The sequence below is a fragment of the Pseudomonas sp. Irchel 3E19 genome, assembly GCF_900187585.1.
Taxonomy (GTDB): domain Bacteria; phylum Pseudomonadota; class Gammaproteobacteria; order Pseudomonadales; family Pseudomonadaceae; genus Aquipseudomonas; species Aquipseudomonas baetica.
Window position 1 is genome coordinate 1 of sequence record NZ_FYDT01000006.1, and the last position, 43,475, is coordinate 43,475.

At 59.8% G+C, this 43,475-nt stretch carries 38 protein-coding genes; 18 read left to right on the forward strand and 20 right to left on the reverse strand.

Features of this window, described 5'->3' with window-relative positions; genetic code table 11:
- The 4 genes from CKW18_RS05515 to CKW18_RS05530 all read right to left on the reverse strand — a co-directional run.
- A partial coding sequence (locus CKW18_RS05515) for a transposase (protein WP_141233078.1) occupies window positions 1-153 on the reverse strand: 153 nt, incomplete at its 3' end.
- Between the two features lie 145 nt (window positions 154-298).
- Window positions 299-970 carry a GNAT family N-acetyltransferase gene (locus CKW18_RS05520; protein ID WP_095187843.1) on the reverse strand — a complete coding sequence of 224 codons (672 nt, stop codon included), beginning with the start codon at window positions 968-970 and terminating at the stop codon, window positions 299-301.
- Between the two features lie 12 nt (window positions 971-982).
- Window positions 983-1,429 (reverse strand): GNAT family N-acetyltransferase, encoded by a 447-nt coding sequence (locus CKW18_RS05525; protein ID WP_095187844.1) that lies wholly within the window; start codon window positions 1,427-1,429, stop codon window positions 983-985.
- A 10-nt stretch (window positions 1,430-1,439) separates the two neighbouring features.
- Window positions 1,440-2,063, reverse strand: a complete 624-nt coding sequence (locus CKW18_RS05530; RefSeq protein WP_095187845.1) for an FMN-binding negative transcriptional regulator — start codon at window positions 2,061-2,063, stop codon at window positions 1,440-1,442.
- 92 nt (window positions 2,064-2,155) lie between these two features.
- Here CKW18_RS05530 and CKW18_RS05535 point away from each other — a divergent pair, with 92 nt between their 5' ends.
- Entirely contained in the window at window positions 2,156-3,709 is a 1,554-nt protein-coding gene (locus tag CKW18_RS05535; RefSeq protein ID WP_095187846.1) for a PLP-dependent aminotransferase family protein, read from the forward strand.
- 18 nt (window positions 3,710-3,727) lie between these two features.
- On the opposite strand, the gene CKW18_RS05540 is transcribed toward CKW18_RS05535, so the two are convergent.
- The 6 genes from CKW18_RS05540 to aspA form a co-directional block, all read right to left on the reverse strand.
- The gene (locus CKW18_RS05540) at window positions 3,728-8,317 is read right to left on the reverse strand and encodes a dermonecrotic toxin domain-containing protein (protein WP_095187847.1); all 4,590 of its coding nucleotides are present in this window, start codon (window positions 8,315-8,317) and stop codon (window positions 3,728-3,730) included.
- 235 nt (window positions 8,318-8,552) lie between these two features.
- On the reverse strand, window positions 8,553-9,578 hold the full coding sequence (locus tag CKW18_RS05545) for a histone deacetylase family protein (RefSeq protein WP_095187848.1): 1,026 nt from the start codon (window positions 9,576-9,578) through the stop codon (window positions 8,553-8,555).
- A 257-nt stretch (window positions 9,579-9,835) separates the two neighbouring features.
- Window positions 9,836-10,831 (reverse strand): AraC family transcriptional regulator, encoded by a 996-nt coding sequence (locus CKW18_RS05550; protein WP_095187849.1) that lies wholly within the window; start codon window positions 10,829-10,831, stop codon window positions 9,836-9,838.
- 166 nt (window positions 10,832-10,997) lie between these two features.
- Window positions 10,998-12,002, reverse strand: a complete 1,005-nt coding sequence (locus CKW18_RS05555) for an asparaginase (protein ID WP_095187850.1) — start codon at window positions 12,000-12,002, stop codon at window positions 10,998-11,000.
- 168 nt (window positions 12,003-12,170) lie between these two features.
- Window positions 12,171-13,619, reverse strand: coding sequence for a sodium:alanine symporter family protein (locus CKW18_RS05560; protein ID WP_095187851.1), 1,449 nt, complete (start codon window positions 13,617-13,619; stop codon window positions 12,171-12,173).
- Window positions 13,620-14,152: 533 nt separating this feature from the next.
- Window positions 14,153-15,577 carry an aspartate ammonia-lyase gene (aspA, locus tag CKW18_RS05565; RefSeq protein WP_095187852.1) on the reverse strand — a complete coding sequence of 475 codons (1,425 nt, stop codon included), beginning with the start codon at window positions 15,575-15,577 and terminating at the stop codon, window positions 14,153-14,155.
- Window positions 15,578-15,757: 180 nt separating this feature from the next.
- Between aspA and CKW18_RS05570 the strand changes: the two genes are divergently transcribed.
- From CKW18_RS05570 to CKW18_RS05590, 5 genes are all read left to right on the forward strand, one after another.
- Window positions 15,758-16,666, forward strand: a complete 909-nt coding sequence (locus CKW18_RS05570) for a LysR substrate-binding domain-containing protein (protein WP_064589862.1) — start codon at window positions 15,758-15,760, stop codon at window positions 16,664-16,666.
- Window positions 16,667-16,996: 330 nt separating this feature from the next.
- Window positions 16,997-17,488 carry a 5-(carboxyamino)imidazole ribonucleotide mutase gene (gene purE / locus CKW18_RS05575; protein ID WP_095081226.1) on the forward strand — a complete coding sequence of 164 codons (492 nt, stop codon included), beginning with the start codon at window positions 16,997-16,999 and terminating at the stop codon, window positions 17,486-17,488.
- A 10-nt stretch (window positions 17,489-17,498) separates the two neighbouring features.
- Window positions 17,499-18,581, forward strand: a complete 1,083-nt coding sequence (locus CKW18_RS05580) for a 5-(carboxyamino)imidazole ribonucleotide synthase (protein WP_095187853.1) — start codon at window positions 17,499-17,501, stop codon at window positions 18,579-18,581.
- A gap of 111 nt (window positions 18,582-18,692) precedes the next feature.
- The gene (locus CKW18_RS05585; protein WP_095187854.1) at window positions 18,693-18,938 is read left to right on the forward strand and encodes a GlsB/YeaQ/YmgE family stress response membrane protein; all 246 of its coding nucleotides are present in this window, start codon (window positions 18,693-18,695) and stop codon (window positions 18,936-18,938) included.
- A 90-nt stretch (window positions 18,939-19,028) separates the two neighbouring features.
- Window positions 19,029-19,565, forward strand: a complete 537-nt coding sequence (locus CKW18_RS05590; protein WP_095187855.1) for a DUF3299 domain-containing protein — start codon at window positions 19,029-19,031, stop codon at window positions 19,563-19,565.
- 124 nt (window positions 19,566-19,689) lie between these two features.
- Here CKW18_RS05590 and CKW18_RS05595 read toward each other — a convergent pair whose 3' ends face one another.
- On the reverse strand, window positions 19,690-20,589 hold the full coding sequence (locus CKW18_RS05595) for a D-hexose-6-phosphate mutarotase (protein WP_095187856.1): 900 nt from the start codon (window positions 20,587-20,589) through the stop codon (window positions 19,690-19,692).
- A gap of 58 nt (window positions 20,590-20,647) precedes the next feature.
- On the reverse strand, window positions 20,648-21,052 hold the full coding sequence (locus tag CKW18_RS05600) for an acyl-CoA thioesterase (protein WP_003229628.1): 405 nt from the start codon (window positions 21,050-21,052) through the stop codon (window positions 20,648-20,650).
- 375 nt (window positions 21,053-21,427) lie between these two features.
- On the opposite strand from CKW18_RS05600, the gene CKW18_RS05605 reads away from it, so the two are divergent.
- The 8 genes from CKW18_RS05605 to CKW18_RS05640 all read left to right on the forward strand — a co-directional run bounded on the left by CKW18_RS05605 (window position 21,428) and on the right by CKW18_RS05640 (window position 32,218).
- Complete coding sequence (locus tag CKW18_RS05605; RefSeq protein ID WP_095187857.1) at window positions 21,428-22,726, forward strand: MFS transporter; 1,299 nt, start codon at window positions 21,428-21,430, stop codon at window positions 22,724-22,726.
- A 233-nt stretch (window positions 22,727-22,959) separates the two neighbouring features.
- Complete coding sequence (locus CKW18_RS05610) at window positions 22,960-23,958, forward strand: phosphate ABC transporter substrate-binding protein PstS (protein WP_095187858.1); 999 nt, start codon at window positions 22,960-22,962, stop codon at window positions 23,956-23,958.
- A 480-nt stretch (window positions 23,959-24,438) separates the two neighbouring features.
- Complete coding sequence (locus tag CKW18_RS05615; protein ID WP_170947223.1) at window positions 24,439-26,472, forward strand: ABC transporter permease subunit; 2,034 nt, start codon at window positions 24,439-24,441, stop codon at window positions 26,470-26,472.
- Window positions 26,473-26,488: 16 nt separating this feature from the next.
- Window positions 26,489-28,159: a phosphate ABC transporter permease PstA gene (gene pstA / locus CKW18_RS05620; protein ID WP_095187860.1), complete on the forward strand. Its 1,671-nt coding sequence runs from the start codon at window positions 26,489-26,491 to the stop codon at window positions 28,157-28,159.
- A 163-nt stretch (window positions 28,160-28,322) separates the two neighbouring features.
- Complete coding sequence (gene pstB / locus CKW18_RS05625; RefSeq protein ID WP_095187861.1) at window positions 28,323-29,156, forward strand: phosphate ABC transporter ATP-binding protein PstB; 834 nt, start codon at window positions 28,323-28,325, stop codon at window positions 29,154-29,156.
- A gap of 72 nt (window positions 29,157-29,228) precedes the next feature.
- On the forward strand, window positions 29,229-29,990 hold the full coding sequence (gene phoU / locus CKW18_RS05630; RefSeq protein ID WP_016985766.1) for a phosphate signaling complex protein PhoU: 762 nt from the start codon (window positions 29,229-29,231) through the stop codon (window positions 29,988-29,990).
- A 166-nt stretch (window positions 29,991-30,156) separates the two neighbouring features.
- Window positions 30,157-31,113, forward strand: a complete 957-nt coding sequence (locus tag CKW18_RS05635; RefSeq protein WP_095187862.1) for a response regulator — start codon at window positions 30,157-30,159, stop codon at window positions 31,111-31,113.
- 208 nt (window positions 31,114-31,321) lie between these two features.
- Window positions 31,322-32,218, forward strand: coding sequence for a M23 family metallopeptidase (locus CKW18_RS05640; RefSeq protein ID WP_095187863.1), 897 nt, complete (start codon window positions 31,322-31,324; stop codon window positions 32,216-32,218).
- 96 nt (window positions 32,219-32,314) lie between these two features.
- Here CKW18_RS05640 and CKW18_RS05645 read toward each other — a convergent pair whose 3' ends face one another.
- The 3 genes from CKW18_RS05645 to phoB all read right to left on the reverse strand — a co-directional run bounded on the left by CKW18_RS05645 (window position 32,315) and on the right by phoB (window position 35,829).
- The gene (locus CKW18_RS05645) at window positions 32,315-33,655 is read right to left on the reverse strand and encodes a hemolysin family protein (RefSeq protein ID WP_095187864.1); all 1,341 of its coding nucleotides are present in this window, start codon (window positions 33,653-33,655) and stop codon (window positions 32,315-32,317) included.
- Between the two features lie 123 nt (window positions 33,656-33,778).
- On the reverse strand, window positions 33,779-35,065 hold the full coding sequence (phoR, locus tag CKW18_RS05650; RefSeq protein WP_371857613.1) for a phosphate regulon sensor histidine kinase PhoR: 1,287 nt from the start codon (window positions 35,063-35,065) through the stop codon (window positions 33,779-33,781).
- A gap of 74 nt (window positions 35,066-35,139) precedes the next feature.
- Entirely contained in the window at window positions 35,140-35,829 is a 690-nt protein-coding gene (gene phoB / locus CKW18_RS05655; protein WP_007896474.1) for a phosphate regulon transcriptional regulator PhoB, read from the reverse strand.
- A gap of 151 nt (window positions 35,830-35,980) precedes the next feature.
- Between phoB and CKW18_RS05660 the strand changes: the two genes are divergently transcribed.
- The gene (locus tag CKW18_RS05660) at window positions 35,981-36,367 is read left to right on the forward strand and encodes a hypothetical protein (protein ID WP_095187866.1); all 387 of its coding nucleotides are present in this window, start codon (window positions 35,981-35,983) and stop codon (window positions 36,365-36,367) included.
- A 112-nt stretch (window positions 36,368-36,479) separates the two neighbouring features.
- Here the strand turns inward: CKW18_RS05660 and ubiA are convergent, their stop codons facing one another.
- The gene (ubiA, locus tag CKW18_RS05665; RefSeq protein ID WP_095187867.1) at window positions 36,480-37,370 is read right to left on the reverse strand and encodes a 4-hydroxybenzoate octaprenyltransferase; all 891 of its coding nucleotides are present in this window, start codon (window positions 37,368-37,370) and stop codon (window positions 36,480-36,482) included.
- Complete coding sequence (locus tag CKW18_RS05670) at window positions 37,370-37,930, reverse strand: chorismate lyase (protein WP_095187868.1); 561 nt, start codon at window positions 37,928-37,930, stop codon at window positions 37,370-37,372. Before CKW18_RS05670 ends, ubiA begins: the two co-directional genes overlap by 1 nt.
- Before the next feature lie 200 nt (window positions 37,931-38,130).
- Between CKW18_RS05670 and CKW18_RS05675 the strand changes: the two genes are divergently transcribed.
- The 3 genes from CKW18_RS05675 (at window position 38,131) to CKW18_RS05685 (ending at window position 39,933) form a co-directional block, all read left to right on the forward strand.
- On the forward strand, window positions 38,131-38,298 hold the full coding sequence (locus CKW18_RS05675; protein ID WP_003437744.1) for a rubredoxin: 168 nt from the start codon (window positions 38,131-38,133) through the stop codon (window positions 38,296-38,298).
- Window positions 38,299-38,318: 20 nt separating this feature from the next.
- Window positions 38,319-39,467: an NAD(P)/FAD-dependent oxidoreductase gene (locus CKW18_RS05680; RefSeq protein WP_095187869.1), complete on the forward strand. Its 1,149-nt coding sequence runs from the start codon at window positions 38,319-38,321 to the stop codon at window positions 39,465-39,467.
- A 190-nt stretch (window positions 39,468-39,657) separates the two neighbouring features.
- Complete coding sequence (locus CKW18_RS05685; protein ID WP_003213368.1) at window positions 39,658-39,933, forward strand: HU family DNA-binding protein; 276 nt, start codon at window positions 39,658-39,660, stop codon at window positions 39,931-39,933.
- Between the two features lie 95 nt (window positions 39,934-40,028).
- Here the strand turns inward: CKW18_RS05685 and CKW18_RS05690 are convergent, their stop codons facing one another.
- The 3 genes from CKW18_RS05690 to CKW18_RS05700 all read right to left on the reverse strand — a co-directional run.
- Window positions 40,029-40,385 (reverse strand): hypothetical protein, encoded by a 357-nt coding sequence (locus CKW18_RS05690; protein WP_095187870.1) that lies wholly within the window; start codon window positions 40,383-40,385, stop codon window positions 40,029-40,031.
- A 95-nt stretch (window positions 40,386-40,480) separates the two neighbouring features.
- On the reverse strand, window positions 40,481-42,817 hold the full coding sequence (locus CKW18_RS05695; protein ID WP_095187871.1) for a lipase: 2,337 nt from the start codon (window positions 42,815-42,817) through the stop codon (window positions 40,481-40,483).
- Window positions 42,814-43,475: hypothetical protein (locus CKW18_RS05700; protein WP_095187872.1), on the reverse strand; the 662-nt coding region annotated here is incomplete at its 5' end. The genes CKW18_RS05695 and CKW18_RS05700, both read right to left, overlap by 4 nt.

Genomic DNA, 43,475 nt, shown 5'->3' on the forward strand with positions numbered 1-43,475 from the left:
GTTGGCATTGATGCCGTTGCGCCGAGCCACGACCGAAACGCTTTGTCCTGGTTCAAGGCTCTCTCGAACCATGGCCAGCTTTTGCTCTGGGCTCCAGCGACGACGCCGCTCCTGGCCCAAAAGCTCACCACTCTTATCGTTGCTATTAGTCATAAACATAACCGTTTGCCTATCCCTTATCGTAAGGGGGAAACGGTGTCCTGTCTTTCATGGGGCTCGTTCATCGCAGCCTTCGGCAGCTCCTACACAAGGCGAATGTAGGAGCTGCCGAAGGCTGCGATCTTTTGCTTTTAAGGGGTTAGCTACGGCACTCAACCAAGCCTTTCACCTGCCCGGTCGAAGTTTGGTTTTCATCACTCAACCAGCGCTCGAACCCCGCCGCAATCGTCGGCCACTCACCATCCAAAATCGAATACCACGCCGTGTCGCGGTTCTGGCCCTTGACCACCATGTGTTGGCGGAACACGCCTTCGAAGCTGAAGCCCAGGCGTTCAGCGGCGTATTTGGAGCGGGCGTTACCGTTGTTGCACTTCCATTCCAGGCGGCGGTAGCCCAGATCAAAGGAGTGCTTGGCCAACAGGTAAACAGCCTCGGTGCTTTTTGGCGAACGCTGCATTGGCGCGCCGAAGCTAACGTGGCCGATTTCGATACGGCCATGGGCCGGGACAATCGACATCAAGCTGAGCATGCCTTGCACCTGGCCGCTGGCGCGGTCGATGACGCTGAAGAAATACGGATCGCTGCTGGCCGCGTGATTGTTCAGCCAGTCATTGAATACGCTGCGCTCGGGAAACGGGCCGTAGGGCAAGTAATCCCAGAGTTTCGGGTCGGCGCCGGGGCCTTCGAGGGCGTTGAACAGGTCGTCGCCATGGCGCGCCGGGTCGAGCCTTTCCAGACGGATGAAGCGGCCTTCGAGCAACGTGATAGTTGGCGCGGGCACGCCTTTCCAGTCGGCAGGTGAGGTGATCATGAGCGCGTCTCCTTAAAGGGCTTTGCGAAACTGGATGAAGCCTGGGCGTTCGGCGATGCGCTCGTAGAGCTGGATCGCCGTGGCGTTGGATTCGTGGGTCAGCCAATGGACTTTGCAGCAGCCGTCAGCCTTGGCGGTCGCGTAGACGTGCTCGATCAACTGGCGACCGACACCGGTGCCGCGGGTTTCTGGCGCCACCAGCAAGTCTTGCAGGTAGCAGGAGCTTTCGATGCTCCAGTTCGAGCGATGGTAGATGTAATGCACCATGCCCAGCGCTTTACCGTCAGCCCAGGCGAGGGCGGCGTGCGTCGGTTCGCTCGGGTCGAGGAAGCGCTGCCAGGTACTGTTCGTCACCGCCTCCGGCAGTTCGGTGTTGTAGAAGCGCAGGTACGCTTGCCACAGCGGCAGCCAGGCGGCGTGGTCGTCGGCGTTGACCTGACGGATCTCGATCTGACTCATGGTGATTTCCTTAGCGCATTAATTGGGCGAGGGTTTGATCATTGATCTCGGGACTGGCGGCCAGCCCCTCGCGCACGCCGGAGATATCTTCGGCGCTGCGGTTCTGGCTGAGCTTGCGCTTGCCTTCCAGGCGGTCGATGGGAATGGCGAAACCGACAATGGCCTTGAGCATGCTGTCGATGTAATCGGCGGGCGCGTCGGCGACCGACCAAGGCTGTGCGCGGCCAGCCTCATGGCGGTCGGTGAGGGTGCTGACGATATCGAGCAGCCGCCCGCCGTCGCTGAAGGTCTCGGCATGGCCATAGGCGTGCACTGCGACGTAGTTCCAGGTCGGTACGACTTTGCCGTGCTCGGCTTTACTCGGGTAGAAACCAGGGCTGACGTAGGCGTCCGGACCGGCAAAAATCAGCAGGGCTTCGGCGCCGTTGCGCAGGTCTTTCCACTGTGGATTGGCCTTGGCCAGATGCCCGTAGAGCGTGCCGTACTCACCTTGCTCGCAATGCAGCAGCACCGGCACATGGCTGGCTTGCAGACCGTTTTCGCCATGGGTTACCAGAATGGCAAGGCGGGTGGCGAGGATCAGTTCGTGCAGTTGCGACAACTCTTCGATGGCAAAGGCTTTGGGCGTGTACATGGAGAGATTTTCCTTGGCGAATGCCTGCATCCTAGGCAGGCTATTGGTCTGTTGTAAGAGCCATTGATGACCAATTTCACAGGTCCATTGCCATGTCTGAGTCACCTGCGATGTCCATGCCCTTCAATCCGGCCGGAATCGAGCTTGATCGCCGCCTGGGCCTGAGTCGCCAGCTCTATCAGGCCTTGCGTCTGCGCGTGCTTGATGGCCGATTGGCCAGCGGCACACGCTTGCCGGCCAGTCGTGATTTGGCGGCGGCGCTGGGGATTTCCCGCAACAGTGTGGTACGCGCCTACGATCAACTCTATGCCGAGGGATTTATCGAGGGGCGGGTAGGTGATGGCACGTATGTCGTGCAATTGCCACAAACGCTCACTTCTACGAAAAAATTATCCACAAAAGTATCCACAGGGTTTTCAACAGGCCTATCCACAGCCTTATCCACAAATTGGCTGGATTTACCTGTGGCTCCATCCAGTAAAGTTATCCACAACACAAACCTTTCGCGCATTGAAAGCAACCATTTAGCCTTGCCTCCGAGTGGTCCGCCGCGAGCGTTTCGGGTCGGCGTGCCGGCATTTGATCTGTTCCCGTTTGAGGTCTGGGCCAAGCTGAATGCGGCTTTCTGGCGCAAGCCGGATCTGCAGCAACTGTGTTACGGCGATCCGGCAGGCGATGCGCGCTTGCGTGGGATGATCGCCGCTTATTTGCGCAGCTCGCGCGGCATGCAATGCACGCCTGAGCAAATTGTGATCACCAGCGGTGCACAGCAAGGCATCAGTCTTTGTGCACAGCTGCTGGTGGCGCCCGGCGACGGCGTGGCGATCGAGAATCCGGGCTATCGCGCAGCCGGTCATGCGTTTGCCGTGGCAGGTGCGCGCTTGCATGGCGTGGCGGTGGACAGTGAGGGTATCGACTGCGCAGCAATGGCCAGTCTCAGTGATTGCCGCGTGGCCTATGTCACGCCCTCGCATCAATACCCGACGGGTGTGGTGATGAGTCTTGCGCGACGCCTGGAGTTACTGGCCTGGGCCGAGCGTACGCAGGGCTGGATCGTCGAGGACGACTACGACGGCGAGTACCGTTACAGCGGTGCGCCGCTGGCACCCTTGGCGGCACTCGACCGACAGGGCCGGGTTTTGTACGTCGGGACGTTCGGCAAAATAGCCTTCCCGGCGTTGCGCCTCGGCTATCTGGTATTGCCGCCAGGGCTGGTGAATGCTTTTGCGCAACGGCGTGCGGTGGATGTTCGCCATTCGGAGGTGAGCACTCAGGCGGTGATGGCCGAGTTCATGGCCGCCGGGCATTTTCAGCGTCATATCCGCCGAATGCGCCGTGCTGCGCTCAGTCGCCGCAATGTGCTGTTGCAAGGTTGGCCGTCGAGTATTCCCGGAGTCGGCAGTCTGCCCTCCGTGTGTGCCGGGCTGCACCTGAGCGTCGCGGTCAACAGCGTCGAGCGTGAACAACAACTGATCCAGCAGGCGCAAAGTGTCGGTGTCGAGATCAATGGATTGAGCAGCTACTGGCTGCCGCAATCCACCACTGCGATTGATCAGCGTGCCGGCCTGGTCCTAGGTTTCGCCGCAGTACCGGAGCCGGCAATCGAGTCGGCTCTGGCACGCTTGCGACAAGTCTGGCGGGTGTAAGCACCCTGCGTGGGTGAATTAACCGCGGGGCTGCGGTTTCAGGAACAGGTCGCGATCCGCTGGCTTGTCCAGCCTTCTCAGCACATTGTCGACAGCATCAAAGGTGTCCAGTGCCTGGCGGGTTTTGGCGTCAAGCGTGAGCAAATAGGCATCAGCCAATTTAAGGTGAGCGACGGTGCACTGCTCATCCGCGACGGTTTGGTCGTCGTAGTGGAAATGCGCCACCCACAGCGGCTTGTTGTGGTTGGTCTTGTCGAGGATCTGGTATTCCTGGAAGTAGTCCTTGCGTTGTTTGGTACGAATACGCCCGCGAGTATCCTTGACGATCGCGACCTGATCGTTGGCAAGCAGCCACTGCAAGTAAGCTGTCCGGGGTTTGCGTTGCTTGAGCATTGTTGCGTAAGTGGTAACCCCTGTGGTGCGGGTAAGTTCAGCGCCTGCACGCAGTTCCTCGGCAAGGCTACCGACCGGTAAGTTTTCTGCCCCTGTGGCGCGTGCTCTGGCAAGCGCCTGCTCGGTTTCATCAGCCGCATTGTTGAGCCTGCTGACTTGCTGATCGAACATGTCGCGGATGTCGGCAGGTATGCGGCCCGGGCGTTTGGCGTCTTCGCTCTTACTCTTGTTGAACTCTGAGATTTTCAGATTCAATTCAAGTGCCGCGGCAACGATGTCGGTGTCATTGGTCAGAGCCTCGGGGGCGACCGGTAGCGACGCGGACATCTTCACGAACGGAATTTGCGCCTCCGAATCGCTTTCGTCCGTGGACGGATTCCTTTCCGGTGGGTTCTGCCTGGGGCGGGTCTTGGTGACTTTGCCTTTGCGCTGCGGCCTGGAGGGCCCTGGTTCGTTCACCGGTGGAGCAGCGATCTCGCTGGTGTCCGGCAGCTCCTCCACCAGGCGTTTCTGTGCCAGCTCGTGGAACTCGGCAATCTGCTGACGCACCTGGTCGAGTCTGGCCTGAACGAATGTTTCGGGATAGATCGTCGGCAATCCCAGAACGAGCTCATCGGCGCTGGCGTAAAGGTCATTGAAGTGGATCAGCTGTTCGATGCGAGCTGCCTGACCGTCGGCGCTGACCGGGGTTTTGATCAGGGCGATCAAGTCATGGCTGGCATCTGCCGCACTGGCGGTGACTGCCCGAAGCGCCTGGCGCGGCAAGGTCAGTTGCGGCTCTTCAAGGTCGCGCAGACACAATTCGGAGGTCAGGGCGATTTCATTGGCGAGGAAGTCAAACCGGCTGAAAGGCGGAAGCAGCGATATCAGTTTTCTGGCAACCCTGGTTGGTTTTCCTTCGTATTGCTGTAGCACCTCGACCGACGCCTTCAGGGTTTGCAGGGCGCCGACCATGCCTTCGCTCAGTGTCTTGGCCTTATTGGCAATATTCATTTGTTCCTGTCTGCTCACAGGTTCGACGTGGGTAGTGCCGGGGAGCAATCTTTGCAGGGTTTGTCGGTAGATCCTCATGTTCAAGCGCATCCAGCCACTGAGGCATTTATGTTGTTCAGTGGTCAGGCGCATCAGCTGTGATTGGTAGAAGACGCTGCTGCCCCCGGACTCGTTCCAGATCCTCAGTTGTTCCAGCGCATCGGTGTAACTTTTGGCCAATACCTGCGATTGTTCGAGGAATACAGCTGACCTTTCGTCGAACAGATTGTCCGGTGCCTCTTTCAGAACTTTTACTGCTTTGGAAAACTCGTCAACCAGGAGACTTTCGCTTTCCAGAAACGGCCTGAGTTTCGCCATGGCCGCGTCCTTTTTCTGCTCTCTGGCCCGCCGAAATGCTGCGATCCGTCCGGTTGGTGCTCCCCCGCTCAGACGAATGCGCAGGTCCCAATGCCATTGCTGCGAGCTGGCGTCGTACTGCAAAACAGGACCTTTGCGATCAGGGTTGGCGGGGTCAACGATGCGCAGCGGCTCACCTTCCGATTCGATGACCTGAAACCAGCGTTCGCCCACTTGCGCGCAGGTTTTGCCATCGACGGTATACAGGTGGCTGGACGCGGATATTTCGTGGGTGCCGGGCGCGGGCGCTGCCATCTTGAAGCTGTCGATCAGCGTGATAAAGCGTTTCGCCGTTGCTGAGCGATAGGGCGTACCGGTCTCCAGCGATGAAAGGTGTGCTGGCGCGATGTCACCGCTGACGACCTGACTGTCGTAGTTAAGCACGGGCCCGGTTTTCACTGGCGGATCGCTGGGTAGCCGCGTGGGAATATCGGGATTTTCCGACGCCAGCGGTGTTTCGCGCAGTTCCTTGAACGACGGTAACTTAAGATGACTGCGTCGTGCAGCCACATGCTGTGACAAGAGGACTCCCAGCACCAACAGCACATCGCTCATGGATTTCCACTGGATGAATTCCTCCCCGCGTTGATTGGCGTCGACGGCTTGCTGAATCTGGCTGATGCTCTGCCAGACCCACACTGCCGTGCCAGCAGCACCACTGAAGAAGTTGGAGGCAACGTTGAACAGTGTCCAGCCGCTGTCTGCCAGCAGGTTCCAGCGCCGCTCGCTGTTGGAAACCGATTGTCGGTCGGCGAGTTCGATCAACGCCTGACTATGGGCGTCATACAGCTTCGCCAGAATATCGCCGCTCAGGGGGGCATTCGCCAGATCGATCGGGCCGGCCAGATCAAGGTGGATCAGCGGTTCGAACGCCAGTTGCGAAACGATCCACGGCGACGGAATTTCGCTGGAAAACACGTACTGGGCATACTCGAAGCCCAGGGATTCGGTCGGCAGCCAGGCCAGCACCGAATCCCTCAATTCTCCGGGCTGATACAAGGCATATAGCAGGTTTTGCAGGGAGGCGAACTGCACCAGTGGTTTGTCCAGCGCCGGTCGATAAAGCAGGCAGGGCCCCTGGCTGGCATCACGCGGGGCGATGACGAACATGTTGCTGACGACATCGGCTTTTTTGCTCAGGCGGTTACGCGGAACGAACGCCAGGGGGCGAATGGTCACCGGGTGTTGAGCCGCAGGTTTGTCATGGGCGATGGCTTCCATCAATTGGCAGACGTATTCGTACCCGCGTTGATTGACGCCGTTCTGATGACGGAGTTTGTTTTCCAGTGCCAGCAATGGCAGCAAGATCGGAAGCTGGCGGGTGTAGCGGGTTTTCTGCTGGGCCGCGCGCGCCGGGTCATCAATCAGCGTGCGCTTGATGAGCCTGGGATAGCGCTCGCCGATATTGACCTGCTGCGCCAGTTCAGTGAGCAAGTTAACGGTCAGCCACGCCGGTACGGCGGTGCCGTCGGTGAAGGCGAGTGTTGCCAGATAGGGTGGGGAGTTTTGCAGCGCGAACTCGCCGAGGGTTTCTACCGTGCGGTCCAGTGGGTTGGGGAGCACCAGACCACCGGATTCGAAGCTTCCGGTCACGCTGATGTGCAACGAGTCCAGTGGCAGGTCGGCGGCGTTTTTCGCTCTCTTATCGGCGATGATCGCCTCGCGCATCTGGGTTTGCGCATAGGTTTTGATCAGCGGGAGATCGTCTTCGCGAAAGGTGTCTTTTTGCGCGTCGTCACGCAGATCCGACAGTTTGACGATGTAGTGCTGATAAGCCTGCAAGTCGCTGATCGAACCGTCATGCAGCCAGGCGGGAATCGCCTGATCCAGTTGATCGAGGCGGTCTCGGTCCTCTACACCAAGGCTGTTTCGTGGTTGCGCAGCACTGTCCGGGGGGGCGTCAGCACGGTTTGCAGGGTCGAGCGCCGTGATTTCATCGAGTTGGTTGCCAATCAGCGCCCACGCGACGGCATCGAAAATATTCCCTTCAGGTTCGCTCAGGCGCCATGTCAGGGTTTGTTGCTCCTGACTCATCTCCATACGGGCCGGAAGCGATTCACCCAGCGCTTGCATGGAAGCGAACGTCTCATGACCTGAGTTGATCGAATACATCAGAATGAGTTCTCGGCCCTTGCAGGTCGCGGTCATGATGATCGCACCGGCGATGAGCAGGTGGCGGTTGCTCGCCTCTTCCACAAGATCAACGTCGAGCAGACAGGCCCGCACGTCCTTGAAATCACCCTGCGTGGAGGTGCGAAGCTGTTTGTCCGGGGCGGCGGCAATCAAGCGTGCGAGTGAACACTGATCGGCATCCCAGCCAGTGGCTTGCTGCACATTCACCGCCGCTTTGAACGCATCGGCCAACACTTGCCAGCGCGGCTGCGTTGTTCCTGGCTCATTCCAGTAATCGAGTTGCAACTGTTGGTAGGTGGCGAACAGAAAAGGCGCGTGATCGTTGATCAGCGAATTGACGTCGTCCATGTCCATGGCCAGGTGGACGGGATTATGCGAGTGAGGCATCAGTGTCAGAAAGCACTCGCCTTCGAGGTAACTTGCCAAAGTGCTGGCGTAATACAGTCGAACCAGCGCATGGGTAAGCGATTCGTAGTGGTGAAACGCGCCTTCACTTGCGCGAATCGGCGTCGCGATCATCGCGTGGTCGGGATCGATGTTCAGGTGGGAGTAGTTTTTCGCCAGGGCCTGGCGCAACAACGTCGATGCTGATTGATGGAGTGAAGGACCCTGGCTGGTCAGGTCGATCAGGCGACTCTGCTGCTGCAAGGAGAGGGAGCTGCCGGGTGCAGTGGCATCGGTGTTTTCGGTCATGGGTGTCTTCCGTAGTCAGAAGAGGCGGCGACAATCACCGCCCCCGTTTCTGCCGAAATTAGCCAGTCGTCTGCAGGGCAGGGCGGTACATACATATCGCGGACAAAAAAAGACCCGCCGTGGCGGGTCTTGGTTGCAGCACAGGGTGTGGCCTGTCGTTGATGACGGTGCAAGCGTCTTCGGTGTTATTTGCGCCCTTGGGGACCGGCCGGAGCCGTCAATTACTTGAGTCGGCTCATTGTTCAAAACCTTCCAGCACGTTCACCGCGTTGATGCCGATTTCTTCCACCGCATAACCCCCTTCCATGACGAACAGGGTCGGCTTGCCGAGCGCGGCAATGCGCTTGCCCATCGCCAGATAATCCGGGCTGTCGAGTTTGAATTGCGAGATCGGGTCATCCTTGAACGTGTCGACACCCAGCGATACGACGATGATGTCGGCGCCATAGTGTTCGATCTCTTTGCAGGCCTGCTCGAGTGCGGCGCTCCAGGTGTCCCAGCCAGAACCGGCGGGCAGCGGATAGTTGAAATTGAAACCTTCACCGGCGCCTTCGCCCAATTCATCTTCATAGCCAAGGAAGAACGGGAACTCCGCTTCCGGGTGGCCGTGGATCGAGGTGAACAGCACATCGCTGCGCTCGTAGAAGATCGACTGCGTGCCGTTGCCGTGGTGATAGTCGACGTCAAGGATTGCGACCTTCTTGTGGCCCTGATCAAGGAACGCCTGCGCGGCGATGGCGGCATTATTGAGGTAGCAATAACCGCCCATCAAATCGCTGGCCGCGTGGTGTCCCGGTGGCCGACACAAAGCGAAGGCACTGTGCGCGCCGTTCTGGATCGCCGCTTGCGCGGTCAGGGCAACCTGCGCCGCGCTGTACGCCGCTTGCCAGGTGCCGGCGGTGATCGGCGCGCCACCGTCGAAGCTGTAGTAACCGAGCTGGCCGTGCAGGCTGGTCGGTTTGATCGCCCGCAAGGTCCGCGCCGGCCAGGTGTAGGGCAGCAAATCGCCGTCGGTGTTGAATTCAGTCCAGCGCGCCCACGCGCCTTTGAAAAACTCGAGATAGTCGCGGCTGTGGATACGGGCGATTGGCTCAAGGCCGAAATCTTTCGGCACCTCGACCGGGCCCAGGTGCCGGTTCTGCACGCGTTGCAACACATGGTCGGCGCGCGACGGCATCTCGAAGCACGGTTTGAGCTGGCCATCGATCAATTCGCAGCGGCCATGGTGCAGGTGGTGATCGTCCGAGTAGATCGTCAGCATTTGTTGTTCTCCGCAGGGCTGAATCAGTTGCCTCAAGTGTTGCGGCACGCAGCGATTCGGAGAACGGCAGGAAAGGCCAAAAGGGGATGGATCTGGCCAAAAATCCTGACCGCAATTGGCCCCTTAATGGCGCGGATCCGGGCATGAACTACAAATCCATTGTGGGAGCGGGCTTGCTCGCGAATGCGGTGTGTCAGATACAAGAATTTTGCCTGACACACCACATTCGCGAGCAAGCCCGCTCCCACATTTGATCTTCAGTGTGGGCGGAACTGACTCGGCGCCACGCCGCTCCAACGCACGAACGCATGGCGAAAGCTCGCGGTTTCGCTGAAACCCAGGGTTTCGGCAATGCGATAGATCGGCAGTTGATCTTCACACAGCATCTGCTTGGCGCGTTCGAAGCGCAGTTCGTCGAGCAGTTCCTGATAGCTGCTGCCCATGTCTTTGAGGTGGCGACGCAAAGTGCGTGGCGAGCACTTCATTTGTTGGGCAAGACCTTCCAGCCCCGGTGCGGCATTCAACTGGGCACTGAGCAACTGGCGGATCCGCCCCAGCCAGGCTTGCCGTCCGGTGAATTCGAGGTTCTGCTTGCGACAGCGTTCAGCCATGGCCTGATGGGTAATGACATCGGCCAGTGGCAGCGGTTGATCGAGCCAGTGTCGATCGAAGGCGAAGGCGTTGTCCTTGGCGGCGAAGTGCAATGGGCTGGCGAAGTGTTCGGCGTAGCTGTCGCGGTAGTCCGGTGCGGCGTGTTCGAACCGCGTGGCCAGCAACGGCAGCGGATGGCCGAGCAGGTCGTCGCAGATGACCTTGAGCGACACGAGACAGAACTCGGCATTGAACACGGCCATCGCCGGGCTTTCGCGATAATCGGCGGCGACGAACCAGACGCGTTCGCCGTCGTCTTCCAGGCTCAGTTCGAAAAGTGTTCCCAACAGCGCCGGATAGCGGATCGCCAAGCGCAAAGCGTCACCGAAGGTGGCACAGGTCAGCAGGGCGTAACCGAGGATGCCATAGCAGGAAACGTGCATGCGCCGGCCCAGTTCCAGGCCGATGTCGTGCTTGAGCGCCACCGCGTTGGCGCAGACCTGCATCTCCTGATTGGTGGTAATGCGCGTGTCGGCACGGGCCAGATCCGCCGCACTGATGCCGCTGCCGGCCAGCAGTGCTTCGCTCGACAAGCCTTCGGCGTTGAAGGTGTTGAGTATCAGCGAGACGGCGTTGAGGGTGGTGAGGTGGGAGTGGAGCATAGGATCTTCCAGCCTGATGAAGGCTGGAGTGCAGCAAGTTGCATGCCGTACGAAGATCAAACTGTGGGAGCGGGCTTGCTCGCGAATGCGTCGTGTCAGTCGACATCAGCTTATCTGGCACACCGCCTTCGCGAGCAAGCCCGCTCCCACAGGGATTTGCGTGGTGTCAGATCAGCTCACCGCACAGATCGAGTTCGATCAGACGGCGGACTTCAGCAGTTTCCAGGCCTGCGCCCAGCAATCCGTTCAATTTGCCGAACGCCGCCTCACGAGTCATGCCGCCACCGGACAACACACCCACGCCACGCAAACGGCTGCCGGCCTCGTAGACATCCAGCTCCACGCCCCCTTCATGGCACTGCGTGACCGCAACCACTACCACGCCGTTATCCCGCGCGCGGCCGAGGCTGGCGAGGAATTGCGGGTTGTCGCTCGGCCCGGTGCCGCTGCCGTAGCACTCCAGCACCAGACCCTGAATACCGCTGTCGAGCAGGCCGTCGAGGATCTCGGCGCCGATGCCGGGAAACAGCGGCAGCACGGCAACTTTCGCCAGTTGTTTTGGCTGGTTGTAATGCAACGCCGCCGGGATCGAAGTGGCTTTCACACCGCTGCCCTGACGCTCCAGACGTTTGAACGGATGGCGGCCGAAGCTGCGCACTTTCGCGCAACGGGTTGGCGCCAGCAGTTCGCCGTGGAAATACAGATGCACACCTGGCGCCAGGCCTTGGCCGAGAGCAACCAGTGCGCCGCCGAGGTTTTCCCAGGCGTCGCTGTCAGTCACGCCAGCCGGCAGCATGGAACCGGTGAAGCACACGCGGGCGTGCAGGCCGAGGAGCTGGAAGCTCATGGCCGCGGCGCTGTAAGCCAGGGTGTCGGTGCCATGCAGGATCAGCACGCTGTCGCAGCCCTGTACATCAACGGCATCGACCACCGCTTCACGCAGTTGCTGCCAGTAGGCCGGGGTCATGTTGGCGCTGTCGATCAGCGGCGACATCTCGCGAAAACGCCACTGCGGTACGACGAGTTCAGGCTGGCTGTGCAGGTAGTCGCGCATCCGCGCTTCGAAACCGGATGCCGGGGCCAGACCATTGGCGCTGGCCTGCATGCCGATGGTGCCACCGGTGTAGAGCACCATGACGTGTTGGGCGGCGGGATAGGTCGACGAATTCATAGGATTCTCCGAAACGATGAGTTCCTTGTGGGAGCGGGCTTGCTCGCGAATGCGGTGTGTCAGATACAAGATTTTGCCTGACACACCGCATTCGCGAGCAAGCCCGCTCCCACAGGTATTGCATCACAATAACTGACGGGCGCAGGGGATGCGCCCGTCATTTACCTGTCAGCGTTGCGCTGCAGGCACGCCTTGTGGCTCGGCTTCAGTCTTGCCGGCAGCGGCAGACGGATTGGTCGGCCAGGCTTTCAGGTCGAGGTCCAGATCAGCAAATTTGCTGGAGTCGAACACCGGCTGTTTGACGCCGGCGCGGCGCTGCGCGTCGTAGTCGCGCATCACGCGCATGCCGACCTTGAACAGCATGGCCAGGGCCACCAGGTTGACGAAGGCCAGGCAGGTCATGGTGATGTCGGCGAAGGCGAACACGGTCGACAGATCCTGCATCGAACCCCATATCACCAGCGCCAGCACCAGGCCGCGGAAAATCATCAGCGCGGCGCGGTTGCGGGTGAGGAACTGCAGGCTGTTTTCGCCCAGGTAGTAGTTGTAGAGGATGCAGGTGAAGACGAACAGCGACAGCGCGACGCTGACGAACATGCGACCCCAGTCACCGACCACGGCGGCCAGCGAGTTTTGGGTGAGGACGATGCCGTCACCTTCGAAGCCCGGGGTGTAGAAGCCCGACAGCAGGATCAGCAACGCGGTGCAGGTGCAGATCACGAAAGTGTCGAGGAACACGCTGAAGGCCTGAACCACGCCTTGCGCGCCCGGGTGCTTCACGGCGGCCACGGCGGCGACGTTTGGCGCACTGCCCAGGCCCGCTTCGTTGGCGAACACGCCACGCTTCACGCCCATGACGATGGCGCTGCCGAGCAGGCCGCCAAAGGCCGGGTCGAGGCCGAAGGCGCTCTTGAAGATGGTTTCCAGCATGGCTGGCACCTGTTCGATCTGAGTACCGATCACGTACAGGGTCACGCCGATGTAGGCCAGGGTCTTGATCGGTACCAGCAGGTCGGACACCGAGGCGATGCGCTTGATGCCGCCGATGAAAGTGATGGCCAGCAGCACTGCCAGGACGATACCGGTGTGTTGTGGGTTGAATTCAAAGGCGTTCTGCAGCGAGTGGGTCACGGTGTAGGACTGCAGGCCAATGAAGGCAAAGCCGTAGGTGACCAGCAGCAGGATCGAGAACACCACCGCCATGCCTTTGAGCTTCAGACCGTGCTGGATGTAGTAAGCCGGGCCGCCACGGTACAGACCGTCGCCATCGGCGCGTTTGTACACTTGGGCCAGGGTGCACTCGAAGAAGCTGCTGGACATGCCGACCAGTGCGGTCACCCACATCCAGAACACCGCACCCGGACCACCCAGGGTCACGGCGATGCCGACACCGGCGATGTTACCTGCACCGACACGGCCGGCAAGGCTGAGCATCAGGGCCTGGAACGAGCTGAGTTGCCCGGCGCTGCCCTTGAGGCTGTCGCGGAACACCGCGAACATGTGGAAGAAGTGGCGCAATTGAACGAAACGCGAGCGAATCGTGAAGTAGCTACCGAGCCCGACAATGAGCACGATCAGTACTTTCCCTGAGAGGAAGTCGTTAATGACTTCGAGCATGGATTTTTCCTCGCTGTTTATTGTGTAAGCAAATGCTGGATGGAAGAAACATCGTGTTACACCGGTGTGCGCGCGGCACGACGGGTGAGGCGAAGGTTTCGTCCCGGATCCATTTCGCGGGTTTGTTATTAGTTCGGGTTTCGCATGGGTTATGGCCTCGTTACCGACGACCGCTCATGCGAAGAGGGGCGGCACTATACCGATCAGTGGCGCGCCCGTCTGCACAGTCGTGGTGCAAGCGACGAAACGAGGCTTTGAAGCACCCGGCGTTACCGGCGCCGGGCTTGTGCGGGAACTGCTTTTTTTGTGGGAGCGAGCCTGCTCGCGAAAGCGGTGTATCAGGCGCATTGTTGTTGAATGTGCCGCCGCCTTCGCGAGCAGGCTCGCTCCCACATTGGTCAGTCCCCAGACATACGGGTCTCAGGGGCGGAAAGTTAAAAAAAAGGGCCTGGGGACTGATCCCCAAGCCCTCAAAAGGTGAGAGGTGTCTAGTCCCTCGACCTGGTGAGCGGTGCTACAAGTAACGCGTCGGCTCAGCCTTTGAGCGGAACCAGACGCGGAGCAATCATGTTTTCCGGGCGCAGGATGTCGGCGAGCATGGCTTCGTCGAGCAGGCCTTCTTCGCGCACCAGTTCCAGCACGCCGCGGCCGCTTTCAAGGGCGATACGGGCGATGCGGGTGGCGTTTTTATAGCCGATGTACGGGTTCAGCGCGGTGACCAGACCGATCGAATGTTCGACCAGTTCGCGGCAGCGGGCTTCGTTGGCAGTGATACCGACGATGCAGTGCTCGCGCAGCATGTCCATGGCGCGTTGCAGCAGGCGGATCGAGTCGAAGATCTTGAACGCGATCAGCGGCTCCATCACGTTCAGTTGCAGTTGGCCGCCTTCAGCCGCCATGGTCAGCGCCAAGTCGTTACCGATGACCTGGAAAGCCACCTGGTTAACGGCTTCCGGGATGACCGGGTTGACCTTGCCGGGCATGATCGAGCTGCCTGGCTGACGCGCTGGCAGGTTGATTTCGTTGATGCCGGTGCGTGGGCCGCTGGACAGCAGGCGCAAGTCGTTGCAGATCTTCGACAGCTTGACCGCGGTGCGCTTGAGCATGCCGGAGAACAGGACGAAGGCGCCCATGTCGGAGGTGGCTTCGATCAGGTCGGCTGCCGCTACCACCGGTTGACCGCTGATCAGCGCCAGACGCTGCACAGCCAACGCTTGATAGCGCGGGTCGGCGTTGATGCCGGTACCGATCGCGGTGCCGCCCAGGTTCACTTCAGTCAGCAGTTCCGGGGCCAGCGTCTTCAGACGGGCCAGGTCTTCGCCCATGGTGGTGGCGAAGGCACGGAATTCCTGGCCGAGGGTCATCGGCACGGCGTCTTGCAATTGGGTACGGCCCATTTTCAGGACGTGATCGAATTCTTTACCTTTGGCCGCGAACGCCTGAATCAGGCTGTCGAGGCTGGCCAGCAGGGTGTCGTGACCCAACAGCAGACCCAGGCGGATGGCCGTCGGGTAGGCGTCGTTGGTCGACTGCGCCATGTTCACGTCGTCGTTCGGGTGCAGGTACTGGTACTCGCCTTTCTGGTGACCCATTGCTTCGAGCGCAATGTTGGCGATCACTTCGTTGGCGTTCATGTTGGTGGAAGTACCGGCGCCACCTTGAATCATGTCGACCACGAACTCTTCGTGGAAATCACCGCGGATCAATCGGGCACAGGCTTCGCTGATGGCAGCGTGCTTGGCTTCGCTCAGGTGACCCAGCTCGCGGTTGGCGTCAGCGGCGGCCTGTTTGACCATCGCCAGACCGACAACCAGTTTCGGGTAATGCGAAATCGGAACGCCCGAGAGGCGGAAGTTGTTCACCGCTCGCAGGGTCTGGATGCCGTAATACGCTTGAGCCGGTACTTCGAGGGCGCCAAGCAGGTCGTTTTCTGTGCGGAAAGATGCAGCGGAGGACATGATAGAAATCATCTCGATATGGACCCGGTCGATGCCGGAACGCTGCGAATGCTAGGCTTGTGGGAAATTTTGGGCCAATGCTGTTCAGCACTGCCCTATGCACATTCGGCATAATGCCCGTGTGACGCCGCGTGCGCGGCAGACGTGTGACCTGTTTTGGTGCGTGTCCGGGAGGACGTGATGAATCTGGAAAGCAAATGGCTCGAGGACTTCAGTGCTCTGGCCGCCACCCGCAGCTTCTCGCAGGCCGCCGAACGCCGCTTCGTGACCCAGCCGGCGTTCAGTCGGCGGATCCGCAGTCTGGAGGCTGCGCTGGGGCTGACCCTGGTCAATCGCTCGCGCACGCCGATCGAACTGACGGCGGCGGGGCAATTGTTTCTGGTGACCGCACGCACCGTGGTCGAACAGCTCGGCGAAGTGTTGCGCCATCTGCATCATCTGGAAGGCGGGCAGGGCGAAGTGATGCAGGTCGCTGCCGCTCACTCGTTGGCGCTGGGTTTCTTCCCGCGCTGGATCGCACAACTGCGCAATGAAGGGCTGAACATCGCCACGCGATTGGTCGCGACCAACGTCGGCGACGCGGTGCATGCCTTGCGTGAAGGGGGCTGCGATCTGATGCTGGCGTTCTATGACCCGGACGCGGCCATGCAAATGGACCCGGAAATTTTCCCGTCACTGCACCTGGGCCAGACCGAAATGCTCCCGGTGTGCGCGGCGGATGCTGATGGCAAGCCGCTGTTCGATCTGGAAGGTGACGCCAGCGTGCCGCTGCTGGCGTATAGCGCCGGGGCGTTTCTCGGGCGTTCGGTGAATGGTTTGCTGCGCCAGCGTCAACTGCGTTTCACCACCATTTACGAAACCGCCATGGCCGACAGCCTGAAAAGCATGGCGCTGGAAGGCCTCGGGATCGCCTGGGTGCCGCAACTGAGCGTGCGCGCCGAGTTGGCCCGGGGTGAACTCGTTGTCTGTGGCGGCCCGCAATGGCATGTGCCGCTGGAGATTCGTCTGTATCGCTGCGCGCTGGTGCGCAAGGCCAACGTGCGGTTGTTGTGGCGCAAGCTGGAAGGTGGGGCCGCGCAAAACTCCTGAACCCACCCGCAGCCCCTGTGGGAGCGAGCCTGCTCGCGAATGCGGTGGGTCAGGCAGCATCAATGTTGACTGACACTCCCTCTTCGCGAGCAGGCTCGCTCCCACAATGGAATTTGAGGTGCGTCTGCGCTGACCTTCAGGTCAATAAAACCGGGCTTTGCGGCAAATGACAGATGGTCGTGACGGGGGCTGTTTATTGCTTTCTTTGCGGTATACTGCGCGGCCTTCGGCCGGTACCTCCGGCCATTTTTCGTACAATCAAGCCACGCAACCTGCGTGGCTTGTTGTTTTTGATGCGCCTGCGGGCGCCCAGAGAGAAGAGGCGCGACGATGAGTGCACTGGTTGGCGTGATCATGGGCTCCAAGTCCGATTGGTCCACCCTTAGCCACACCGCCGATATGCTGGAAAAGCTCGGCATCCCGTACGAGGTCAAGGTGGTTTCTGCCCACCGCACCCCGGATCTGCTGTTCCAGTACGCCGAAGAGGCTGAAAGCCGCGGCATCGAGGTGATTATCGCCGGTGCCGGCGGCGCAGCCCACTTGCCAGGCATGTGTGCGGCCAAGACCCACCTGCCGGTGCTGGGCGTTCCGGTGCAGTCGTCGATGCTTTCGGGCGTGGATTCGCTGCTGTCGATCGTGCAGATGCCAGCGGGCATTCCGGTCGCTACCCTGGCCATCGGCAAAGCAGGCGCGATCAACGCCGCCCTGCTCTCGGCGAGCATCCTTGGCGCCAAGCATCCACAGTTCCACGCGGTACTGAAAACCTTCCGTGCCGAGCAGACAGACAGCGTCCTGGACAATCCAGACCCACGTATTGCCTGAGGTTGTTGAGATGAAGATCGGTGTAATCGGTGGCGGCCAGTTGGGTCGCATGTTGGCCTTGGCGGGCACCCCGCTGGGCATGAACTTCGCTTTCCTCGACCCTGCGCCGGACGCCTGTGCGGCCGCATTGGGCGAACACCTGCGGGCCGATTACGGCGATCAGGATCATCTGCGTCAATTGGCCGATGAAGTCGATCTGGTGACCTTCGAGTTCGAAAGCGTCCCGGCTGAAACCGTGGCGTTCCTCTCGCAATTCGTGCCGGTCTACCCGAGCGCCGAAGCCCTGCGCATCGCTCGCGACCGCTGGTTCGAAAAGAGCATGTTCAAGGATCTGGGCATTCCGACCCCGGCCTTCGCCGACATCCAGTCGCAAGCCGATCTGGAGGCCGCTGTCGCCTCGATCGGCCTGCCAGCCGTGCTGAAAACCCGCACTTTGGGTTATGACGGCAAGGGCCAGAAAGTCCTGCGCAAGCCTGAAGATGTGGTGGGCACCTTTGCCGAACTCGGTAGCGTCGCCTGCCTGCTGGAAGGCTTCGTGCCGTTCACCGGTGAAGTCTCGCTGATCGCCGTGCGCGCTCGTGATGGCGAAACGAAGTTTTATCCGTTGGTGCACAACACCCACGACAGCGGCATTCTCACGCTGTCCGTTGCCAGCACCGATCACCCGTTGCAGGCGCTGGCCGAAGACTATTCCAGTCGCGTGCTCAAGCAGCTGGATTACGTCGGCGTGATGGCGTTCGAGTTCTTTGAAGTCGACGGTGGCCTCAAGGCCAACGAAATCGCCCCGCGCGTGCACAACTCCGGGCACTGGACCACCGAAGGCGCTGAGTGCAGCCAGTTCGAAAACCATCTGCGCGCCGTTGCCGGTCTGCCGCTGGGTTCGACAGCCAAGGTTGGCGAGAGCGCGATGCTCAACTTCATCGGTGTGGTTCCTCCGGTGGAGAAGGTCATCGCCATCGAAGATTGCCACCTGCACCACTACGGCAAGGCTTTCAAGGCCGGACGCAAGGTCGGTCACGCCAACCTGCGCTGCGCCGACAAGGCCACGCTTGAAGCGCAGATCCTCAAGGTCGAAGCGCTGATCGCCGAGTAAAACAGTTTCATGTGGCAGCGGCGGAACCATTCAGGGGCCGCCGTTCTCTGATGGCAGGATGCCAAAGTCTGTCTAGGCTTTGGCATATCTACCAAATCAGAGGGAAATGCCATGGGAATTATCGGAACCATCTTTATCGGCTTGATCGTCGGCCTGCTGGCTCGGTTCCTGAAACCGGGCGATGACAGCATGGGCTGGATCATGACCATCCTGCTCGGTATTGGCGGTTCGCTGGCAGCCACCTACGGCGGCCAGGCCCTGGGCATCTATCGGGCAGGCGAGGGCGCAGGTTTCATCGGCGCACTGGTTGGCGCGATCGTGTTGCTGGTGATCTACGGCCTGATCAAAAAGAACTGATCCAAAGCGACAAAGCCCTCTCTGCCAATCGGGCGGGGAGGGCTAGAATGCTCGGCGATTCAATGTTCCTTCCTTCTACCGAGCTCCTCCATGCGCCGCATTTTGTTGACTCTCCTTTTCCTGGGCAGCGGTTTGTCCCACGCCGGCGAACTGCCGGAAACCGACTGGCTCGAACTGATGCCCAAGTCGGATCAAAAGGCCCTTGAGGCCATGCCCGACATCGACCACAACTCCCCGGAAGCCACCGGCACCTTCACCGAGAAGGGCGGGATGAAGCAGGCCAAAGGTCTGCCGGCGGTGATGTATTCGACCAAAACCGTGGCGGCGATGAACGACAAGCACATCCGCATCGGTGGTTATCCGGTGCCGCTGGAGTCCGACGCCAAGGGCCGCAGCACGCTGTTCTTCCTTGTGCCGTATCCGGGCGCGTGCATCCACGTGCCGCCACCGCCACCGAATCAACTGGTGCTGGTGCGTTATCCGAAGGGTTTGAAGCTGGAGGATATCTACACGCCGCTGTGGGTCACCGGCACGCTGAAGGTCGAGAAGGTCAGCAATGATCTGGCTGACGCGGCGTATGCGCTGGAGGCGGACAAAGTGCGGGTGGTGCAGGAATCGGATCTCTAAGACCTGCACATAACAAATGTGGGAGGGGGCTTGCTCCCGAAAGCGGTGTGTCAGTCAAATTAATGTATCTGACACACCGCCTTCGGGAGCGAGCCCCCTCCCACAGTTTGTTTTGCGGTGTTTGTTAGAGCGGCTTGCTGGCGACACTAACGCCCATGGTGTGGCTAGCGCCCGGCGCCAAAGTCACCACGTCATCCATCACATTCGCCGTCTCGATGCACAGCATGCGCTGCCAGCCGTCGTTGTCCATGTCGCTGAGCGCGGCGGCGCGGTCGATCCACGGGTTCCAGATCACGGCGGTGCGCGAACCGGTAGCCGTCAGCACAATGCGGCGCTCCCAGGTCGGGTCGACGATGCTCAGTTGTGGCGGCGCATCGAGGTAGATGCGGTCGGTCTCACCGGCAAAATGCAGATCGCCTTTCTGGGCGTTGGTTTTCCAGTCGTCCAGCGTCTCGATGTAATTCAAGCCGTCCACGCCATCGACATGCACATTGCGCACATCGCTGACGGCGAAGTATGTGTGCAGCGCCTGGCTGAGGCTGACGGTGTCAGTGCCACGGTTATGGCTGGTCAGGCTGAAGCTCAAATGCTCGGACAAGTGCAGGGTCAGGGTCAGATCGACCTGATGCGGCCAGCCCGGCAGGCCGCCTTCGGGGTAGGGCAGTTTGAACTCTACCTTGATGCCGTCAGCCTCCGATTCGATGCCGCCCAACTCCCAATCCATCGCTCGCACAAGACCGTGCGCAGGTGCCGGCTGCTCACCGGTGTACATGGCCTGCACGTTCTGCGGGTTGCGTTCGAATTTGCCGAACCACGGCCAGCACACCGGCACACCGGCGCGGATGCTTTTGCCAGTCTTGAACTCGGCCTTGTCGTTGAGCCAGATGATCGGCGGCTGGCCGTCGATCTGATAACTGAGGATGTGCGCGCCTTGCTGGGCAACCAGCACTTCGGCCTGACCGTGGCGGATGCGCCAGCAGTTCAGTTCATCCAGTTTCACGGCTTCAACGTTGGGCGTGTTCATAGGGCAGCTCTCGATCAGACACTTGGGACGACTATCGACCGCAAATCGGCCGCGATGTTTAACGCGCGCGCGGTGGCACTGAACGGGTGCGACCGCTGCCGTCGATGGCAACGAAAACGAACACCGCTTCGGTCACTTTGCGCCACTCGCTGGACAACGGATCGTCGCTCCACACTTCAACCATCATCTGGATCGAGCTGCGGCCGATTTCCAGGGTCTGCGTATAAAAGGACAATTGCGCGCCAACGGCGACCGGAACCAGGAACGCCATGCGGTCGATGGCAACGGTGGCCACGCGGCCTCCGGCGACACGGCTGGCCATCGCGGTGCCGGCCAAATCCATCTGCGCCACCAGCCAGCCGCCGAAAATATCGCCAAAGCCGTTGGTTTCACGCGGGAGAGCGGTGATTTGCAGGGCCAGGTCGCCTTGCGGGATCGGATCTTCTTGTTCGAGCTCTATCATGCCGGGGGTGCCTCTGACCCGTGACTCTTGTTGGTATTGCTGGTGGTAGCCGTCTTCAGGAAAAACGATTCAGCACCGAACATACTACGTTCGTCACGTTTTCCATAAGCCGCCTGAAGGGAAACTCTGCGAAACCGGCTGCTCCGTTCAAAGGGCGGGCCAACGACGTTTTCGCACAGCAACCCCCTACAAACCGGGGCAAGGTGGCGAGTATATCGGTCGGTAGACTCCGCGACGACCATCCGGTTCTGATTTTGACCGTCAAATACGCGCCTCTATGTGCTTTTTCGAACAATTTGCTATGGTGCCGAACCTGCCCAAGCCACCGCCAGCGTTGTTGTGGCGGCAGATCCGACTATAAGAGAAGCCCTTGCCATGACCACAGCGCCTTCGAGCCTCGCGCAGCCCGAGCAACCCGCACGACCGTTGACCCGCAATGACTACAAGACTCTGTCGCTGTCCGCCCTGGGCGGTGCGCTGGAGTTTTACGATTTCATCATCTTCGTCTTCTTCGCCACGGTGGTCGGCAAGTTGTTCTTCCCGGCCGACATGCCCGAGTGGCTGCGCTTGATGCAGACCTTCGGCATCTTCGCCGCCGGTTACCTCGCGCGGCCGCTGGGCGGCATCGTCATGGCGCACTTCGGCGACCTGTTGGGGCGCAAGAAGATGTTCACCCTGAGCATCTTCATGATGGCTGTGCCGACCCTGATCATGGGTTTGCTGCCGACGTATGCGCAGATCGGCATGTGGGCGCCGATCCTTCTTCTATTGATGCGCGTGATTCAAGGCGCGGCGATCGGTGGTGAAGTGCCGGGGGCGTGGGTCTTCGTTTCCGAACATGTGCCGCAAAAGCATATGGGTTACGCCTGTGGCACCCTCACCAGCGGCCTGACCGCCGGTATCCTGCTCGGCTCGCTGGTCGCCACGGCGATCAACAGCATCTATACGCCTGTGGAAGTTTCCGATTACGCCTGGCGGATTCCGTTTCTGCTTGGCGGCGTGTTCGGTCTGTTTTCGGTGTATCTGCGCCGCTGGCTGCACGAAACACCGGTGTTTGCCGAGCTGCAACTGCGCAAGGCACTGGCCGAAGAAGTGCCGCTGCGCGCGGTGCTGCGTGACCATCGCGGCGCGATTGCGATCTCGATGCTGCTGACCTGGTTGCTTTCTGCCGGGATCGTCGTGGTTATTCTGATGACGCCGACCGTGCTGCAAACGGTCTATCACTTCACGCCGACCGAGTCGCTGCAGTCGAACAGTCTGGCAATCGTGTTCCTGAGCATCGGTTGCATCATTTCCGGCGCACTGGCGGATCGTTTTGGTGCCGGTCGTGTGTTTGTGTTTGGCTGCCTGGGCTTGCTGATCAGCTCGTGGACCTTCTATCACAGCCTTGCCGATCACCCGAACTGGCTGTTCCCGCTGTATGCGCTGACCGGGTTTCTGGTCGGCACCATCGGTGCGGTGCCGTATGTGATGGTTAAAGCCTTCCCGCCGGTGGTGCGTTTCAGTGGGCTGTCGTTCTCGTACAACGTGGCGTACGCGATCTTTGGTGGTTTGACGCCGATGGTGGTGAGCCTGCTGCTGAAAGAAAGCGCGATGGGGCCGGCCTACTATGTGGCGGTGCTGTGTGCGATGGGGATTCTTGTTGGCGCGTGGCTCTGGAAGAAGGGGCGCTGATCCGAAATCTCCTCCAGCAGTACCGGACTCTTCGCGAGCAGGCTCGCTCCCACATTGGAATGCATTTCAAGCGGTGGGAGCGGGCTTGCTCGCGAAGGGGGCACCACGAATCATCCAGTAAAAACCCGAATGCTGGCCTTTCATCCAATTGTCATATTTCAGCCATAGAGTGTTCACACGGCCTGCTGATACTTGGCCCCGACTTAACACACCCTATCTGCTAGGAGTAAGGCATGAAACTGAAGCGTTTGATGGCGGCAATGACTTTTGTCGCTGCTGGCGTTGCGACTGCCAACGCGGTTGCCGCTGTTGACCCTGCTATCCCGAGCTACACCAAGACCACTGGTGTGTCGGGCAACCTGTCCAGCGTCGGCTCCGATACCCTGGCCAACCTCATGACCCTGTGGGCTGAGAACTACAAAAAAGAATACCCGAACGTAAACATCCAGATTCAGGCCGCCGGTTCTTCGACCGCGCCACCTGCGCTGACTGAAGGCACCGCTAACCTGGGCCCGATGAGCCGCAAGATGAAGGACAACGAGCTGCAAGCCTTCGAAACCAAATATGGCTACAAGCCAACCGCTATTCCGGTTGCCGTGGATGCCCTGGCAGTATTCGTGCACAAGGACAACCCGATCAAGGGTCTGACCATGGAGCAAGTCGACGCGATCTTCTCGTCCACTCGCCTGTGCGGTGCTAAAACCGACGTGAAAACCTGGGGCGACCTGGGTGTGACCGGCGACCTGGCGAACAAGCCGGTTCAGTTGTTCGGCCGTAACTCGGTATCGGGCACCTACGGCTACTTCAAAGAAGAAGCCTTGTGCAAAGGCGACTTCAAGCCAAACGTCAACGAACAACCTGGTTCGGCTTCGGTCGTGCAGTCGATCAGCTCCTCGCTGAACGGCGTTGGTTACTCGGGTATCGGCTACAAGACCGCAAGCGTGAAAACGGTAGCTCTGGCCAAGAAAGGCAGCACCGATTTCATCGAAGACACCGAAGAAAACGCCCTGAACGGCAAGTACCCGCTGTCGCGCTTCCTCTACGTGTACGTCAACAAGGCCCCGAACAAGCCTCTGGCCCCGCTGGAAGCCGAGTTCGTGAAACTGATTCTGTCCAAACAGGGTCAGGAAGTTGTTGTGAAAGACGGCTACATCCCACTGCCAGCCAAGGTTGCTGCAAAAGCACTGGCTGACCTGGGTCTGCAAGAAGGCGGCGCTGTCGTCAAGAAGTAACAAATTGAGTCCGAAATAAACACCTTCGGACTCCAGTGTGGGAGCGGGCTTGCTCGCGAAGAGGCCTTCAGATTCAGCATCTTCATTGACTGAATCACCGCTTTCGCGAGCAAGCCCGCTCCCACACAACCCTCGAATTTTCCGATCCTCCTCCAGTATCACGCTGGCGGTGGATTTGCTGCGTCACTGCATTGTCATCTTTCTGTCATACAGGATCGCTAGGGTGAGCGCATGAATGATCTGGCCAATTCCCAAATGACTACTAATCCTACCAAGCGCATTGATTTCAATACGCCTGAGCTGCAACGCAAGCGCCGCATTCGCGCGCTCAAGGATCGCTTCACTCGCTGGTACGTCCTAGTTGGCGGCCTGGCGGTGCTGGCAGCCATTACCCTGATCTTTTTCTTCCTCGCCTATGTCGTCGCGCCGCTCTTCAAGGGTGCCGACCTGACCGCGAAAGATGCCATCACCCCGGCCTGGATGCAGGACGCCGGCAAGCCGCTGATGATTTCGCTCGAAGAGCAGAATCAGGTGGCGATGCGCGTTTCTGACAAGGGCCAGGCGCTGTTCTTCGATATCGACAGTGGCGCTGAGTTGAAGCGCGTCGATCTGCCGTTGCCGGCAGGCGCAACCGTGACCTCCATCGGTGAAGACCAGCCAGGTCATCCGCTGGTGGCCGTGGGCTTGTCCAATGGTCAGGCGCTGGTGTTCCGTCACACCTATAAAGTCAGCTACCCCGATGGCAAGAAAACCATTAACCCGGCCATCGAGTACCCGTACGGCGAAACGCCGATTGCGCTGAACGAAGCCGGCGGTGCGCTGGAACATGTCAGCCTCAACGCCACCGATACGACGCTGATGCTGGTGGGCTCGACCGGTTCGCAACTCAACGTGCTGTCGCTGACCAGCGAAGAAAACATGATGACCGGCGAAGTCACCAACGAGCAGAAGCGTATTGATCTGCCGCAAATGACTGAACCGGTGAAAAACATCTTCGTCGACCCGCGCCAGCAATGGCTGTACGTGGTCAACGGGCGCGCTCAGGCCGACGTATTCAGCCTGCGCGACAAGAGCCTCAACGGTCGCTACAAACTGCTGGAAAACGCCGATGCTGAAGTCACTGCGACTACGCAACTGGTGGGCGGTATCTCGCTGATCGTCGGTGACTCCAAAGGTGGTCTGGCCCAGTGGTTCATGGCGCGCGACCCCGATGGCGAGCAGCGCCTGAAGCAGATTCGTACGTTCCAGATGGGCAAGTCGCCGATCATTGAGATTACCGCCGAAGAGCGCCGCAAGGGCTTCCTCGCGCTGGATGCCGACGGCAAGCTCGGCGTATTCCACAGTACGGCGCACCGCACGTTGCTGGTCGATCAGGTTGTTGAAGGCCAGGGCCTGTTCGGTCTGTCGCCACGCGCCAACCGCGTGATCGTCGAGGCCGGCGGCAAGCTGCAACCGCTGCTGCTCGACAACCCGCACCCGGAAGTGTCCTGGAGCGCGCTGTGGAGCAAGGTCTGGTACGAGAACTACGACGAGCCTAAATACGTCTGGCAATCGACCGCGGCCAACACCGATTTCGAACCGAAACTGAGCCTCTCGCCACTGACCTTCGGCACCCTGAAAGCCGCGTTCTACGCGATGCTGCTGGCTGCGCCGCTGGCCGTTGCCGCCGCGATTTACACCGCGTACTTCATGGCGCCGGGCATGCGCCGCAAGGTCAAACCGGTGATCGAACTGATGGAAGCGATGCCGACGGTGATCCTCGGTTTCTTCGCCGGTCTGTTCCTCGCGCCGTATGTTGAAGGGCATTTGCCGGGCATCTTCAGCCTGCTGATGCTGCTGCCGATCGGCATTCTGGTCGCCGGTTTCGCCTTCAGTCGCTTGCCTGAGTCGATCCGCCTGAAAGTCCCGGATGGTTGGGAAAGTGCGCTGCTGATTCCGGTGATCCTGTTCGTGGGCTGGCTGTCGCTGTACATGAGCCCGTTCATGGAGAACTGGTTCTTCGGCGGCGACATGCGCATGTGGATCTCCCACGACCTGGGCATCACCTACGACCAGCGCAATGCACTGGTGGTTGGCCTGGCCATGGGTTTCGCGGTGATCCCGAACATCTACTCGATCGCTGAAGACGCCGTGTTCAGCGTACCCCGGGGCCTGACCCTCGGTTCGCTGGCCCTCGGTGCCACGCCGTGGCAGACCATGACCCGCGTGGTGATCCTCACCGCCAGCCCGGGCATCTTCTCGGCGCTGATGATCGGCATGGGCCGTGCGGTCGGTGAAACCATGATCGTGCTGATGGCCACCGGTAACACCCCGGTCATGGAAATGAACCTGTTCGAAGGCCTGCGCACCCTGGCTGCCAACGTCGCGGTGGAAATGCCCGAGTCGGAAGTCGGCGGCAGCCACTACCGAGTGCTGTTCCTCTCGGCGCTGGTGCTGCTGTTGTTCACCTTCGTCATGAACACCCTGGCAGAACTGATTCGTCAGCGTCTGCGCAAGAAATACTCGTCGCTTTAAGCAAAGGTAGAAGTCTGTGAAACAGAACTCCCTGAAAGGATGGTTCAAGAGCGGCGCCCCGGGCGTCTGGATCAGCGGTGGCGCGGTGTCCATCGCGGTCATCATGACCATTGGCCTGCTGGCGGTGATTGCCGTGCGTGGTCTGGGTCACTTCTGGCCGGCGGATCTGATCCATGCCAGCTACGACGTACCGGGCCAGGCCAATCACCTGGTGGTCGGCGAAGTGGTACAGAAAGAAGAAGTGCCGCGTGCCCGCCTGAAAAGTGCTGGTTTGCCAGTGCCGGACGAAGGCCCGGAATTCATGACCCGCGAGCTGATCAAGGTCGGCAACCGTGACTTGAACGGCAACGACTTCACCTGGATCGTCGGCGAGTGGCTGACCAACCAGAAGACGCCGCCAGAATTGATGGCGATCGAACGCCGCGAGTGGGGCAACTTCTACGGCTACCTGGTCAACGTCAAGCAGGACGGCAAGGTGATCGCCGAGGGCGAAGCCGCATGGCCTGAGCTGCAAGCGCGGATCAACCGTGTGAACGGCCTTGCTGCGCAGCTCAAGTCGCTGGAAAAGACTGACATCGGTGCGATCAACGCAGGGCTGGAACGCATTCGTCTGCACGGTCGCAAACTGGAACTCGAAGGCAAACTCGATGCCACCGCACAAGCGGACATGGAATCCGAGCGCGCCGAGCTGAACGCACGTTATCAGGACATCGAAGCGCGTCTGGCCGACCTGCATGCGCAGTTCAACCGCGACGCCCTGACGGCTCGCGATGCCAACGGCAAAGAGATCGAAATCGGTCTGGGCAAAGTGGTTCATGCCTACCAGCCGAACGCCATGAGCACCTTCACCAAGGTTGGTTTCTACTTCAGCAAGATCTGGGAATTCCTCTCGGATGACCCGCGTGAAGCGAACACCGAAGGCGGGATCTTCCCGGCGATTTTCGGCACCGTGATGATGACCCTGATCATGGCGATGATCGTCACTCCGTTCGGCGTGCTGGCGGCGGTGTACCTGCGTGAATACGCCAAACAGAACACCCTGACGCGGATCATCCGTATCGCGGTGAACAACCTGGCGGGCGTTCCGGCGATCGTTTACGGCGTGTTTGGTCTGGGCTTCTTTGTGTACGTGTTGGGTGGTTCGGTCGACCGCTTGTTCTTCCCCGAAGCACTACCGGCACCGACCTTCGGTACGCCGGGCCTGCTCTGGGCTTCGTTGACCCTGGCGCTGCTGGCGGTGCCGGTGGTGATCGTGGCCACTGAAGAAGGTCTGGCACGAATCCCGCGCACCGTGCGTGAAGGCTCGTTGGCCCTCGGCGCGACCAAGGCTGAAACGCTGTGGAAGATCGTGATCCCGATGGCCAGCCCGGCCATGATGACCGGCATGATCCTCGCCGTGGCCCGCGCCGCGGGTGAAGTGGCGCCGCTGATGCTGGTGGGCGTGGTGAAACTGGCGCCGTCGCTGCCGGTGGATGGCAACTACCCGTACCTGCACCTGGATCAGAAGATCATGCACCTGGGCTTCCACATCTATGACGTCGGCTTCCAGAGCCCGAACGTCGAAGCGGCCCGTCCGCTGGTGTACGCCACAGCGCTGTTGCTGGTGTTGGTGATCGCAACACTGAACCTGTCGGCCGTTTATATCCGCAACCACCTGCGCGAAAAGTACAAAGCACTGGACAGTTGATATCCCTGTGGGAGCGGGCTTGCTCGCGAAAGCGGTGGGGCAGGCGACATTGATGTTGAATGTACCGACCTCTTCGCGAGCAAGCCCGCTCCCACCCTAGATTGAGTACAGCCGCAACAAGCGGCCAACCGAACCGAATTTGTTAGCACAGGGGGAGCCTCCCATGCAGCACGAAACACATACCCACGGCATCAACATGTCAGCGTTGGGTCGCGACAAGCAGAGCCTGAATCTTGAACAGGAAACCGTGGCCATTGAAGTGCCGGGCCTGAACCTGTTCTACGGCGATAAACAAGCGCTGTACGACGTCAGCCTGAACATCCCGAAACAGCGCGTGACCGCGTTCATCGGCCCGTCTGGCTGCGGCAAGTCCACACTGCTGCGGACCTTCAACCGCATGAACGATCTGGTTGACGGCTGCCGTGTTGAAGGCGCGATCAACCTGTACGGCAACAACATCTATCGCAAGGGCGAAGACGTTGCCGAACTGCGTCGTCGCGTCGGCATGGTGTTCCAGAAACCCAACCCGTTCCCGAAAACCATCTACGAAAACGTGGTTTACGGTCTGCGCATTCAGGGCATCAACAAGAAACGCGTTCTCGACGAAGCAGTCGAGTGGGCGTTGAAAGGCGCGGCACTGTGGGACGAAGTCAAAGACCGTCTGCACGAATCGGCTCTCGGCCTGTCCGGTGGTCAGCAACAACGTCTGGTCATCGCCCGCACCATCGCCGTTGAGCCGGAAGTGCTGCTGCTCGACGAACCGTGCTCGGCCCTCGACCCGATCTCGACCCTCAAGGTTGAAGAGCTGATCTACGAGCTGAAATCCAAGTTCACCATCGTTATCGTCACCCACAACATGCAGCAGGCGGCGCGGGTGTCCGACTACACGGCGTTCATGTACATGGGCAAACTGGTGGAATTCGGCGACACCGATACCCTGTTCACCAATCCGGCGAAGAAGCAGACCGAAGACTACATCACCGGTCGTTATGGCTAACAGAGGCTGGTTGTCGCTCACTGAATTGACTGCGGCCCGCCGCACCTTACCGGACGCTCCAAGGACGCCAACATGATTAGTAAAGAAGGCCTTACCCACCACATTTCCGCGCAGTTCAACGCCGAACTGGAAGAAGTGCGCAGCCACCTGCTGGCCATGGGCGGGCTGGTCGAGAAGCAGGTCAACGACGCGGTGACCGCTCTGATCGAAGCCGACTCCGGTCTGGCTCAGCAGGTGCGTGAGATCGACGACCAGATCAACCAGATGGAACGCAACATCGACGAAGAATGCCTGCGCATTCTGGCCCGTCGTCAGCCGGCGGCGTCTGACCTGCGGCTGATCATCAGCATCTCCAAGTCGGTGATCGACCTTGAGCGCATTGGCGACGAAGCGACCAAGATCGCTCGCCGCGCCATTCAACTGTGCGAGGAAGGTGAAGCACCGCGCGGTTACGTCGAGGTTCGCCACATCGGCGACCAGGTGCGCAACATGGTTCGCGATGCGCTGGACGCGTTTGCCCGCTTCGACGCCGATCTGGCTCTGTCGGTGGCGCAGTACGACAAGATCATCGACCGCGAATACAAGACCGCCCTGCGTGAACTGGCCACCTACATGATGGAAGATCCGCGCTCTATCTCGCGGGTCTTGAGCATTATCTGGGTGCTGCGTTCGCTGGAGCGCATCGGCGACCACGCGCGCAACATCTCTGAGCTGGTGATCTATCTGGTGCGCGGCACCGACGTGCGCCACATGGGCCTCAAGCGCATGAAGGAAGAAGTTGAAGGCACAAGCGGTGAAACCGCTAATGTTCCGGGCAATGCTGACGATAAGTAAGATTGCCTGAGAAAAGCGCCCGGCCCTTTGGCCGGGCGTTTTTGTTAGGGGCTTTCGAATTAAAAAGCAGCACCCGCGAACGAAAAGTCCCGGCGTGACTGAAGATTGTTGGCAATGTGCCATCAGCAAAGCGGTATGCTTGCCGGGATTTTTATAGGGGTGTTGGATGAGCAAGATCAGTGTGTTGGTCGTGGACGATGCTTCGTTCATTCGTGACCTGGTGAAAAAGTGCCTGCGTAATTACTTCCCGGGGATCCGCACCGAGGACGCCGTCAACGGTAAAAAGGCCCAGGCCATGCTGGCCAAGGAAGCGTTCGACCTGGTTCTGTGCGACTGGGAAATGCCGGAAATGTCCGGCCTTGAACTGCTGACCTGGTGCCGCGAGCAAGACAACCTCAAGACCATGCCGTTCGTAATGGTCACCAGCCGTGGCGACAAGGAAAACGTCGTCCAGGCGATTCAGGCCGGTGTTTCCGGTTACGTCAGCAAGCCGTTCACCAACGAGCAACTGCTGACCAAGGTCAAACAGGCGCTGAACAAGGTCGGCAAGCTCGACACCTTGATGAACAGCGCGCCAACCAAGATGAACTCGGCATTCGGCAACGACTCCCTCAGCGCATTGACCGGCGGCAAGGCTGCCGTGATCGGCGGTGCCCCGGCGGCCGCTGCGGTCAACCCGTTCGCCAAGCCTGCCGTTGTCGCGCCGACGCCAGCCGCTGCACCGTCGCGTGGTCTGCTCAACAGCCCGCCGGTCAAAGCGCCAGCCGCCTCGGCAGCGCCTGCAGGTGGTCGTGGGCAAGGCCAGTTGCGCCTGCCAAGCGGCAACCAGCAATGCGTGATCAAGGCCCTGAGTATCAAGGAAGCGCTGTTGGTGGTGAAACGCACCGACACCCTGCCGCAGATCCTCGACAGCGCCGTGCTCGACCTGGAGCAGGGCGACAACGCCGAAATCGCCCGCCTCAACGGTTACCTGCACGCGATCGTCGCTTTTGAGCAGAAAGCCGACAGCGACTGGCTGCAACTGACCTTCCGCTTCGTCGATCAGGACGCGCAGAAGCTCGACTACATCTCCCGCCTGATCGCCCGTGGCACGGCGCAGAAGCACTTCGTTCCGGGCGCTTGATCTTCGTCGCCTGACACACCGCTTTCGCGAGCAGGCTCGCTCCCACATTGGAATGCATTTCAAAGGTGGGAGCGAGCCTGCTCGCGAAGGGGCCATCACTTGCACCATCAATCTCCCAGACTGCCCAATTTGAAACATCTGTCGACTAGCCTGGTCTACTTCACCTGCTAGGCTCTTTCCCAGGCCTTACTTCAACAGACTCTTGCCAATGCTCGCTCGCCTGCTGTTTTTCATTGGTCTTGTCCTGGCTTCCTCCTCGGTTGTGGCCATGACCATCTACAAATCCACCGATGCCAACGGCGTGGTCTCGTACAGCGACCGTCCGAGCAAAGGCTCGCAGGTGTTCGTCTTTCAGGATCGGATGGTTGAACGTCTTGAGCGGCAGGTGTACCTCGACATCAAGAAGCAGAAGGGCGCCGACGTGGTGTTCGTGCGCAACGCTCTGTATGCGCCGGTCGAGATTGCGCTGGCATTTACCGGCATCAGCAATGTGCGCGGCGTGCCGACTAAAACGATCCGCCGCGTGCTGCCGGCACGCAGCAATACCCGGTTGGCGTTGCTGACGGCGATTACCGCTGGCAAGCCACTGGTGTATTCGCCGCAGTTTCAATATGCGTTGGGTGATCCTGGCGGAGCGGCCCAGGGCTATCGCTATCCGCTGCCATGGCGTGGGGGGCCGTTTCGCTTGAGTCAGGGCGCCGAGGGCCAATACAGCCATTACGGGCCGAAGAACAAGTATGCGATGGACATCGCCATGCCGGTGGGCACGCCGATCATTGCCGCGCGGGCAGGGGTGGTGGTGAAAACCGAGAACTCGCAGAGTGGCCGCGGCACCGACCCTTCCGGCAATTTCGTGCGTGTGCTGCACGATGACGGGACGATGGGCGTGTACCTGCATCTCAAGCAGGGCTCGGTGAGCGTGCGCGAGGGGCAGCGCGTGACGGTGGGCAGCCCACTGGCGCTGTCGGGCAACACGGGCAACAGCAGCGGCCCGCACCTGCACTTTGTGGTGCAGCGCAATACCGGGCTGGGGCTGGTGTCGATTCCGTATCAGTTCAACCAGCCGCTGGGGGCTTTGCCCAACTTTGCGTTGGGCAAGCAATAGCGCCTTCGCGAGCAGGCTCGCTCCCACATTGAAATGCATTGCAGAGTGGGAGCGAGCCTGCTCGCGAAGAGATCGGCGCGGTGCCGGATCAACCGATCAATCCAGCATCAACACCTTGGCCAGCACAATCTTCGGCCCTTTCATCTTCTTGATGATGATCCGCAGGCCTTCGACTTCCAGCACTTCTTCCTCTTCCGGCACCCGTTTCAGGGTTTCGTAGACCAGCCCGGCGAGGGTTTCGGCTTCGATGTGATCCAGATCGATGCCCAGCAGGCGCTCAACCTTGAACAGCGGTGTATCGCCACGTACCAGCAACTTGCCTGGCTGATAGGCAAGGATGCCGCGCTCTGCCTTGCGGTGTTCGTCCTGAATATCGCCGACCAGCACTTCCAGCACGTCTTCCATGGTCAGGTAGCCGATGATGTTGCCGTCAGCCTCCTCGACCACGGCGAAGTGCGAGCCGCCCTTGCGGAACTGCTCCAGCAACTGCGACAGCGGCATGTGCCGTGACACGCGCTCCAGCGGACGGGTCAGTTCAGCCAGGTTGAACGACTCGGGAATGTGATCCAGCGCTGCCAGTTCCAGCAGCAGGTCCTTGATGTGCAGCAGGCCGACGAACTCCTGGCGCTCGCTGTCGTACACCGGATAACGGCTGAACTTGTGGCGACGGAACATCGCCAGGATTTCTTTCAGCGGCGCGTTGAATTCGAGGGTGATCAGGTCTTCCCGGGAGTTGGCCCAGTCGACCACTTCCAGCTCACCCATTTCCACGGCCGAGGCCAATACGCGCATGCCTTGGTCGCTCGGATCCTGGCCACGGCTGGAGTGCAGAATCAGTTTCAGTTCTTCGCGGCTGTAATGGTGTTCGTGGTGCGGGCCGGGTTCACCTTGCCCTGCGATACGCAAAATCGCGTTGGCGCTGGCGTTAAGCAGGTAGATCGCCGGGTACATCGCCCAGTAGAACAGGTACAGCGGCACCGCCGTCCACAGTGACAGCAACTCGGGTTTGCGAATGGCCCACGACTTGGGCGCCAGCTCACCGACGACGATGTGCAGATACGAGATGACGAAGAACGCGGCGAAGAACGACACGCCTTTGATCACTTCAGGCGACTGCACGCCAACGCTTTCCAGCAATGGCTCGAGAATGTGCGCAAACGCCGGCTCACCGACCCAGCCCAGACCAAGGGAGGCGAGGGTGATACCGAGCTGACACGCCGAGAGGTACGCATCGAGCTGACTGTGTACGGTGCGCAGGATATGCCCGCGCCAGCCGTTCTGATCAGCGATGGCCTCGACCCGGGTCGAGCGCAGTTTGACCATGGCGAATTCCGCCGCAACGAAGAAGCCGTTGAGCAAAACCAGGATCAGAGCAAAAAGGATCATGCCGAAATCGGCGAAAATTGTAGCGAGGGACAAGCCAGGGGAAGGGTCCATGATGGAGTTTTGCGGGTTCCGTGTGATTCGTAAGAGAGAAAAAGTCGCGCCTGAAAGGCAGACGCAAGTGCGCCAATGTAGCGGCTGACAGGGCGATTGCCTAGTGGCGCGTGCTGGCCGGTATCACTCGGCGGCGCTGATCGCCCGTGCGTGAGCCACCTGAGCGGGGGCGAAATGGCAGGTGAACGTGCTGCCGTGGCCGGGCACGCTGCTGATTTCCATGCGTGCGCGGTGGCGCAGCAACACGTGTTTGACGATGGCCAGGCCCAGGCCGGTGCCGCCGGTGTTGGAGTTACGGCTGGAGTCGACACGGTAAAACCGTTCGGTCAGGCGCGGCAGGTGTTTGCTGTCGATGCCGATCCCGGAATCCTGCACGCTCAGGTGCGCGCCTTGCTCATCGCCCCACCAGCGAATGCGGATATTGCCCTCGGCCGGTGTGTACTTCACCGCATTGAACACCAGATTGGAGAACGCACTGCGCAGTTCTGCCTCGCTGCCCTTGAGCAGCAGGCTGGCGTCGGCTTCGAGGGTAATGCGCTGGTTTTTCGATCCGGACAATTGCTGCGCATCGCTCTTGATCGATTGCAGCAGCGTGTCGATCTGTATCGGCTGGTTGTCCGACGGGTAATCGGTGGCTTCCAGTTTCGCCAACAACAGCAGGTCGTTGAGCAGCGTCTGCATGCGGCCGCCCTGTTGCTGCATCTGCTGCAGGGCACGGCTCCAGCGTGGATTCACCTCCTCGACGTTATCGAGCAGGGTTTCCAGATAGCCGCAGATCACCGTCAGCGGCGTGCGCAATTCGTGGGAGACGTTGGCGATGAAGTCTTTGCGCATCTGTTCCAGCTGATGAATGCGCGTGACATCGCGCACCAGCATCAAGTGTTCATTGTTGCCGTAGCGGGTCAGGTACAGCTGGATGCGCACGCGATCATTGGTCGGTGAGGGGATTTCCAGCGGTTCGGCGTAGCTTTCCTGCTCGAAATACTCCTTGAAACGCGGATGTCGCACCAGGTTGGTCACTGGCTGGCCGCTGTCCTGCGGGGTCTTGAGGCCGAGCAGGGTTTCGGCGGCGCGGTTCCACCATTCCAGATTGCCGTCGCTGTCGAGCATGATCACCGCGTCTTTCAGCGCAGCGGTGGATTCCTGCACCCGGTCGATCACCGCTTGCAGGCGTCCGCGCACACGTTGGTCGCGGCGTTGCAGATGGTAGATGCTGTCGAACACTTCGCCCCACAGGCCATAGCCATCGGGCGGTGCTTCATCGGGTTGGTGCTGGCGCAGCCATTCGTGCAGACGCAGCAGTTGCTTGAGCGTCCAGGCCAGGTAAATACCCAGACCTGCCGCGAGGCTCCAGCCGTAATAGCCGGTGATCAGGCCGATCACCAGGCAGGCGGTGACCAGCAACAGCATGTGGCGAATCAGGGTGCCATGCCAGTTTTGATTCACGGGAAATACGATCCTTGTCAGCGAGTCTGGCGGTCGGCTCAGGCCTTGGTGGAAAACCGATAGCCAGTGCCGCGCACGGTTTGTACCAGATTTTCGTAGGCGTCGCCGAGCGCCTTGCGCAGGCGTCGGATGTGCACGTCGACGGTACGCTCTTCAACGTAGACATTGCCGCCCCAGACCTGATCCAGCAACTGGCCACGGGTGTAGGCGCGTTCCTGGTGAGTCATGAAAAATTGCAGCAGACGGTATTCGGTCGGGCCCATCTCGGCAGGCTTGCCGTCGATGGTCACGCGGTGGCTGATTGGGTCGAGCAGCAGACCGCCGACTTCAATCGGCGCTTCGCCATCGGTCGGGCCGGCGCGACGCAGCACGGCTTTGAGGCGTGCAACCAGCTCACGTGGGGAAAACGGTTTGGTGATGTAGTCGTCAGCGCCGACTTCCAGACCCTGGATCTTGTTGTCCTCTTCGCCCTTGGCGGTGAGCATGATGATCGGGATGTCCCCGGTCAGCTCGTCACGCTTCAGACGGCGGGCCAGCTCGATGCCTGAGGTGCCGGGCAGCATCCAGTCGAGCAGGATCAGATCCGGTTTACGGTCGACGATGATGGCGTGTGCCTGCTGCGAGTTCTCCGCCTCGAGGCAGTCATAGCCGGCCATTTCCAACGCAACGGCGATCATTTCGCGAATGGGCGCTTCGTCGTCGACGATCAGAATGCTCCTGCCAACCATGCCTTAATCCTCTTGTCATTTAACTGTCTTGCGCCGCATTAGATAACGGAATTATTGCAGTCGTGTGACAGTATTTTAGTCGCCCGACGGTGGGAGGGATCCTGAACTAAGCTTTAAGTCCGAATCCTGACAACCACAACTGAAGGTTTCCATGACTCAAATGACTGTTTCCCTTAAGGCTCTGCTGATGGCTGCCGCCCTCGCTCTGCCCGGTCTGGCGATGGCCGCCGAACCGGCCATGATGAAAGACGGCATGATGGTCGATCACAAAGGCATGACCGTTTACACGTTCGACAAGGACGCTGGCGGCAAGTCGATGTGCAACGGCGACTGCGCCAAGAACTGGCCTCCGATGATGGCGCCAGCTGACGCCAAGGCTGAAGGCAAATGGAGTGTAATCAAGCGCGATGACGGCATGATGCAGTACGCCTACGATGGCAAGCCGCTGCACACGTTCGTGAAGGATGAAAAGCCTGGAGAAATGAAGGGCGATGGCATGAAGGATGTGTGGCACGTCGTCCACATGTCACAGAAATAACTGCAAAACCCCTGTGGGAGCGAGCCTGCTCGCGAAAGCGGTGTGTCAGTAACCCATTTGTTGACTGACCCGACGCCTTCGCGAGCAGGCTCGCTCCCACAGGTTTTGTGGCTCAGCGCAACGCGTAATCCAGCACAATCCCGACAAAAATCGCCAACCCGGCCCAGTGGTTGTGCAAAAACGCCTGGAAGCAACGCATCCGGTCCTTGCTGCGGGTGTACCAGAACTCCCACGCGTAACAACCGGCGGCCACCAGCAGACCGAGATGGAACCAGATCCCCAGCTCGAACTTCGACCCCGCCAGCAACAGACAGCCCAACGACAGCGCCTGCAAGGTCAAAATGATCACCCGATCCGCCTCGCCAAACAGAATCGCCGTGGATTTCACCCCGATCTTCAAATCGTCATCACGATCAGTCATCGCGTAATACGTGTCGTAACCCACCGTCCACAGCAGGTTGGCGATCCACAGCAACCACGCCGCGGCGGGCACTTCGCCGGTCTCGGCGGTGAACGCCATCGGCATGCCCCAGGAAAACGCCGCGCCCAGCACCACTTGCGGGTAATAGGTGTAGCGCTTCATGAACGGATAGGTGAACGCCAGCGCCAGGCCACCCAACGACAGCCAGATCGTCGGCGCATTGGTGCACAACACCAGCAGGAAACTCACGCCCATCAGAATCGCGAAGAATACCAACGCCTCTTTCGAGCTGATCTTGCCGCTGGCCAGTGGTCGTTGCGCGGTACGTTTGACGTGACCGTCGACCTTGCGGTCGGCCCAGTCGTTGATCACGCAGCCACCGGCGCGGGTCAGCACCACGCCGAGGACGAAAATCACGATGTTGGCCAGCGACGGCGAGCCTTTGCCGGCAATCCAAAGCGCCCACAGCGTCGGCCACAGCAGCAGGTAAATGCCGATCGGCTTGTCCATGCGGGTTAACTGAATGAAATCCCAGGCACGCGGGTTCACGCGGTTCAGGGACTTGAGCAGGCTCTGATACATCAGCAGTTCTCCGGGTGGGCGCGGACGGCGCTCCACAGGCTCGGCAGGAAGATTTCGGCGACCAGCACGCTCAGTGCGCCACGGTCGAAACGCGAGCGACGGCCCCACAGCTCAGGGACGCGAGAGGCTTGTGGCAGCCAGTCTTCGGGGTAGTGGCAGACTTCGATGGCGCGGCGCTGGAAGGCGTGATCGCAAAAAAGCAGTTCGCCCAACGAACGACTACCCAACTCATCCATGTGCAAACCGTCGCCCTGCAAGGCGCTGCGCGAGGCCACGCTGCGGGCGAACACCCAGGCTTCGCCATGACCGCGTAAATACACTTCGCGCACCCAGCCTTCGCTGCCTTCGGCCAGATCCAGCGCGGCGCATTCATCGGCGCGCAAGGTGTCCCAGCCTTCAAATAGCGGCGTGACGCTGAAGCCATCGTTGGACAGACGGGTCAGGCGGCGAGTCAGGGAGCCTTCGTCGAACAACCAGTCGAGGGTCGACGAATCGGGGAGGCGCGTCAGTTGGCCTTGGGTCAGCCAGAGCGGGACCGGAGCGGAATTTGAATGTTGCACAATGAGTCATTATTGGCCGCAAATGAGGCCGCGAGCTTACCATGGCAGCCCGCGATATTGATTGAACCGGGGCGCCGTTGCGCCGAACAGGCTTGCATCTGCCCGGCTCCATCAGTACAAAACGCGCTGAGCCGGATGGCAGTGCACTACCCATCGACCGTTCGCGCCGACAAAAGCCTGAATCCTGAGGAAGTACCTGAATGAAAAAGTGGCAATGCATCGTCTGCGGCCTGATCTATAACGAAGCCGACGGCTGGCCGGATGACGGTATCGCGCCGGGCACCCTGTGGCAGGACGTGCCGGAAGACTGGCTGTGCCCGGACTGCGGCGTCGGCAAGATGGACTTCGAAATGATCGAAATCAACTGAGTAAACCCAAGGAGTAAGGCATGAACGCACCTGTCGTAATCGTCGGCACCGGGCTCGCGGGCTACAACCTGGCCCGGGAGTTTCGCAAGCTCGATAGCGAAACCCCGCTGCTGCTGATTACCGCTGATGACGGTCGCTCTTACTCCAAGCCGATGCTCTCCACCGGTTTCGGCAAGAACAAGGACGCCGATGGCCTGAGCATGGCCGAACCGGGCGCCATGGCCGAGCAGTTGAAAGCCGAAGTGCGCACCCACACGCGCATCAGCGGCATCGACGCCGGCCACAAGCGCCTGTGGATTGGCGAAGAAGCGGTGTACTACCGCGACCTGATCCTCGCCTGGGGTGCGGAAACCGTGCGTGTGCCGATTGAAGGCGATGGCGCGAATCTGGTGTTCCCGATCAACGATCTCGAAGACTACGCACGCTTTCGTGCGGCGGCCGCCGGCAAGCGTCGAGTGCTGGTGCTCGGTGCCGGCCTGATCGGTTGTGAGTTTGCCAATGACCTGATCCTTGGCGGCTACGAGGTGCAATTGGTCGCGCCGTGCGAGCAGGTTATGCCGATGTTGCTGCACCCCGCCGCTGCGGCCGCGGTGCAGGCCGGGCTGGAAAGCCTCGGTGCGCGCTTCCATCTCGGTCCGGTGCTGACCCGCCTGCAGAAAGTCGCCGACGGCCTGGAAGCGCATCTGTCCGACGGTCAGGTCATTGCCTGCGATGTGGTGGTCTCGGCCATCGGCCTGCGTCCGCGCATCGATCTGGCCGCGGCTGCCGGCGTGCAGGTCAATCGCGGTGTCGTAGTCGATCGCCATCTCAAGACATCCCACGCCAATATCTACGCCTTGGGCGATTGCGCCGAGGTCGATGGGCTGAATTTGCTGTACGTAATGCCCCTGATGAGCTGTGCGCGAGCGCTTGCACAAACCCTGGCCGGCCATCCGACGGTGGTCAGCTACGGCGCGATGCCGATCACCGTGAAGACTCCGGTTTGCCCGCTGGTGGTTTCGCCACCGCCACGCGGCAGCGAAGGCGTGTGGACGGTCGAAGGGCAGGGCGCCGACATCAAGGCCTTGTGCCACAGCGCCGATGGTCAGTTGCTCGGCTATGCCCTGACTGGGGCGGCCGTCATGGAGAAACTGGCCCTGAACAAACAGCTTCCGCCCTTGCTGGCGTAAATACCGGTCGTTCTGTCGGATTCACCCCGCTTTTGCCCCCACAAAGGTCGTGGGGAGACTGGCGCCGCCGGTATCCGCGTGCCATTCTCACTCCCGTCTGCCGCAGAGTAGAGCCTGCGGCGCCTTGGGCGCTGTTCCAACGAGAACAGCACGGACATAACAACAAAAAACCGTCAAAGGGGCTTCACTAATGCGTAAACCAGAACTCGCCGCTGCAATCGCTGAAAAAGCAGATCTGACCAAAGAACAGGCCAACCGCGTGCTCAACGCCGTTCTCGAAGAAATCACTGGCGCTCTGCACCGCAAGGACAGCGTCACGCTGGTGGGCTTCGGCACCTTCCTGCAACGCCACCGCGGCGCCCGTACCGGCAAAAACCCGCAAACCGGTGAGCCGGTGAAAATCAAGGCCAGCAACACCGTTGCGTTCAAGCCAGGCAAGTCGTTGAAAGACAGCGTTAATCCTTAATTGCGGCGAACTCCTCGAATAGCGGGGAGAACCGCAAAAAAATGGGCACACCGATTGCGGTCGGGTGCCCATTTTTTTTGTGGCGGTAAATCGGGTTACTGACGTCGAAAGCAGGCTTTGCCGTTGCCGAAGTCCACGGCCAGGCAATTTGGCTCAATCGCCAGTTGCAAATCCTGGAAGAGGGCGGACAAATCGTTGCAGGACGCAGGTTTGGTTTCGCTTTTGAGCGTCAGTGTCTGGTTGTCCACTCGCCAGGTGCCTTTGGCAAAACCGTCGGCACTCCCATACGCCACGCCCGCGTCAAAGGTGCCGTCCTTGCGCAGCAGCAATTCAGCGCCCATTTCCATTGCGCCAACCAAGTAGTAATGGCCGTCCAGTGACGGGGTGTCCGCTGACGCTTGGGTGATTGGCAGCCAAATAAGTGCTGCGAAAAATATGGCTTTCAATTCCATGAGGTGACGCTCCTTACCAGCCTTTGTAGAGGGTGCCGAATCTTTTGGCACTGGATTCTGGCATAGCCAAGGTTTGCCCGCGCGTTGTTTAGCTGCTACGCAATCGAATCGATGTCCAGCTGAAACGGGGCGCCAATAGCATGCCCGCCGGTTATCGCGGCGAGGGCGGCATCGTGGTCTTCGGCTGCTGGCGGAATCATCGCCAGTTGTTCCTGAACGAGGTTTTCCGGGTGCGCGTTCCAGCGCAGCAGGTTTTCCTGCACCCACTCGGGCTGGTCGGCATAGCTGCCGTAGACGTCGGCTTCGGTGACTCGCTGGCCGTGCAAGGCGACCAGTCGAGCCTGGGTGGTTTTGATCTTGTTTATTTCATTGTTGAGAACCGTGGTCTTGTGATTTCTTTCCTCGTGGCGGACATAGGCGCTGGGGTGAGCCTGGATCTCGCGCTCAACGGCACGCAGTTGCTTTCTGATATTTTCCAATGCGCCGCTGACCCATTCGAACTCCCGGGGTGTGACCAAAGAGCGTTTGAGCTGCTGAGCCTCTTGCCAGCGGCGTAGGCTTGCCCAGCAGCCGGGGATGTAGCTGCCGACCATCGAGTGATCGCCTGCCGCGAAGAGCTGCTTCAGAAAAGAACCGCGCTTGGGTAAGCCATCTATATTTTTCAAGGCTTCAGCGCAGCCGTGATCGTTGATGATGCTGCAGCCCGGCTGCCAGAGAATGGATGATTGGTGTTCCTTGCCAAACACCACTGGCATGAAATGGCGCAGTGCGCCGTGATGGCCGTAATCGTCGCCAAAAAAGTTGGTCATTCCCCACACAAGCAAGGCAAAACCGGCAGCCGGACTAATAACCAGCACTGCTCCGTTGGCGATATACATCGGCTTGGGCTTGGCATAGGTGTTCATCCAGGTAGTGGGCACGCTGGGAACAGGGTCGTTCTGGTTGACGATGCGATGGTGGATCAGCGGTTGGGCGCTATTGATGAAGGTAGCGTCACCGGCGCGAGGGGCGCCGTAGGTGTAGAGCACGATCTGCGGTAAGTACTGTGGATCGCGTCGCAGCATCTCTGACAATATCAGTGCAATTGCCCCGCCTAGGCTGTGTCCGGTAATCAGCAGTTTTTGCCCGCTGTAGAATCGCTCCAGATAACTCACCACAAACGGGTAAACTGCTTGGGCGCCGCCGTAGAAACCGCGGTGTACCTTGCCTTCTCCTTCCTCAAAAGGAACCTGATAGGCATCTCCATCACGCATGGCATCGGGTCCCAGTTCGCTGGTTCCGCGTACGCTGATCAATATCAACCCGTCGTGATGGGTGATGAAGGCTTGGGTGTCTGTGCTGTCGACCTGTTTGCGATCATCAAAAAAGTGCAGTTTGGCTGGATGTTCCTGCTCATCCCCCAAGTTCGGATCATTCACTTCGGGGTAGAGCTTCGGATCGAACGGCACCACTTCCAGACGTTTCGAGTAAGGCACTTCCTCATACAGCGGGTAGTACTTTTTCGTTTGCACGGCATCGACTTTCCACAGTTCATCAAACTGCGGCAGGGCATGGCCGAACCAGTTGCCGCTGCTGGGTTGCAAGGGGAAGCTCACGCTGTCTGTCTTGACCGGCTGTGTGTTCGGTTCCTGTCCAAAGTCGGAGTAACTCAGGGTCGCCATCAACGACAGTTGATAGAGGTTGAGTGCGCAGAATTCGTTGCCGGTCGACAACATCGGGCGCAACGCCCGCATGGGGCGAACTTCCAGCACATGATGCTTGTTCGGTAGCAGGGCAATGCCTTTGGGTTTGGGCGGCGGCGGAAAAAAACCTAACTCGACCGTGGCCAGTTCTCCCTGACTGAAGAGCGCGCTCGCGCCACTATCCGGGGTGTTTGTATCACCCTTCGCGAAAGCTCTGGTTTTGGGGGCGGATCGCATGAGTTTGTGAACCACCATATTCGGCGGATCACTACGATGGGCAAGTGGCGGCAAGTGCGCCACATGTTTGACCAGTTCGCTCACTTCAACCTGGTAATAGGCAGTGTTTGCGGCGAGGTCTTTTGCGGGATTGGCTTGGGTGCGTACGCCTGATTTGTTGAAGAAGCGGGTCTTTTCGGCGCGTACTTGGAGTTCGGTGATGGGGAGGGGGTAGTGCTCTCTTGTCCCCAAATCTTTATAGAGTGGTTCTGTTCCGTTGAACGGCTGATTGAGCTTTAGTACCACTGGGCCACAGTAATGGTCATCTACTTTTCCGGAACCTGTGGCGTCCAGTTTGCCCGTGTAGACGGTATCTTCATAATCGATGATCTCGTAGGCCAAACCGGTGTAGGGTTTGCCATCACCGAACTCGTCCACTAATTGAAAACTCGTCGAATGTCCGCGCCTTGGGCAGGCATGGATGTTCCCTTGCATAAAAGCAGCGATGCTCGGATTTAACGGTTCAATGCTCATGGGGTCTCATCCTTGTTTTCCGTGCAGCCGGGGTAAATGGTGCAAACGCGCTCATCCACCATTCTGAAGGTGCTGAAGTCCTTGTAATTTCCATTGCAGTAACCACGCTGATCTTCCATGCCTTCACCCAAACAGCGCTTCCAGCCACCGGGAACTTCAACCCAGGTGTCACCCCAGCCGGGCCTTTCTTCATCAGCCAACTTGATCTTCAGCCTTACGGTTATTCCCGCTAGCTGAGTCAGCGTGTACGCCGTGGAAGGGCGGCTTTGCCCAACATTGCCCCGTGCATCCATTTTTTTGCATCTCAACATTTTTATGAGGTAACGCTTGGGACTGACGGTGCGGAAGGACCACATACACTCACCGAAAAACTCAGCTGTGTCGTCATCGCTGAAAGTACCCATTTGTCGCTCAAGCAACTCCGGACGAACGGCAAATGAAGCGTAGTCATAGCTGCTGTTACTGCGTCCCGGGCCAAAAACGCCGATGACCTTGATCTCCACATGATTCAGCGCGAGCTGGCAGTCGCTTACGGTTCTGTAAAGCGGGATTTCTGATGTGCCTTCGTATTTCATGTTGGTTTTATTGAACCCAAGCTGAGTACCTTTTCCACCCGGCACCGAGCATGTTTGATCCTTGGCGGGCACGTAGGTGGCCG

Excerpts from the sequence above, each read along its gene's own strand:
- CKW18_RS05520 (WP_095187843.1), bottom strand. The coding sequence starts at position 970 with ATGATCACCTCACCTGCCGACTGGAAAGGCGTGCCCGCGCCAACTATC.
- CKW18_RS05525 (WP_095187844.1), bottom strand. The coding sequence starts at position 1,429 with ATGAGTCAGATCGAGATCCGTCAGGTCAACGCCGACGACCACGCCGCC.
- CKW18_RS05530 (WP_095187845.1), bottom strand. The coding sequence starts at position 2,063 with ATGTACACGCCCAAAGCCTTTGCCATCGAAGAGTTGTCGCAACTGCAC.
- CKW18_RS05535 (WP_095187846.1), top strand. The coding sequence starts at position 2,156 with ATGTCTGAGTCACCTGCGATGTCCATGCCCTTCAATCCGGCCGGAATC.
- CKW18_RS05540 (WP_095187847.1), bottom strand. The coding sequence starts at position 8,317 with ATGACCGAAAACACCGATGCCACTGCACCCGGCAGCTCCCTCTCCTTG.
- CKW18_RS05545 (WP_095187848.1), bottom strand. The coding sequence starts at position 9,578 with ATGCTGACGATCTACTCGGACGATCACCACCTGCACCATGGCCGCTGC.
- CKW18_RS05550 (WP_095187849.1), bottom strand. The coding sequence starts at position 10,831 with ATGCTCCACTCCCACCTCACCACCCTCAACGCCGTCTCGCTGATACTC.
- CKW18_RS05555 (WP_095187850.1), bottom strand. The coding sequence starts at position 12,002 with ATGAATTCGTCGACCTATCCCGCCGCCCAACACGTCATGGTGCTCTAC.
- CKW18_RS05560 (WP_095187851.1), bottom strand. The coding sequence starts at position 13,619 with ATGCTCGAAGTCATTAACGACTTCCTCTCAGGGAAAGTACTGATCGTG.
- aspA (WP_095187852.1), bottom strand. The coding sequence starts at position 15,577 with ATGTCCTCCGCTGCATCTTTCCGCACAGAAAACGACCTGCTTGGCGCC.
- CKW18_RS05570 (WP_064589862.1), top strand. The coding sequence starts at position 15,758 with ATGAATCTGGAAAGCAAATGGCTCGAGGACTTCAGTGCTCTGGCCGCC.
- purE (WP_095081226.1), top strand. The coding sequence starts at position 16,997 with ATGAGTGCACTGGTTGGCGTGATCATGGGCTCCAAGTCCGATTGGTCC.
- CKW18_RS05580 (WP_095187853.1), top strand. The coding sequence starts at position 17,499 with ATGAAGATCGGTGTAATCGGTGGCGGCCAGTTGGGTCGCATGTTGGCC.
- CKW18_RS05585 (WP_095187854.1), top strand. The coding sequence starts at position 18,693 with ATGGGAATTATCGGAACCATCTTTATCGGCTTGATCGTCGGCCTGCTG.
- CKW18_RS05590 (WP_095187855.1), top strand. The coding sequence starts at position 19,029 with ATGCGCCGCATTTTGTTGACTCTCCTTTTCCTGGGCAGCGGTTTGTCC.
- CKW18_RS05595 (WP_095187856.1), bottom strand. The coding sequence starts at position 20,589 with ATGAACACGCCCAACGTTGAAGCCGTGAAACTGGATGAACTGAACTGC.
- CKW18_RS05600 (WP_003229628.1), bottom strand. The coding sequence starts at position 21,052 with ATGATAGAGCTCGAACAAGAAGATCCGATCCCGCAAGGCGACCTGGCC.
- CKW18_RS05605 (WP_095187857.1), top strand. The coding sequence starts at position 21,428 with ATGACCACAGCGCCTTCGAGCCTCGCGCAGCCCGAGCAACCCGCACGA.
- CKW18_RS05610 (WP_095187858.1), top strand. The coding sequence starts at position 22,960 with ATGAAACTGAAGCGTTTGATGGCGGCAATGACTTTTGTCGCTGCTGGC.
- CKW18_RS05615 (WP_170947223.1), top strand. The coding sequence starts at position 24,439 with ATGCAGGACGCCGGCAAGCCGCTGATGATTTCGCTCGAAGAGCAGAAT.
- pstB (WP_095187861.1), top strand. The coding sequence starts at position 28,323 with ATGCAGCACGAAACACATACCCACGGCATCAACATGTCAGCGTTGGGT.
- phoU (WP_016985766.1), top strand. The coding sequence starts at position 29,229 with ATGATTAGTAAAGAAGGCCTTACCCACCACATTTCCGCGCAGTTCAAC.
- CKW18_RS05635 (WP_095187862.1), top strand. The coding sequence starts at position 30,157 with ATGAGCAAGATCAGTGTGTTGGTCGTGGACGATGCTTCGTTCATTCGT.
- CKW18_RS05640 (WP_095187863.1), top strand. The coding sequence starts at position 31,322 with ATGCTCGCTCGCCTGCTGTTTTTCATTGGTCTTGTCCTGGCTTCCTCC.
- CKW18_RS05645 (WP_095187864.1), bottom strand. The coding sequence starts at position 33,655 with ATGGACCCTTCCCCTGGCTTGTCCCTCGCTACAATTTTCGCCGATTTC.
- phoR (WP_371857613.1), bottom strand. The coding sequence starts at position 35,065 with ATGCTGTTGCTGGTCACCGCCTGCCTGGTGATCGGCCTGATCACCGGC.
- phoB (WP_007896474.1), bottom strand. The coding sequence starts at position 35,829 with ATGGTTGGCAGGAGCATTCTGATCGTCGACGACGAAGCGCCCATTCGC.
- CKW18_RS05660 (WP_095187866.1), top strand. The coding sequence starts at position 35,981 with ATGACTCAAATGACTGTTTCCCTTAAGGCTCTGCTGATGGCTGCCGCC.
- ubiA (WP_095187867.1), bottom strand. The coding sequence starts at position 37,370 with ATGTATCAGAGCCTGCTCAAGTCCCTGAACCGCGTGAACCCGCGTGCC.
- CKW18_RS05675 (WP_003437744.1), top strand. The coding sequence starts at position 38,131 with ATGAAAAAGTGGCAATGCATCGTCTGCGGCCTGATCTATAACGAAGCC.
- CKW18_RS05680 (WP_095187869.1), top strand. The coding sequence starts at position 38,319 with ATGAACGCACCTGTCGTAATCGTCGGCACCGGGCTCGCGGGCTACAAC.
- CKW18_RS05685 (WP_003213368.1), top strand. The coding sequence starts at position 39,658 with ATGCGTAAACCAGAACTCGCCGCTGCAATCGCTGAAAAAGCAGATCTG.
- CKW18_RS05690 (WP_095187870.1), bottom strand. The coding sequence starts at position 40,385 with ATGGAATTGAAAGCCATATTTTTCGCAGCACTTATTTGGCTGCCAATC.
- CKW18_RS05695 (WP_095187871.1), bottom strand. The coding sequence starts at position 42,817 with ATGAGCATTGAACCGTTAAATCCGAGCATCGCTGCTTTTATGCAAGGG.